The 57,671-nt window shown below is 56.6% G+C and carries 47 protein-coding genes and 3 tRNA genes (1 of these 50 running past the window's edge); 34 read left to right on the plus strand and 16 right to left on the minus strand.

All coding sequences use genetic code 11. From position 1 onward, the window contains the following. The 3 genes from ACWI8T_RS00540 to ACWI8T_RS00550 all read left to right on the plus strand — a co-directional run. Positions 1–491, plus strand: a 491-nt coding sequence (locus ACWI8T_RS00540; protein ID WP_449137545.1) for a putative manganese transporter, incomplete at its 5' end; no start/stop codon positions are given. A gap of 319 nt (positions 492–810) precedes the next feature. Then, positions 811–1,068, plus strand: coding sequence for a hypothetical protein (locus ACWI8T_RS00545; RefSeq protein WP_449137546.1), 258 nt, complete (start codon positions 811–813; stop codon positions 1,066–1,068). Positions 1,069–1,274: 206 nt separating this feature from the next. Next, positions 1,275–1,877, plus strand: a complete 603-nt coding sequence (locus ACWI8T_RS00550; RefSeq protein ID WP_449137547.1) for an HD family phosphohydrolase — start codon at positions 1,275–1,277, stop codon at positions 1,875–1,877. A 42-nt stretch (positions 1,878–1,919) separates the two neighbouring features. Here ACWI8T_RS00550 and ACWI8T_RS00555 read toward each other — a convergent pair whose 3' ends face one another. Next, positions 1,920–2,864 carry a peptidase gene (locus ACWI8T_RS00555; RefSeq protein WP_449137548.1) on the minus strand — a complete coding sequence of 315 codons (945 nt, stop codon included), beginning with the start codon at positions 2,862–2,864 and terminating at the stop codon, positions 1,920–1,922. A gap of 184 nt (positions 2,865–3,048) precedes the next feature. Here ACWI8T_RS00555 and ACWI8T_RS00560 point away from each other — a divergent pair, with 184 nt between their 5' ends. Both ACWI8T_RS00560 and ACWI8T_RS00565 read left to right on the plus strand, forming a co-directional pair. Continuing rightward, on the plus strand, positions 3,049–4,275 hold the full coding sequence (locus ACWI8T_RS00560; protein WP_449137549.1) for an MFS transporter: 1,227 nt from the start codon (positions 3,049–3,051) through the stop codon (positions 4,273–4,275). Positions 4,276–4,442: 167 nt separating this feature from the next. Next, the gene (locus ACWI8T_RS00565; RefSeq protein ID WP_449137550.1) at positions 4,443–5,417 is read left to right on the plus strand and encodes an NINE protein; all 975 of its coding nucleotides are present in this window, start codon (positions 4,443–4,445) and stop codon (positions 5,415–5,417) included. A 134-nt stretch (positions 5,418–5,551) separates the two neighbouring features. Here ACWI8T_RS00565 and ACWI8T_RS00570 read toward each other — a convergent pair whose 3' ends face one another. Next, a complete protein-coding gene (locus tag ACWI8T_RS00570) occupies positions 5,552–7,195 on the minus strand; it encodes an FAD-binding protein (protein ID WP_449137551.1) in 1,644 nt (547 codons plus the stop codon). A gap of 290 nt (positions 7,196–7,485) precedes the next feature. Between ACWI8T_RS00570 and ACWI8T_RS00575 the strand changes: the two genes are divergently transcribed. Further along, positions 7,486–9,006: a response regulator transcription factor gene (locus tag ACWI8T_RS00575; RefSeq protein WP_449137552.1), complete on the plus strand. Its 1,521-nt coding sequence runs from the start codon at positions 7,486–7,488 to the stop codon at positions 9,004–9,006. 38 nt (positions 9,007–9,044) lie between these two features. Here the strand turns inward: ACWI8T_RS00575 and ACWI8T_RS00580 are convergent, their stop codons facing one another. Continuing rightward, positions 9,045–9,866, minus strand: coding sequence for a zinc ribbon domain-containing protein (locus tag ACWI8T_RS00580; RefSeq protein WP_449137553.1), 822 nt, complete (start codon positions 9,864–9,866; stop codon positions 9,045–9,047). Between the two features lie 187 nt (positions 9,867–10,053). On the opposite strand from ACWI8T_RS00580, the gene ACWI8T_RS00585 reads away from it, so the two are divergent. Further along, a complete protein-coding gene (locus tag ACWI8T_RS00585; protein WP_287538147.1) occupies positions 10,054–10,656 on the plus strand; it encodes a hypothetical protein in 603 nt (200 codons plus the stop codon). Positions 10,657–10,842: 186 nt separating this feature from the next. Here ACWI8T_RS00585 and ACWI8T_RS00590 read toward each other — a convergent pair whose 3' ends face one another. Beyond that, positions 10,843–11,682, minus strand: a complete 840-nt coding sequence (locus tag ACWI8T_RS00590; protein ID WP_449137554.1) for a hypothetical protein — start codon at positions 11,680–11,682, stop codon at positions 10,843–10,845. 114 nt (positions 11,683–11,796) lie between these two features. Here ACWI8T_RS00590 and ACWI8T_RS00595 point away from each other — a divergent pair, with 114 nt between their 5' ends. Then, a complete protein-coding gene (locus ACWI8T_RS00595; protein WP_114615330.1) occupies positions 11,797–12,048 on the plus strand; it encodes a TIGR03905 family TSCPD domain-containing protein in 252 nt (83 codons plus the stop codon). A gap of 133 nt (positions 12,049–12,181) precedes the next feature. Here the strand turns inward: ACWI8T_RS00595 and ACWI8T_RS00600 are convergent, their stop codons facing one another. From ACWI8T_RS00600 to ACWI8T_RS00610, 3 genes are read right to left on the minus strand one after another with little or no spacing between them, the layout of a single operon-like run. Beyond that, positions 12,182–12,943, minus strand: coding sequence for an HAD family hydrolase (locus tag ACWI8T_RS00600; RefSeq protein ID WP_449137555.1), 762 nt, complete (start codon positions 12,941–12,943; stop codon positions 12,182–12,184). Between the two features lie 9 nt (positions 12,944–12,952). Next, positions 12,953–13,645 carry an LrgB family protein gene (locus ACWI8T_RS00605; RefSeq protein ID WP_123219523.1) on the minus strand — a complete coding sequence of 231 codons (693 nt, stop codon included), beginning with the start codon at positions 13,643–13,645 and terminating at the stop codon, positions 12,953–12,955. Positions 13,646–13,647: 2 nt separating this feature from the next. Next, a complete protein-coding gene (locus tag ACWI8T_RS00610; RefSeq protein WP_181861884.1) occupies positions 13,648–14,103 on the minus strand; it encodes a CidA/LrgA family protein in 456 nt (151 codons plus the stop codon). A 297-nt stretch (positions 14,104–14,400) separates the two neighbouring features. On the opposite strand from ACWI8T_RS00610, the gene ACWI8T_RS00615 reads away from it, so the two are divergent. The 11 genes from ACWI8T_RS00615 (at position 14,401) to ACWI8T_RS00665 (ending at position 22,301) form a co-directional block, all read left to right on the plus strand. Beyond that, positions 14,401–14,562 carry a hypothetical protein gene (locus ACWI8T_RS00615; RefSeq protein WP_287538142.1) on the plus strand — a complete coding sequence of 54 codons (162 nt, stop codon included), beginning with the start codon at positions 14,401–14,403 and terminating at the stop codon, positions 14,560–14,562. A 398-nt stretch (positions 14,563–14,960) separates the two neighbouring features. Beyond that, a complete protein-coding gene (locus tag ACWI8T_RS00620; protein WP_449137556.1) occupies positions 14,961–15,638 on the plus strand; it encodes an NUDIX hydrolase in 678 nt (225 codons plus the stop codon). A 52-nt stretch (positions 15,639–15,690) separates the two neighbouring features. Then, entirely contained in the window at positions 15,691–15,927 is a 237-nt protein-coding gene (locus ACWI8T_RS00625; RefSeq protein WP_449137557.1) for a hypothetical protein, read from the plus strand. 47 nt (positions 15,928–15,974) lie between these two features. Continuing rightward, complete coding sequence (locus ACWI8T_RS00630) at positions 15,975–17,003, plus strand: class I SAM-dependent methyltransferase (protein WP_114615375.1); 1,029 nt, start codon at positions 15,975–15,977, stop codon at positions 17,001–17,003. 158 nt (positions 17,004–17,161) lie between these two features. Beyond that, the gene (locus tag ACWI8T_RS00635) at positions 17,162–17,575 is read left to right on the plus strand and encodes a PaaI family thioesterase (RefSeq protein ID WP_302853309.1); all 414 of its coding nucleotides are present in this window, start codon (positions 17,162–17,164) and stop codon (positions 17,573–17,575) included. Positions 17,576–18,037: 462 nt separating this feature from the next. Next, positions 18,038–18,111 (plus strand) — tRNA-Met (locus ACWI8T_RS00640). A 209-nt stretch (positions 18,112–18,320) separates the two neighbouring features. Further along, the gene (locus ACWI8T_RS00645) at positions 18,321–18,989 is read left to right on the plus strand and encodes a restriction endonuclease subunit S (protein WP_418949335.1); all 669 of its coding nucleotides are present in this window, start codon (positions 18,321–18,323) and stop codon (positions 18,987–18,989) included. Between the two features lie 10 nt (positions 18,990–18,999). Then, on the plus strand, positions 19,000–19,659 hold the full coding sequence (locus ACWI8T_RS00650) for a hypothetical protein (RefSeq protein WP_418949334.1): 660 nt from the start codon (positions 19,000–19,002) through the stop codon (positions 19,657–19,659). Between the two features lie 24 nt (positions 19,660–19,683). Next, positions 19,684–20,187 (plus strand): hypothetical protein, encoded by a 504-nt coding sequence (locus ACWI8T_RS00655; RefSeq protein WP_418949333.1) that lies wholly within the window; start codon positions 19,684–19,686, stop codon positions 20,185–20,187. 115 nt (positions 20,188–20,302) lie between these two features. After that, entirely contained in the window at positions 20,303–20,449 is a 147-nt protein-coding gene (locus ACWI8T_RS00660; protein WP_449137558.1) for a hypothetical protein, read from the plus strand. 40 nt (positions 20,450–20,489) lie between these two features. Beyond that, complete coding sequence (locus ACWI8T_RS00665; RefSeq protein WP_449137559.1) at positions 20,490–22,301, plus strand: GmrSD restriction endonuclease domain-containing protein; 1,812 nt, start codon at positions 20,490–20,492, stop codon at positions 22,299–22,301. A gap of 185 nt (positions 22,302–22,486) precedes the next feature. On the opposite strand, the gene ACWI8T_RS00670 is transcribed toward ACWI8T_RS00665, so the two are convergent. Further along, positions 22,487–24,187: an ATP-binding protein gene (locus ACWI8T_RS00670; protein ID WP_449137560.1), complete on the minus strand. Its 1,701-nt coding sequence runs from the start codon at positions 24,185–24,187 to the stop codon at positions 22,487–22,489. 364 nt (positions 24,188–24,551) lie between these two features. Then, complete coding sequence (locus ACWI8T_RS00675; RefSeq protein WP_449137561.1) at positions 24,552–25,406, minus strand: TIGR02452 family protein; 855 nt, start codon at positions 25,404–25,406, stop codon at positions 24,552–24,554. 600 nt (positions 25,407–26,006) lie between these two features. Here ACWI8T_RS00675 and ACWI8T_RS00680 point away from each other — a divergent pair. The 4 genes from ACWI8T_RS00680 (at position 26,007) to ACWI8T_RS00695 (ending at position 36,328) form a co-directional block, all read left to right on the plus strand. Further along, positions 26,007–33,386 carry a Spy0128 family protein gene (locus ACWI8T_RS00680; RefSeq protein WP_449137562.1) on the plus strand — a complete coding sequence of 2,460 codons (7,380 nt, stop codon included), beginning with the start codon at positions 26,007–26,009 and terminating at the stop codon, positions 33,384–33,386. Between the two features lie 262 nt (positions 33,387–33,648). Next, positions 33,649–33,726: transfer RNA gene (locus ACWI8T_RS00685), tRNA-Met, on the plus strand. Between the two features lie 620 nt (positions 33,727–34,346). Next, entirely contained in the window at positions 34,347–35,741 is a 1,395-nt protein-coding gene (locus tag ACWI8T_RS00690; protein ID WP_449137563.1) for an AlbA family DNA-binding domain-containing protein, read from the plus strand. A 173-nt stretch (positions 35,742–35,914) separates the two neighbouring features. After that, complete coding sequence (locus ACWI8T_RS00695; protein WP_449137564.1) at positions 35,915–36,328, plus strand: transposase; 414 nt, start codon at positions 35,915–35,917, stop codon at positions 36,326–36,328. Between the two features lie 138 nt (positions 36,329–36,466). On the opposite strand, the gene ACWI8T_RS00700 is transcribed toward ACWI8T_RS00695, so the two are convergent. Continuing rightward, a complete protein-coding gene (locus tag ACWI8T_RS00700; protein ID WP_449137565.1) occupies positions 36,467–37,462 on the minus strand; it encodes a hypothetical protein in 996 nt (331 codons plus the stop codon). Positions 37,463–37,550: 88 nt separating this feature from the next. Next, complete coding sequence (locus tag ACWI8T_RS00705; RefSeq protein WP_449137566.1) at positions 37,551–37,679, minus strand: hypothetical protein; 129 nt, start codon at positions 37,677–37,679, stop codon at positions 37,551–37,553. Between the two features lie 175 nt (positions 37,680–37,854). On the opposite strand from ACWI8T_RS00705, the gene ACWI8T_RS00710 reads away from it, so the two are divergent. From ACWI8T_RS00710 to bilS, 3 genes are all read left to right on the plus strand, one after another. After that, on the plus strand, positions 37,855–38,376 hold the full coding sequence (locus tag ACWI8T_RS00710; protein ID WP_449137567.1) for a gamma carbonic anhydrase family protein: 522 nt from the start codon (positions 37,855–37,857) through the stop codon (positions 38,374–38,376). A 246-nt stretch (positions 38,377–38,622) separates the two neighbouring features. Further along, positions 38,623–38,706 (plus strand) — tRNA-Leu (locus ACWI8T_RS00715). 735 nt (positions 38,707–39,441) lie between these two features. Further along, complete coding sequence (bilS, locus tag ACWI8T_RS00720) at positions 39,442–40,068, plus strand: flavodoxin family protein BilS (RefSeq protein WP_449137568.1); 627 nt, start codon at positions 39,442–39,444, stop codon at positions 40,066–40,068. A 146-nt stretch (positions 40,069–40,214) separates the two neighbouring features. On the opposite strand, the gene thiC is transcribed toward bilS, so the two are convergent. Continuing rightward, positions 40,215–41,522, minus strand: a complete 1,308-nt coding sequence (gene thiC / locus ACWI8T_RS00725) for a phosphomethylpyrimidine synthase ThiC (protein WP_449137569.1) — start codon at positions 41,520–41,522, stop codon at positions 40,215–40,217. A gap of 272 nt (positions 41,523–41,794) precedes the next feature. Between thiC and ACWI8T_RS00730 the strand changes: the two genes are divergently transcribed. The 4 genes from ACWI8T_RS00730 (at position 41,795) to ACWI8T_RS00745 (ending at position 47,506) form a co-directional block, all read left to right on the plus strand. After that, on the plus strand, positions 41,795–42,373 hold the full coding sequence (locus ACWI8T_RS00730) for a nuclear transport factor 2 family protein (protein WP_449137570.1): 579 nt from the start codon (positions 41,795–41,797) through the stop codon (positions 42,371–42,373). Between the two features lie 359 nt (positions 42,374–42,732). After that, complete coding sequence (locus ACWI8T_RS00735; protein WP_449137571.1) at positions 42,733–44,799, plus strand: elongation factor G; 2,067 nt, start codon at positions 42,733–42,735, stop codon at positions 44,797–44,799. 291 nt (positions 44,800–45,090) lie between these two features. Continuing rightward, on the plus strand, positions 45,091–45,993 hold the full coding sequence (locus ACWI8T_RS00740; RefSeq protein ID WP_288485658.1) for a LysR family transcriptional regulator: 903 nt from the start codon (positions 45,091–45,093) through the stop codon (positions 45,991–45,993). A 376-nt stretch (positions 45,994–46,369) separates the two neighbouring features. Further along, positions 46,370–47,506, plus strand: a complete 1,137-nt coding sequence (locus tag ACWI8T_RS00745; protein WP_449137572.1) for a 5-methyltetrahydropteroyltriglutamate--homocysteine S-methyltransferase — start codon at positions 46,370–46,372, stop codon at positions 47,504–47,506. 373 nt (positions 47,507–47,879) lie between these two features. On the opposite strand, the gene ACWI8T_RS00750 is transcribed toward ACWI8T_RS00745, so the two are convergent. Together ACWI8T_RS00750 and ACWI8T_RS00755 are read right to left on the minus strand one after the other, a co-directional pair. Next, positions 47,880–49,475, minus strand: coding sequence for a sensor domain-containing diguanylate cyclase (locus tag ACWI8T_RS00750; protein ID WP_449137573.1), 1,596 nt, complete (start codon positions 49,473–49,475; stop codon positions 47,880–47,882). A 339-nt stretch (positions 49,476–49,814) separates the two neighbouring features. Continuing rightward, complete coding sequence (locus tag ACWI8T_RS00755; RefSeq protein ID WP_449137574.1) at positions 49,815–51,833, minus strand: DEAD/DEAH box helicase; 2,019 nt, start codon at positions 51,831–51,833, stop codon at positions 49,815–49,817. A 1,017-nt stretch (positions 51,834–52,850) separates the two neighbouring features. Between ACWI8T_RS00755 and ACWI8T_RS00760 the strand changes: the two genes are divergently transcribed. From ACWI8T_RS00760 to ACWI8T_RS00770, 3 genes are all read left to right on the plus strand, one after another. After that, positions 52,851–53,423, plus strand: coding sequence for a hypothetical protein (locus tag ACWI8T_RS00760; protein WP_418950304.1), 573 nt, complete (start codon positions 52,851–52,853; stop codon positions 53,421–53,423). 84 nt (positions 53,424–53,507) lie between these two features. Then, positions 53,508–55,319 carry an ABC transporter ATP-binding protein gene (locus tag ACWI8T_RS00765; protein ID WP_449137575.1) on the plus strand — a complete coding sequence of 604 codons (1,812 nt, stop codon included), beginning with the start codon at positions 53,508–53,510 and terminating at the stop codon, positions 55,317–55,319. Continuing rightward, positions 55,312–56,058 carry an energy-coupling factor transporter transmembrane component T family protein gene (locus ACWI8T_RS00770; RefSeq protein WP_449137576.1) on the plus strand — a complete coding sequence of 249 codons (747 nt, stop codon included), beginning with the start codon at positions 55,312–55,314 and terminating at the stop codon, positions 56,056–56,058. Before ACWI8T_RS00765 ends, ACWI8T_RS00770 begins: the two co-directional genes overlap by 8 nt. Positions 56,059–56,179: 121 nt before the next feature. On the opposite strand, the gene ACWI8T_RS00775 is transcribed toward ACWI8T_RS00770, so the two are convergent. Then, positions 56,180–56,956: a dimethylarginine dimethylaminohydrolase family protein gene (locus ACWI8T_RS00775; protein WP_281668563.1), complete on the minus strand. Its 777-nt coding sequence runs from the start codon at positions 56,954–56,956 to the stop codon at positions 56,180–56,182. A gap of 131 nt (positions 56,957–57,087) precedes the next feature. Further along, positions 57,088–57,345, minus strand: coding sequence for a response regulator transcription factor (locus tag ACWI8T_RS00780; protein ID WP_449137577.1), 258 nt, complete (start codon positions 57,343–57,345; stop codon positions 57,088–57,090). A 45-nt stretch (positions 57,346–57,390) separates the two neighbouring features. Between ACWI8T_RS00780 and ACWI8T_RS00785 the strand changes: the two genes are divergently transcribed. Continuing rightward, positions 57,391–57,671: the 5' portion of a CaiB/BaiF CoA transferase family protein gene (locus ACWI8T_RS00785; RefSeq protein ID WP_449137578.1), read on the plus strand. 961 nt of this gene lie beyond the right edge of the window; the window shows 281 of its 1,242 coding nt (coding positions 1–281); it begins with the start codon at positions 57,391–57,393; the stop codon falls past the right edge of the window.

The raw sequence follows: 57,671 nt of genomic DNA on the forward strand, positions 1-57,671 counted from the left end.
GCCATGATCATGCCCGCGAGCACGAGCACGCCCACGATGACGCCCATGGCCACAGTCACGACCACGGCCACACGCATGGGCATGCGCATGGCTTCGCGGCTATCGCGAAAAGCTCCCTTGTGCATACGCTGCAGGTCGCGTTGTTCATATTCTTGGTTTCGCTTGCGCTCGAGGTCGTTATCGACGGCGTTGGCGAAGATGCGCTCGCTGCGTTCATCTCTGCCAATTCGAGCCTTTCGGTCGTGGTGTCGGCGATCGTGGGCCTTATTCCCAACTGCGCCGCGTCTGTCGTTATTACGGAGCTATATCTCGAGGGCGCCCTTTCCTCGGGGGCTATGCTCGCGGGCTTGCTGGTGAGCGCCGGCGTTGGCTTGCTCGTGCTGTTCCGCGCGAACCGTCCTATGCGCGAGAATTTCCTTATTGCCGCAGGTCTCATTGCGTGTGGCGCGGCGTTCGGCTTTGTTGTTGGCGCATTCGGAATTGTCCTGTAAGTTATTTATCGCCGAGCTTCGTCTTTCGGTGAAAATCATAGACAATCATTCGTGGGGCGTTTAGTATAATTCTTCGATTGATAAGTGCTCTCTGCGTTCGTTATTGCATGGGGGGGGGGTCGCGGCTGTTCACTGTGCACCATCAGTGCTTCAGCGCCTTTTCAGCATGTAAACAGAATCGTTTCAATGCGGGGGATTGTTTCGAATACTGAATCGCATGAGCGCGCTGCTTGCAATTAGGAAAGTCTATGCCGCCGCTGCTTGAGCAGGGCGCGGCATAGGGGGAGAAACAAGAGATTATGAAGGGAGGTCGGCTTCGTTGCGTGGCGAGACCGAATCCCAAGGAGTTCGTTTGAGCTCCGCTCAAAAAAGAATTCTAGGCTACATTTCAGCGGAAACGACGCTGTCCGATGGCGTGCGCTGCTCGAAAAAAGAGCTTGCTAAGCAGGCGGGCTGTAGCGTGCAAACCGTTGACAGGGCGATTTTCCGCTTGCGCAAGCTTGGCCTTGTCGAAGTCGAGGAATGCCATGCCGATTCCGGCGCGCAAATGGCGAACCTTTATCGCGCCAAACGCTAGCACCACCTGGACTTTTTGCCTATAATTCGGCTTAATTGAAGATTTGCCTGCCCTCATCCCCGGGCGAGGGGCGAAAATGGCACCTGCATCGTTTCGTTAGGGGTCGCTCTTTGGTGGGCGATAGAAACGCTGCAGGTGCCATTTTGCTCAAGGGCGAATTCGTTTTGCGTCGCCCGTGCGGCGCGCAGGAATAAGGAGGCAACACTATGGCGAAACTCGATGCTGGCATGACGCGAGAAGCGGCATTCGATTTGCTGCAGGAGCACAACAAAGACGCGTTCCATATTGAGCACGGCGAAACGGTTGAGGCGACCATGCGGTATTTCGCGCGTGAATTCGATCCCGAGAATGAAGAATTCTGGGGCATTGTTGGCCTTCTGCACGATCTTGACTGGGAAGAGCACGACGATGAGCCCGAGATGCACACGCTGTATGCCACGCCGCTCATCGAAGCTGCTGGAGGATCGCCCGAGCTCGTTCGCGCGATTCAGAGCCACACGAGCGATTTCAATCCCGACCTGCCCAAGCCGGAGCTGCAGATGGAGAAAATCCTGTTCGCGGCCGAGGAGCTCACGGGCCTCATTGGCGCGGCGGTCATTATGCGTCCCAGCAAGAGCGTGATGGACTTCGAGGTGAAATCGCTGAAGAAGAAGTTCAAGGACAAGCGTTTCGCCGCCGGTGTGAATCGCGATGTGATTCGCTCGGGCGCCGAGATGCTCGGTTGGGAGCTGGACGAGCTGTTCGACCGCACCATCAAGGCCATGCAGAGTTTCGCGCCCGATCGCGACACCTTCAAGCCTGCCGAATAACGAACAAGGCCGCCCCTGGGGCGGCCTTTCTGTTTCGCGGTTCTATTCTTCCACCGGTTGGCCCGAGAAATTGAGGCTTCCCGTGAGCGTGCGCGCTGCGGCTTCGTCGAAATCGTCTTTATCGAAGGCCTCGATCGTGCTGAAGGCGATGGCTTTCGTGCCGTCGAAAATGTCCCAGAAGCTTTGCGTGCTCACTTCGTGGGTATACGGGTTTTCCCAGGGGTGGCGCATGCGATTGTCGAAGTCGCTCACGCGCGTGGCGTTGTCGCGGTGCGACATGGATTTATAGAACGAGAATTGCCTGTTCAGAATGCGCGTTTCAATGGTATTGAGCGCGCTTTGCATAGTGCCATTCGGCGAATAGAACAAGCGCTGTGCTCGGCGGAAATCGTGCACGGCAGAAACGAACAGGTCGACGGGCGGGAATGCGCGGTACGCCTTCATCGCCACGAAGGCGTACATTTTCCCAATAGTTTGCAGGGTGCGCTCGCTCGCATGGAGCGTCTCTTCGAAGGGGCGGTAGGAGCGAATGGTGCGCCCCAGCTTGCTGAACAGCACCATCTCGTCGTATTCGCGTTCGATTTCGGCATGGACTTCGCTTTCCTGGCTGCGGTCGAGCCCGTCGACGCCCGCATCGCAAATGGCGTATTGCTGGCAATACACAAGCGGGTGCATGGCTCGGTCGAGCGAATAGTGGCACAAAAAGCCCAGCGCATAGGCGCGACCCACGGGCGCTTCGTCTTCCTCGAGCACCTGCAGGCTTTCCTTCAGCGCGGCAATGAGCTTGCTGGGGGTGTCGTGGTGCATGACGCTGCCCAGTCCGAAGAATTCCTTCATGTTCGGTGAAAGAACGAGGTAGAACAGCGGATCGGGGCCTTGGTTGCCCAGCAAGAACGCATCTTTCTCGTCGATCGATTTGCCGATGATGTGCGAATGCGCAGCATAGACGTCCTGGCCGAAGAAATCGTGGGTAAGAATTGCAGGCATGATGCCTCCCTTTCGGAAGTGTGGCGCGGGGCGTTTTACGGCGAATTGACGTTAAGCCGCCAATGCACGCGCCCCAGTGTAGGCCCCATGATATACAATCGTTCGAGCGTTTTTTCCGCAGCGTCCAGAACTTTACGCAAGTTGTTATTTTGGGCGTCCCTCCCACGAAAAAAAGGAAGCACGCATGTCCGCAATGAAACTGACGAAGCGCGAGAAGAGCTGGATTGTCTACGATGTTGGCAACTCGGCATTCGTGCTGCTGGCGTCGACCCTTATTCCCATTTACTTTTCGGCGATTGCCGACCCGGGCAGCTCTGTTGTGGTGGCCTGGGGCTATGCAACTACGGTGGCGTCGCTTTTGCTCGCGTTGCTCATGCCGTTTTTGGGCAGCATCGCCGACTTGAAGGGCAACAAGAAGCGCTTGCTCGTGGGCTCCATTGGCACGGGAGCCGTGCTGCTCGCATGCATGGGCGTTCCGGGCAACGCGATGGTGTTCTTGGTGATGTACGTGGTGGCGACCATCATGCTCAACGCGTCGCTCGTGTTCTACGACGCCTTCCTTATTGACGCGACCGATTCAGAAGACCGCTACGATGAGGTGTCTTCGCAAGGCTATGCGTGGGGCTACATTGGTTCGTGCGTGCCCTTCATCATCTGCCTCGTGCTTGTGCTGTTCGGCGAGAACTTCGGCCTCGGCCAACTTGACGCTATTCGCATTTCCTTTGTGATTACCGCTGTGTGGTGGGTTGTTTTCAGCATTCCCGTGCTGAAGAACGTGCACCAGACGCATTACAAGGAACGCACCGAGCACCTGTTCCGCGACGCGCTCGTGGGCCTGTGGGCCACGGCGAAGCGCATTTTCGCCGACAAGCGCGTGTTCATGTTCATGCTTGCGTTCTTCTTCTACATCGACGGCGTGCATACCATTATCACGATGTCGACGAGCTATGGCACCGATTTGGGCATCGGCTCAACCCAACTTGTGCTTGCGCTGTTGGTTACGCAATTCGTGGCGTTCCCCTCGGCCATCGCATATGGCCGCCTGGCGGGCAAAGTCGGCACGAAGCGCATGCTGCTTATCGCGATTTTCGCGTACTTCTGCATCACGTTGTTCGCGGCGTTTTTCCTGCGCTCCGCCACGGAATTCTGGGTTCTCGCTGTGTGCGTCGGTTTGTTCCAGGGCGGCATCCAGGCCCTTTCGCGCAGCGAGTTTGGCAAGCTCATCCCGAAGGAGCACGCCAACGAGTACTACGGCTTCTTCGATATTTTCGGCAAGTACGCAACGGTGCTTGGCACGCTGCTCGTGAGCGTGTTTACCCAGATTACCGGTAATTCCTCTATCGGCGTGCTCAGCATTGCCGTGCTGTTCATCGTCGGCTTCGTTCTTATGACGAAAGTTCCCGAGAAGTAGGGTCCACATCGCCCGCGCGACGCGTGCAACTTACGAAAACATAACGCTCGTTTAACAGGTGGGCGGCGGCTTAAGGCCGTCGCCCTTTTTCGTTATAGTATGGCCCCAGCACATTTCGGGCATCGCGAATGTGCGCGATGCGCCGTTTTTGAAAAAGGAGAGAGGTCATGGCTGAAGAGGCGAAGGATTCGGCAGCTGCGCATGCTGCCGAAATTGAGGCGCTCAAGCGTCAAATCGAAGAAATGAACAAGCGCCTCGAGGAGCTTTCCGCGGCCACGAGCGTGGAGGTGGCCGCCGAGGGCGCGTCTGCCGAGGACGATGCTTCTGCTTCGGCTGCTTCGGCTTCCGCCGCATCGGCCGAGGTCGCTGAACCCGCGATTCAAACGCAAGACAATACCGAGGAAGAGGGCGGCGCGGAAGCGGAAGGCGTCGTTGAGGAAAAAAGCGCTTGCTCATCCGGTCCCATTGAGGGCGCCAAGGAGGCCATTGAGGTCGAAGCGGTTCCCGCCCCTGCCCACAACGTGCCGGCTGCTGCGCCAGAGGCTCCCAGTGCTTTCCCGAACACCCCGCCGATTGAGAAGGTCGTCGACGACGACGGCAAGCCGGTCGATCCCGCCTATGTCGCGGCGGCCGTTGCTGATTTCATGCCTACGTCGCAGCCTCCCAAGCCGGCGCCTCCTGTTTTCAATGGCGTCCCTTACGGGCAGCAAGGTGCGGCGCCGCAGCAACCTGCCGGCCAGCCGCAGCAGCCCTACGCGCAGCCTGGTTATGCTGCTCAGCAGCCTTATGCTCAGCAGCCGGGCCAGGCGGCGTACTATTCGCAAAGCAATGGCTACTACGCGCCAGGCCAAGGCGCCTATCAAGTTCCCTATCAGCAGCCGCTCGTGCATACGAAAGACCATGTGGCTGCAGGCCTGCTCGCGATTTTCCTGGGCGTGTTCGGCGTGCATAAGTTCTATCTGGGCTATCACACCACGGGCTTCATTATGTTGGGCGTGACTATTTTGGGCAGCCTGCTCACGATCGGCATTGCGGCGGGCGTGGTATGGCTCATCGGCGTGATCGAGGGCATTATCTACCTCACGAAGAGCCAATCGGAATTCGAGCAGCTCTACGTATTCAACAAGCGCGAGATGTTCTAGAGGTGCGCCACCTCTTCGTATTCGAAAGAAAAAGCAGGACGGCCGTTGGGTCGTCCTGCTTTTTTGGGAGGGGCAATTGGGAGGTGCTTTTTTGGGCGCATGTATTCGCAGCTGCGGCCGCGAGTAAAGTTGGCTTACGCGTCGATGTCCTCGGAAGCGTACATGCCTGCCATGCGTCCGCCGTTATAAGCGCACATGAGAGAGAAGCCCTCGTAGTCGCAATAGGGCGCGCTCATCAGAGTGCCGTTGTCGGCGCCGGCAACGTAGAGGCCCTTGATGGCCTTGCCCTTGTTGTCGATGGCCTGCATACGGTCGTTTGTACGAATGCCGCCGATGGTTACCCAAGCGCTGGGCTCGTACTGAAGGGCATAGAACGGCGCGGTGGCAACGGATTGCAGGAAGCATGCGGGCTTGTAGAACTGCTCGTCTTTGCCGTCGGCGCAGTAGTCGTTGTACTCGTCCACGGTTTCGACGAGATCAGGCGCGTCGATTGCGTTGGCAAGCTCCTCAATGCTGTCTGCCTTAAACGCCCAGCCTGCCGCCACGGCGGCGTCGATATTTTCCTGAACCTTTTCGAGGCTCTTTCCTTTCAGGGTCATAGAGCCGGTGCGCCAGTTTTCAGCATCAGATCCGCATAGAGTCCATGCGTCGGTTCCTGCATTCAGGCCATCAACGTAAGTCTGGTCGACAATGGCGTAATATTGGCCACCGACCAGCGAAATTGCGCCGCCGAGTGCCAACGGCAAATTGGCGAAGCGGCCTTCGTTGGCGAAGCGGCGGCCCTGGTTATTCACCAGCATGGTGCCATAAATGCCAATGGAGAAGGCGGCGTTGTTTTTGCCCCACACGCCGTCGGCGTTTTGGTTAGAGCCCGAGAATTCGTTGCCGGCAATGCCCCACTGCGTGGACAGCTGGCCGCCCGCGGCGGTAACCATGTCGATGCCCTCGCCGATAGACAGCACGTTGCCCAAGGGGTTCACGTGCGTGCCGAGCTGCTTCTGCATCATTTCGTCGTTGCCAAGGAATCCGCCGGTGCATACGATGACGGCCGGGGCCTTCACGTCGATGACCTTCTTGTCCTGCTCGCATTGCACGCCGACGCAGGCGCCTTCCTCCATGAGCAGCGTTTTGCCCGTGGTGCTGAACACGAACTGGGCGCCGTTGGCCTCGCACCATTGCTGCAGCGGCCCCATGCGATTCACGCCCTTCTGCTGAGTTTTGGAATCTTTCGGGTCGGCCTGGAAGTTGCAGCGAACCGACTTGTGGCCGGCGCCGTAGTTATCGGGGCGAAGGCCGGTGGGAACGCCGAAATCGTCGGTGAACTGGTCGACGGTGGAGCCGGAGAGTTCGACTGCCTTTTTGATAGCGCCGCCGTTGGTTGCCCAGTGGGCATATTCCATAATGTGGCAGAAGGCCTCCTCGACGCCGAAATCGATGCCGGCTGCCTGCTGGAGTTTCGATCCCACCATGAATGGACCGCCCGCTATTGAGCCATTGGATACGCCGACGTCTTGGCCTTTCTCGATCACGATGGCTTTTTTGCCAGCGCGGCACGCTTCGACGGCCGCCCACATGCCGGCGCCGCCCGCACCAACGATGGCAATGTCGCATTCCATGGTCTCGTCGGCGGTTTTAATCTCGGCGGCTTTGGCGTCGTCTTTCGATGCCTTGCCTTCCGACTTTGTTGGGGCACAGCCTGCAAGGGCGGCGCCCCCAGCGACGGCGGCCAGCGAACCCAACGCCAAGAAGTTTCGGCGGCTCATTCCTTTAGTGCTCATTGTTCCCTCCTCAATGGTATAAGGCGCGCGTTCTTCCGAACGCGGGGCGACCCTTTCGCCCGAGCCGTTTGCGCGTGGTGCGCTTGGCTCCGCCTTCGATGGGTTCATCATTGCGCCGCTGCCTTGCTCTGTCGCGGGTGAAGCGTGCGCGCAAAGGGGTGAATTCATACTCACCCCTCATCACCCCTTTAGCGACCTGGAAGAATGCATATGCGAAAGAAGCATTGCATTTTGGGTATAATGCCGTGTGAAGTGGGTGCCGTGCAGTCGAGCGGCTTTTTGGGAGGGCCATGTCGAAAAACCAAACGATGTCGCAGGGCGCGCGCTCGGCGGAAAACGTGCGTTTAGCGGGAGGCGTGCAGGACGCGCAAACGCTTGGCAAGTTCGATTCCGTCAGCGTCGATGCATCGGACGATTCCGCCGTATCGACCGCGCTTCATCCTCTGCGCTTGCTCGGAATGGGCTTTTTTGTGGCATGGCTGTGCTGCGTTCACATTCCGTCTATTTTTTGCGGTGAGTCTACCGTGCTGCGAAATGCGGCGTCTATGGGTATGCGCGTGGGCGATATTGGCATGTTTGTGATCATGGCGCTGATCGCTTCGCGCTTGGGTCCGTTGAGCTCGCAGCGCGCGATGGGCAACGTGCTCGTTGCTGCGACGACCGCGCTTACGGCGGTGCTCGGTTATGTACTTGTGCCGGGTGATGCGAATGCGACTCTCGTTTTCGTCGCGGGCATAGCTTCGGCACTCGGTGGCGCTTATTTGTTCTGCCTGTGGGCGGAAATCTATTGTCAGCTTGGCACCATGCAGATGGTGGTGTATGGCGGCGGGTCATGCGTCGCTGCATGGGCTACATATTGCCTAATTTCTACCATGACCCATAATTACTCAGTTGCGGCAACCGCGCTTTTGCCGATGCTGTCACTTGCGTGCGCGTGGGCGAGTTTTCGCATCGTTGCTCCCGAGCGGCCCGTGCCTTGCGTCGCTGTGGAGTTTCGTATTCCCTGGAGAATCGTGGGCATTATGGCTCTTGCGGGGCTCGCATCAGGAATTTCGGGCCTTTTCGCGAATATAGACGAGGGCATGGGCGCGATTCATCGCATTTGGGCGACGGCTGTGGCGGGCGGTGCGCTTATGTATGCCGCGTTCCATGGAGAAAAATCATTCGACCTGCGCAAGCTGGCGCAGGTGTGCCTGATTGCGGCAATTGCGGCATACGCTTTTACGCCGCTTGCGTTTGCGGGGCTTGGGGCGGTGGTTTCGTTCCTTGCGAAATTCGCGTACGTGTGGTTTACCGTGTTTGCGCTCGCGATGCTCGCGAATGTGGCGTTTCGTTTTGAGATTCCCAGCTTGCGCATGTTCGCCATCGCGCGCGCAAGCAGCGAGGGGGCTATTTTAGTAGGCGTTCTTGTTCGCGATGGACTGCGCGCGCTTGGTGTGGTGCCCGATGCGTTCGCGTTGTCAGCTGTGGCGGGCGTGGGACTTTTGCTCGTTGGCGTGAGCGTGCTGGTTTGGCGCAGTGAGGAATCGGTGAACGCTGACTGGGGCGCTGCGGGCATCGATTTGGAAAGCGGCCAGCGCGCCGTTGGGCAACGCGAACGGCTGCTTGCGCGCTGCTCGGTGCTGCGCGAGCAATTCGGCCTTACCGAGCGAGAGACTGAACTCCTTGCACTTATTGCTCAGGGCAAGACGCGCGCTGAAATTGAGCGTGAGCTGTTCTTGTCTCAGAATACGGTGAAAACGCACGCTCGCCATTTGTATGCGAAGCTTGGCGTTCATTCTAAGGATGAAGTGCAAAGGCTCGTTGTCTAATGGCCTATTGGCGGCTTTGATATCCGCAGATCAAAGGGCTAGTTGGGTAAAACGTCGAATGACATGCCGAATGCGGCGGCCGCTGCAAGCACTGCGATGATTGCAACGAAGGCGATAAGAAGGGCGCGTTTGCCAGCGCTCTTCTTTTTTTGGCCTTCGGCGTAATGGACCGATTCCGCAGAGGCGGGCTTGGTGCCATTAATGGGTGCGGGGGCGATGAACTCGGTAATGTCGGGGCTTTTCGCCTCAAAAGGCGTGGGGTCGCAGAATTGAGCGGGGTTGGCATCGGGATAGAGAGCTGCAAGCGCGGCGATTTCGTCAGATTTTTCCTGTTCGAGGGCCGCTTTTTCGGCGCCGAATCCGGGGAGTATCGTCGTTTTGTCCGACGGCGCGGCAGGGGGAATCACGGTCGTCTTGCTGGACGATGTGACAAGGGGAATTACTGTTGTCTCGTTGGAGGAGCTGGTCGGGGCGTCGAGCTCGGCTGAGTTCGAGCCCTGAGCTTCTTCAATCTCGTCGTGATCGTTTTCGTCGGCGGATTCCGATATGCCGCGTGCTTGCTCGCTGGATTGGTCTTCCGCTGATGTTTCGTCTGGGCCGCTTTCGTTGGTCGCCGCGAACGCGTCGTGGGCATCTTCGATGGGGCCGTCTTCAATGGCAAGCTCTGGTGTGGCGGGGTTTTTCTCGCTGGAGCTGGTTGTGGGGGCCTCTTGAATTTCGATGCCGAATCCTTCTTCGATGCTTCCGCTGTTGGCGGCAACGATATTTTCTGCATTGTCGGCGGGTTCGACTTTCTTTCCGCACATGAAGCAGAATCGTGCTTCATCGGGGAGTTTTGTGCCGCAATAAACGCAAAACATCGCATAACTCCTTCGCAATGAATTTTCTAGGCCCATGGGTCCTTTCGTGAATGAGCCCATTGTAGTGCGCTCGACTTTCGCTCGCTGAAAAGTCGCGAAAAGCGCAGCGACGAAAAGAGGGAGAGCCCCCTGTTTAGTCGCAGTTGTCGTTGTGGGTCTATTTGCGCGTGATAAATAGGGCGAGCCTATGGATAAAGGCGAATTCGTCTCGCTTTGCGATTGGAAGGGCACATTTGGTGCACGTGCTGCGACCTTCGACTATATTAAGGACATGTCGTTATGCGTCGCTGATGGGGCGGCGTTTTGGAATGGAGGAAGCATGCTGAGTGATTCCGAAAAAGCTCTCGCGGAAATGATGGCCGCGCAATTCATGGACAAGGGTGACGCTGCTGCCGTTGAACCCGCGGAAGGCACGGTGAAGATCACGTTCTTCGAAAAGGGCAACACCGTCGATAGCTCCATTGAGGGCATTGCTTCGCGCATGCAGTTCGATGGCTGTTTCGCGATTGACGAATATATGATTCAGCGTAAAGACGGCACACCGGTCGACGCTGGCTTTGGCGCCGACTTCAACGACGCGGGCGGTCCGGTGGCGTCGTGGGTATGGTTCTCGCGCCCCGTGAACGGTCCAGTGAGGGCGAAATTCGAAGAGCGTTTCAATGGCACGTTCGACGAAGAGGGCCTGCGCATGGACATTCCTACGGATGATTTCCTCGCTTTCGCCGATTCGGGGGCATGGAACGCATTCGCGGTGGAAGACGACGAAGACGATCAGGTTTTGTTCGAATAAACGCAGCCTTCTCGTTGAATAAGGCTTAAAAAGCCCGGGATGAAGATTCGTTCCGGGCTTTTTGCGTTCGAGATGCAGCTCGATGGAGCGCATGACGAAATGCAGGTTTGGCGTTGGGGCGCGGCTTAATGCTGACGCGGAGCTTTTGTATCTGCGACGCGGTTTGGCGCGCGCGTCCTTCGTAGCTTATTTTGCTTGCAACCGCTTTGCTTTGCGGCGTTTATGGATAAGGGCGCCCGCCAGCACGACAAACGCGGCGAAGCAGGCCAGCGCAGCAGCAGCTACGTAAGGGAACACGGCCCGATAACCGATTTTTCCTTCCTTGGGATTCGCGATAATCTGAAATGTCGCGTGCGTGTCGCCAGCGCAATTGCCGATGCCCTTCACCATGAGCGTCGCTGTGCCTTCGTTCACGTTTTCGGAATAAGACACCTCGTAATCGACGCCCTTTACAAGGGTGCACCCGTCGAGCTTCACGACGGGGTCGGGCTCAATGGGATAGCTTGTGCGTACATGGTCGGGAATCATGTCGATGGTTGCGTTCGCCAAGTCGGCCGGAAGAATCACGAAACCCGTTTCCACGATGCCTGTATAGTCGCCTGCGCCGGTGATGGTTACGTGCACGGTGCCGGGATTGACCAGGTCGCCATCGAATTGCACGTTGAAATCGACGCCCTCGCGAAGTGACGTCTCGGTTTTCTTGCCGTCTTTGACCGAGTCAATGCGCAGGGTGACTGTGGGGCGCTTTTCGGTGCCGTCATACATCATATCTTGCAGGCCCTGAACGCGGGCAGTGGCGATATCGGTCGCTTCGAGGGCTTCGAGGGTCTTTTTCGCCTGGTCGTATGTTGAAAGTGCGGGGCCAAGCTCTCCGCGTATAGAATCGGCGGCGGCGGAGATGGCGTTGCGGGAAGTTGTGGCGTCATCGCCTTTGGCGTCGTCGGCGAAGGCCGCGGGGGTGAACATGGTGGTGCTCAACACGAGCGCGCATGCGGCACCGGCAAGGGCGCGGGCGGGTTGTGGCATGGTCACCTCCTTAGGAATTCTGCAAGTATTCAGTGCGATTGATTATAGCCTGCCTATGAGAGTTCATCATGGTAAGCTGTGCGGGTATCACGAGAAGTTCCAAGGGGGAATGGCATGCATACATTCAATACGCGCGGCACGTGCTCGCGCCAAATCAATTTCGACATCGTCGACGGCAACGTTCACAACGTGAGCTTCGTCGGCGGCTGCGACGGCAATCTGAAAGCTATCTCGAAGCTCATCGAGGGCAAGCCTGTCGATTGGGTCGTTTCTGTTCTTGAGGGCAATACCTGCGGTCGTCGCACCACGAGCTGCGCCGATCAGCTGACACAGGCCTTGAAGGCTGCCGAAGCGGGCGAAATCTAACCGGAACGCATTCGTCGTTTCATCAAAGGAGGGGAGTGGGCACCGGGCTCGCTCCCCTCCTTCCTTTTCCGTGCCTGTTAAACGCTACGAGCATTTAACAGGTCGCAAGTTACGATGTGCGCCACTTCCGCGATTAGAGCGTTGAGAAGGCTGTGAAGTTTTTCAGGCGCACGTCGGCGAGGGCTTGGCATGCTTCGGCGTCGCTCGCGCTGGCCGGTTCGTCGATGAGCATCACGGGGAAGGCAGCCGCATGCGCCGTTTCGATGGCGTGCAGCGAATCTTCGAACACAAACGTGGTTTCGCGTGGGGTGCCGAGATGCGAAAGCGCCAACTCGAAAATGTCGGGTTCGGTTTTGCTTGCGCCCACTTCGGTGCAGGTGAACAGCGCCGAGAAATATTTAAGAATGTCGAGCCTTTCGAGGGCTGCAAGTGCGCAGTCGCGACGCGTGGCGGTTGCGACGCACATGGCGACGCCCGCTGCGCGCATCGCCTCAAGCATATCGATGACGCCTGGCTTGCATTGGATGCAATCTCGGTAGGCGAATTCAATGCCGCCCATCACGCCCGTGCATATTTCTTCAATCGACTGCTCCAGGCCGTAAGTTTCCTTCATGTAATGCGCCGATCCCTCCATGGTAAGGCGCTTGAAGTGGTAGCGAATGTTGGGTTCGGGCGTTTTGCCGAGTGAACGAAGATAACGCTCGCCCAAGTCGTCCCACCAAGGCATGGAATCGAGCAGGGTTCCGTCCAGATCGAAAATCGCGCCATGGACGCACTGTGGAGCGCTCGGCCACACGATGCCGTGCGCTGTTTCTATGGCAGTTTCTTCCGCAAGTTGGTCTGCTGCCGCTGGCGTGTTTGCCCCAATGAAGTCAAGGGTAGGAATGCTGCCCAAGTTCGCTCCTTACATAATGGACGTAGCCGCAATAACAATAAAGCAGGTGAGCAGGCCCGATACCGCAATGGCCACGCCGCTCATGGCTCCTTCGAGTTTGCCCATTTCCAGGGCCTTCGCCGTGCCTACCGCGTGGCTGCACGTGCCAATGGCCACGCCCTGGGCCACTTTGTTCTTGATGTGGAACAAATTGGCCAGCATAGGCGAGAAGATGGCGCCCATAACGCCCGTGGTCATGACGGCCGCCATGGTGATAGACGCCGTTCCGCCCAGCTCTCCGGTCACGGCAAGCGCGATGGGAGCGGTGGTCGATTTCGGCAGTGTGGAAAGCGCCACTTGGTCGCCCAGGCCGAACAGCTCGCACAGTCCGTATGCGCTCACCATGGAAACGGTGGATCCTACCAAGCATCCTATGAAAATCGGCAGGAAATTGCTCTGCAGGATTTTGCGTTGCTGGTAAATGGAGAACGCCAACACAGCAGTGGCGGGGCCGAGCATGGACGAAATGAGCGTTGCTCCCTTTTCGTACGAATCGAGGGGGATGTTGAATACGGTAAGGCCGATCATGATGATGGCCACCGTGACGAGCAGGGGGTTGAGGAGCGGGGAATTCGTTTTGCGGTTAAGCCACACGGCGAACGCGAACACGCCAATGCTCAGCGCCAGGCTTCCGCCTGCTTCAAGAATTGATGCGAAATCCATGGCTATTCTCCTTCGGTCTCGGTTGTGAACACGCCACGCAGATGGACATCTTTGCCGGCACGTTTGCCCGCGATGTATTTCTGCAAGCGTCCAACAAGAATAACCGTGAGCGCCGTGGAGAGGAACACGAGCACGGTGGTGATGATGCATACGAGTGCGAACCAGCCGATGCGGTCGCCGATCATGGGGAGGCATCGCAGAATCGTGACGCCCGCGGGAATGAAGAACACGGGCATGTATTTCAGCAGGAAGCTCGAAACGAGTTCGATTTTGCTCTCGTCGATCATGCCTGAGATAAGCAGCGAGAGCAGAATACCCATGCTGCAGATGTTCGCAGGAACCTCGACGGGCAAATGGACCGAAACCGCTTCGCCGATGTAGCAAACGCCGGCAAGGAAGGCCAGCTGAATGAAGAAAAGCGTAAGTCGCTTGCTGTGGAATTTGATGCGTTCTCGCATGGGTGGGTCATCTCCAGGCTTTCGGTAAAAGGGGTCGTCATCGTACACCCGCATGGAGCTGCTCCTGGAAATGTGAAAAAACGTCCATGGCACTTTGGCAGCATCTTCACGATTTCCTATTTGGGCAGAGGGTTTCGAATTTTACTTTTGACCTGCGCTTTGCTTTGTTTTTACGTTCATTCGGCATGATGATTTCAGTAAATCGGGCTTTTCCTGCACTCGCGGAAAGGGTCGCGAACCCTTTGTTGCGGACGAGTGGTGCGGGGTTTTTCTTGGGTGCGCGGAAAGGGGTCTGTCATGGAGCTCGCGATTTTGCTTGTGGCGCTCGTGGTAACGCTTGCCGTGTGCTTCGCGGCGCTTCGTTTGCTTGCCTATGAATTTGATTGCGTGTGCGGTCTGAGCGCCAATGGCCGTCAGCGTGCGCAGCGCGTACGTCAGGAACTGGTTGATTTGAGCTGACGAGCTGTTCGACCCGGGCTAATGAATTTGTCGGATCAGACTGACCAGGTCGACAGAGCCGACGGGTTGGCGGGACTGCGGCTGGCCTGTCCCCTGCTGACCGGAAGCTGCTTTTGCGAATGGCGGCCGATTTGACCACCAAATCGTTCTTCGTGGTCAAAAGCGTCACCATTCGCAATGGGGCCGTTCGGTCGGCGCTTGTCGACGCTCGCCGGTGTTCGCCGATGTTCGCCGACGTTTGTCGTCGTTCGCGATGCTTGCCATGGGGCGCGATAGCCGTTTTCGCGGCGGCGTTGCCGTCCTCTTCTGTTTTGCGTGCGTCGTCGCTATACAATGGTGCAGATTAAAAAAACGCTGCAGTAAACGCTGCCGACCAAGTGGCATTCGAAGGAGCGATTATGGAAGAAGACGTGTGCACGGCAAGCTTCGATGAAGCGGCCGGATTGCCCGAATTGCTCGGCATCGAGCAGGTGAGCGATGGCTGGATTAAGAAATATATTCTGACGTATCGCTTGCCGAATGGGCGCGAGCTGAAATATGACGTGGTTTCGCGCAAGGGCCTTGAGGAATATCGCAGCGAAATCGAGACGCTGGGAACCGTTGCGCCCCAGGTTGATGCGGTGTGCATTGTGGGCCATACGGCGAACGATGAATTCCTGCTCATTCGCGAATTCCGTTTCCCCATGAATCGCATGTGCGTGGCGTTTCCCGCTGGTTTGCGCGAGCCTGGCGAGGACATCGTGGAATGCGCGGCCCGCGAGCTGCGCGAAGAAACCGGCTTCGATTTGGTACGCGACGAGTGCGGTCAGCCGGTGAGCGCGCGTGCATGCGTGCAGCCTGGTTTTTCGTCGCTTGGCATGGGCGACGAGAGCATCGCCATGGTATTTGCCGAGGTAGAACGTGTGGCCGATCCGCGCAGCGAGTCGACCGAATTTATCGAGTCATTCCTTCTTCCGCGCGCTGAGGTGCCGGCGTTTCTGCGCGAGAATCGCGATCCGCTTTCCATTCGTTGCCAGCTGGTGCTTGAGATGGTGGTTCAGCCGCCGTTCGAATTTGGCGTGAAGGCGGGTGCGTAAGTGGCGCAAAACGAGCAGTTTCAAAACTCATCGCACGATAAACGTGGTGCGCGTGATGGCCAGGGTGGCCAAGAAGCGCGTCGCTCGAGCGCACGAGGCGATTTCCGGGGGCGAGATTCGCGCAAAAGCGGGCCAAGTGGTCGCGGTGCTTCGCGTGGCAATGGCGCGTCCCGTGGCAATGGGGGGTTCCGCGGTGAACGGGGATTTCGTGGCAATGGCCGACCCCATAACGATTGGGGGTCCCGTGGCAATGGCGCGTCCCGCGGCGCTCGCGGCGATGTTGAGCTGACGGCCACGGAGCCCGCTTTCGAACCGTTGCCTGCGCAGTATCCCCTCATGGTGGGCAACATCGACGGCGGGCGCAAAGTCGAGGTGCTGTGTCGCGACAAGGGCGCTGATCAGTTCGCGGCGCGTCTTCGCAAAGTGGCGAAAGACCGCCGCAAGTGGGCGCGCGACAACGACATTTCGTGCTATCGCGTTTACGATGCCGACCTGCCGGATTTCGCTGTGGCTATCGACCGATATGACGGCGTATGGAAGAGTGAAGGCGAGAGCTGCCTGGTCATAGCTGAGTACCAAGCGCCGAAATCGATTGATGCAGCCAAAGCTGCCGCCCGTCTGGACGATGCGGTGGAAATTGCTTCGGCAACGCTCGGCATTCCTCGCGAGCGCGTGTTCTTGAAGACACGCCGTCGCGAAAAAGGCGGCGGGCAATATACCGACCAGCAAAAAGAGGGGCATGTGCTCTATACGCAGGAATCGGGCAACGTGTTCGAGTGCGACCTGGGTTCATATTTGGATACGGGCATTTTCCTCGATCACCGCGTGACGCGCGAAATGGTTGGAAGTATGGCCGAAGGCAAGTCGTTTTTGAATCTGTTCTCGTACACGGGTACCTGCACGGTTCATGCGGCGGTGGGCGGCGCAAAATCGACGCTTACGGTCGATTTATCGCAGACCTATTTGTCGTGGGCACATCGCAATATGGAATTGAACGGCTGCGATGGCCCCGAGCACGGATTCGTGCGCGCCGATGTGTTGCAGTGGATTGAACGTGAGGCGCGCGGGTGGCGCCGCTTCGATTTGATTTTCGTGGACCCGCCTACGTTTTCGAATTCGAAGGCCATGGGCAAAAACACTTGGAGTGTGCAGCGCGATCACGTGAAGCTGCTGACGAATGTGGTGCGCTTGCTCGAGCGCGACGGCGTAGCGGTGTTCAGCTGCAACCTGCGCAATTTCAAGCCTGATGTTGAAGCGCTTGCCGAGGCGGGCGTGGCAATTGAGGATATTACGCCGCAGACCATTCCGCACGATTTCGAGCGCAATGCCAAAATCCATTGCTGCTATTTGGTGCGCAAGGCCTAGGCGGAAGAAGGCGGACTGGCCTGTGCTCGACTTCTTTCCACAGATAACGGAAGTTGTTTATTGATGCAATGTGACGGTTGCACGAAAATGACGCCGATGAAGGCAGCTGACGTTGTTGGTGCGAACAATATTTTTTTGCATGCGGAAGGGGAATCGGAATGGTTGACGAGAAGCTAATCGAGAAGATGTGGTGCAACGTTCCTGAAGCGCCTGAGTTCCGAGAGAATATTGAGATTGTCGAGGTAAGCGAGCCTGGGTATGTGCATTTCACGATGGACATTCCCAAAAGCTTGGGCAATTATCGCGGCGGTATCCATGGCGGCACGGGCTATTTCATTGGAGAAATCGGCTGCGGGTTCGCGACGTATTCGTTTGGCGTGAACAACGTGTGCAATTCCGCGAGCATCAATTTCTTCAAGGCGGTGCCGTGCTGCAAGGTCGACGTGACGACCGAGCCTTTGCATAAGGGCCGCTCGACCGCCGTGATTCGCGTGACCACGCGCGAGGCGGCGACGGGCAAACTGCTATTCCAGTCGACGCACAATATGTTCCTCATGGGGCCGATTGAATAAGCGCGCGAGGTCACTGGGCAGTGGCTGGTTTCGTGTGGGCGACGTTTGGGCGGAGCTTCTTCGATTGGGGCGTCTGGTTACGTCTTGCAAGCCCGATTTTCGAGCGGTCAATCTTCGGCGCAGCCGTCCCCAACCGTTCGTTGGGTGCGACGTTTGCGCCGGGGAACCAAAAACGCCGGATGCGTATGACGCATCCGGCGTTTTTGCGTTGGTTCGCGTGCTTTCGTGCGCAGGTTGTTAGCGTCGTCGTAGCTAGCGAAGGGCGAGTGGTGTTGAATGGGACGGCTCCGAAGAATAGGGACCGCCCCGCGTTTGGATGCCGAAATTCTTATTACGATTGACGAGCGAACGAGCGCTTTACCCTGATTATGAAGAGCTAGCGATTGGCGAGCATTCTTGGAAATTCGGCTTTGCATTAATTGCTGAGGCTGTATGCATTCCTTTTTAAGGCACCTAACATGTTGCGGGGTGGAACAGCCTGGTCAACTCGTCGGGCTCATAACCCGGAGGCGTAGGTTCAAATCCTGCCCCCGCAATCAATAACACCAGTTCACAGGCTCAAGCTTGTAGCCTTTTTCTTTGTCTGGACCCCCAAGTGGTCCCAAAGTGGTCCCAAACCCCAAGAAGTACCAAACTTTCATGGTTCCAACACATGCTTGCGTGACAGCAGTTGCAGCTGTGGCAGGTATGTAGGGATGCCCCTGAATTTGCAACAGAACGCACCATCACTATGGTAAATGGCTATTTGGCAGAGTATCTTAAGTCTTGCGCAAAACGGCTATACCGTGAATACGAACGAGATGAAGAAGCGGATTTGCCAGAAGGCTGGCATTGGACGACCATTGGCGAGATATCCGAGATGGTATGCCGGGGCATAACGCCCAAGTGCAACGACGAGCCCGATGAGCTAATTCTTGGCCAAGCCTGTATTCGAAACAATCTAGTTCTACTCGAGAATGGCCGCCTGCATGCCCCGAGAAAGATTATCGAGAAGTGGCTTAGGAAGTACGACTTGCTGATTAACTCGACGGGCGTCGGTTTTCTTGGAAGGACCGCTCAAGTTTGGTTTGATCCTTCAAGGCTCGTTGTCGACTCCCACGTCACCATCGTTCGCGCAGCCGACTCGAGGCGTGCTCTTTACATGGGATTCTGGGCGTTTAAACACGAGCGTTATATTGAATCTCTTCACACCGGAAGCACGGGCCAAACGGAATTGCCACGCGATCACGTGAAGGCAATTCGTCTTGTGCTTCCCAGCGATGCAGAACTTGAAAAGCTCAACGCCGTTGCGCAGCCGGCAGTTGAGCTGATTGTCGCAAATCAAAAGGAATCGAAACGGTTGGCCAAATTGCGTGATACGCTTTTGCCTAAGCTCATGTCGGGCGAGATAGGCGTTTCAAGTGTGGCAATCTAGGAGTGAGACTGTGAACAATATTCCGCAAGTTATTGATCTTGTTTCTATCGAGCTTACTGGTAGTGAATTTCGCACGGAGCAAGAATCCGCATTAAGGCAAAAGCTTAAAACTGAGCCCTTCGCGGTAATGGTGCGGGGGCAACAGTCGATTGCTGCAGGGGTTGGCTTAAGTCAAAGCCTGGTTGTGTTTGTGTCTAACGTTATTGTTCCGGGTCTTTTGTACGACCTTTTCAAGTACGTGTTGTCGAGGACTTTCAAAGCGCTTAGCGAAACGATGAGCTCTGATGTCCCTCTTAGTAGGGTGACTTTCAAAACAAGGGACTGTGACTACATTATTTCGTCGAACTGTAATGCTGGCGTCTATAGCGAATTAGTCGATTACAATCAGCTGCTTTCTCGAATGGAATCATTTACTAAACGCGAAGAGAAAGACAACCGTCCTGTTGCCAAGATTGAAGCTCCGTGCGATATACGGATCGAAGAACATGGATGGGAAGCTGTGTGCTGCGGCGTTGGCAACTACTCACTTTGGAAAGTCGAATACAAAAGTGGCGACAAATGGCCGGAAGCTTTGTTTGACGCAGCCAATGAAACGTTTATAGAACTAGTTGATGACGAAATTTCTTGCCCAGAAGATAAATTCTATGCTGGGCAAGAACCTACTGAATAGTTCATCTAGGAGCAGGTGACATAGATGGAAGATGCAGCTATTACGGCAATTGCGACAGCGGGTTCTCAACTCGCCGTCCTCGCCGCAAAAGGAACGGCTACTCAAGTTAGCAATAGATTTCAGGCTATTAGGCAGAAGAAAACCCACGAGGAACTTTGCAACTCGTACGAAGAACTAATAAATGAATTAGTCGCTGAGCGCGCTCAAGCGATCGCTATTGCTCAGGCATACGAATCAGAGTTGAACAGGTACGAGATAACAGACGAGGATATTGAACACCTGCAAAACACGGTTGGGCATGCGCTAGACATCCTGAAATCCTTCTCGCCCGATAGTGATTTCTCGAACTTCGAGCGGTTCAAATCCCTCCTGTCTGTCGATACGCTAAAAGCTATGCAGCTTCTGGGATTTGACTACAAGAAGGCGATAGGCGACCCCTTGACTGAGGTATGTGCGGATGCAATCCGTGTGAATCTGGGCCAGAAAAAAACGACTGCCAACCGCAATAACCAGAAAAAGCGTAACTAAGCTAAATAGCCAGTTTCCCAAGGCTTGGCTCAGCAGGTGCCTTCCTCGTTGTTGGGATTGGATCTGCCATCCAGAACTTGCAATGAGGGTAGTTGCGCCGGTCTTCGTGGGGGGCGTGAAGCGTTCCAATTTCATCGTGGCTTCGGCTGACGTTCTGATGGACATGGGTGTAAATCTGCAGCACGTCGTGCTTGGCATCCACGCGCTTCTCGTAGGGGGAGTTACGGGATCCATCTCTGTGAAAACCGTATATAGGAAGTAAAATGGCTTCGTTCGTTTAGCTCAAGTTTCTAGGATTGCATATGAAAGATTGCTACAGCGTCACTACTTACTCGGTGCAAAGCATTCTCGGACTTATAGAATCCGGTGACATCGCGATTCCTGAAATCCAACGACCCTTCGTATGGGACAGCACCAAAGTTCGCGACTTGATTGACTCTCTTTACTATGGATATCCGACAGGCTATCTGATCACCTGGAAGAACCCTGATGTGAAAATCAAAGGCGGCGGCGTCGCAGAGGGCAAGACGGTGCTTATCGACGGTCAGCAGCGTGTGACTGCGCTCACCGCCGCGCTCGCGGGTAAAGCCGTGCTTAACGAAGATTACGAGTCGAAGCGCGTAAAGATAGCCTTCAACCCTCTTTACGAAGGCGAGGATACTCCCTTTGCCGTACTTACGCCGGTGATCGATAAAGATCCGCGCTGGATATCGGACATCGCCGAATTCTTCGCCCCCGATTTCGACTCCTGGACATTCGTCAACGGATACATCGAGGCGAATCCCGGCTGCGATCCCAAGGTCGCGAACTCGAGGATTACCGATCTTAAGGCGATAGCAACGCGTCAACTCGGCTGCATCGTCGTGGCTGCTGAATGCAGCATCGACGAGGTTACGGACATCTTCATCCGCATCAATTCTAAGGGCGCCGTTTTATCTCAAGCCGACTTCGCGATGTCTAAAATTGCCGCCGATGAGGCGCACGGTGGCAACATGCTGCGTAAGGCCATCGACTATTATTGCCATTTGGCCGCCAAACCTGAATTCTGGACCACCATTAGCCAGAACGACGCTGAGTTCATGAGATCTGAGTACGCAGACAAGTGCGAATGGCTCAAAGACGACAAAGATGACATTTACGACCCCGACTACAATGACGTCCTGCGCGTCGCGTTCATGCACATGTTCGGCCGGGGCAAACTCGCCGACCTGGTATCTCTTCTTTCTGGCCGTGATTTTGAGGCTCGTGATTTCAAGGGCGAGATAGCGGACGCCTCCTTCGCCAAACTGCACGACGGCGTGATTAAGTTCATGCGTAAAAGCAATTTCCAGGACTTTACCGCCGCTCTTCGCTCTGCGGGATTCGTGTCTTCGTCGATAATCGGATCCAAAGGGGCGGTTAATTTTGCTTACAACTTGTACCTTACCCTGCGAGAAGATGACTCTGTGCCTTCGACCGACGTTAAGCGCTGGGTGCAGCGTTGGTACGTGATGTCCATCCTTACGGGGCGTTATTCGGGCTCGTCGGAATCTATCATGGATCGCGACATGCGTCGTATATCCGAGCAGGGATTCATCCCGTTCTACAACGAGGTCGTCGCATCGCAGCTTTCCGACAATTTCTGGGAAGTCGCCTTGCCGCAGAGTCTCGTTACGACCTCGGTGCGTACCGGCGCATGGATGGTCTACGTGGCCTCGCAGGTTCGATCAGCTGACAACACCCTGTTTACCAACGGGTTTAAGGTGGCCGGCGTCATCGGCAACGTTGGTGATATCCACCACATCTTCCCAAAGGCGTATTTGAGAAAAACGATCGACGCGCCGCAACGCCTCTATAATCAAATCGCAAACTACACCTACCTCGAAAAGCGCATCAACATAGCGATTGGCGAAATGCGTCCCGGCGAGTACTTTACTAAGGCACGCGAAGCCATTGCGGCAGAAGACAAGTATTTCGGCGACATCGCCACCGAGGCGGATCTTATTGCCAATCTCAAAGCGAATTGTATTCCGGAAGGAATATTCGATATGGGTGCGGCCGATTACGAGGGCTTCCTTGCTCAGCGCCGTATCCTTATGGCTAGAAAAATACGTGGCTACTACGAGAGCCTGTAGTTTCGATTGAATGGCAGAGGCTGTCACGCCGTCTGAACAGCTTCCTATTTCTCGTGTCCAAGGAATGGGAAGCTGTTCAGACTGGTGGGCGGGGTTTCTCCACCGCGACCTCCTTTATGTGACCGTTACGTTACAGATCAAGCGCGCCGCCATGGTGCGTGTGCTACTGACCGACGGCTAAGCGATTACAGAGAAGCCTGCTTCCTCAGGTACTTCCTGCTTCGACTTGTTGACGATGCGGTTGGCACTGCGAACCCGGCTTCCACAAGCTTCTTGACGTGATAGCGGGTGCTGGGAACGGTCTTCCCGATCATCTCTGCGAGTTCTTGGATACTTAAAGCCTTGTCGGTTTGCAGTATAGAGAGCAGGACGTCTTCCACTTCCGGCGTTGGGTGCTGGCCGGTATCGTCAGCGAGCATCTTGTAAGTGTCTGCATATACATGGGAGACTATGCCTTCCCTCTCGAATCGGGAGGCAGTCTCGCGGATCTCGTCAGAGTCGATCATCAGGGTTCTATGGAGTTCCTGAAGCGTTGACGTGCCCAATTTTTTCATGGTGAGAAGCAGGGACTGCTCGTGTTGCGATAGCTTCCGCTTGGTTACGCGACTGATCCATTCGCGGTTCACTGCTATCTCCGTTCCGCTCCTGCCGAGCCTTACCTTGAAGCTGTCGATATTTGCCTTGAAATCTGGTGCAGTGAGCGTCTTCGACTGCATTGCCCTGATCATGAAGGGTACGCCGCCTCCGCCGCCTTCGGCGGGCCTGCCAGTCCCTCCAGGCAGCTCGACTGCGGACATCAAGCGCATGAGCGCCGCATTCCTGCAAAGCGAGGTTCCGTCTGCTATGTTGTCGAGAGTCTTGCCGCCCCAGAGACCTCCGGGGTTCGTGATTTCTACCCTGTCTGGATAGATGTCGACTGTGACGGACTGGCCCTCATGGCGGGGTCCGTATTCTCGGTGGATGACTGCGTTTGCGATAGCCTCACGCAAGACCTCTTCGGGAATCTCCAGCTCGTCTTTTCTGCCAGCTCCCTCTATGACGGATATTCGCCTGAGGTTCTTTGCGGTTGCCGCAACGGCGTCCTCTATGATCTCTCCAAGCTCTCCTTCGCATACCGTTCTGTCTAGGTACCGGGGCCCCGTCGGGGTTGACTTCTCGATGTCGGGATGGACCATGACGTCGACGGCCAGCTTGGGGAAGAACTGCTGCGGGTAGTTGCCCGCAGCAAGGAGGCCGCCAAGTCTGATCTTGCCGTTTTGATCGGTTATGTTCAGCCGAGCCATCTGGACTTGCAGGGTCTTGGCTCCACGCAGCGCTTTGGGATGATTTATCTTCTCGTTTTCGATGATTTTTCTGATTGTTTCTTTGTTGAGGTCGTCGACGGATGCCTCCAGGACGATTTCCTTGTCCGCAGGTGATGGCACCAGTGCGTTCTGCAAAGCGAATATCTCTGTCGCCGAGAGCTTCATGTCCTTGTCGGCAACACGCTTGTAGCTACCGTTTTCCACTCCGCGACTCGTGATGAAGCAGGGCTTTTGCGCGAGGTCTACCTCGGCTACTCGGATGGCGAGGACCTGTCTTCCCTCGAAATCAACTCTCGAGAGGTTGTATTGGGGCGGATTGGTCAGCTTGCCGTCTCTCGGTTGCATGCCGGAGACAAACTGCTCGATTGACTTATCTATGTCAAATTTCGGGGGAATAGTGAAGCCGTTCTCTTGGTCCAGACCAAGGAGAATGAGACCGCCCGAGGTGTTGCCAAAAGCGCTCACGCTTTCCCACACGTCGTTGCTCAGTTTTGTTTCGCACTTCTTTGCCTCGATGTTTTCGTCATCGTTGTGCTGGATGCGCAGCCTTTCGACGACCTCCGTCAGCTCTTCCGGACTCATTGTGCTCCTTGCCTGACTGGCGCTCTCTGTTTCAATAAAATATTCTAGCACCTCACTAAAAGAATCTTCATATCACTCAATATTTTTAGTGATAAATAGAATTTTTAACTGGTATGCGAGGATGTGGTTTTTTGACAGTTAGCGTTCAGAGCTCGAATCGCTTTTGCGTATTCAGTGCGGGGCCTTGGCTGTGCTCTCAAGAGGGACTATCTCCAATACTGAGGGTCCTCACTAAAAATTTGATTGAGGTTTTTAGTGACAAGCTAAACCACTTTAGTGAAGGAGATAGTCGTGTCGGAATGGTGGCGGGCTTTACAGTCCCAGCACACTGCCGATGGTGTCGGCGGCCCCATCGGCATCGCTTTTAGCGAATGGTGATGCCTTCGGGCAAATCGATTGCGCGGAAGTCGAATTCGTCGTCTTCCTGTTCCTCGGCGGGCGCGACGACCTCTTCAGCGACGGGCGCGGGTTGGCCGAACGCCTCGTCGAACGCATCAAAGCTTGCGCGCGGCACGGCGAACACGATGGTTTTGATGGCGCCAGGGTGAGCTGCGATCCATTTCTGGAAAAGCTCGATAACCTGGGCGGGTTGGAAGCCTTGGCGTCCGCATGCGTAGGCATTCACGATGAGCGTTTCGATTTCGTTGGCAGCCGCGATGTTGAGCATGGTTTCGATGCGGGCCGCCAGGCAATCGAGGCATTCGCGTTCGGAACGATGGTTTTCCAGGGCGCGCTCGCGGTTGGGCTCGGGCACGGCGATGACGTTCGCCTCGCGAATTTCGCCTTCACGAATGAAAACGACGTTCGGCAGGTACATCGCGCGGCTCGTGAGCAGCATGCCGCACATGTAGCTGTGGTTTTGGTCGTGGTAGGTCGATTTCATACCGCACAGAATGGGGTAGAGGTTGCTTTCGGAACACAGAATTTGCTCGGGGCCGAAAGAGCCGTCTTCGTAGGCACCGCCGGGGCGCGTGTAAGAAACGGGGTCGACGATGGCGGTTTTGCCTTGTGCGCGGCGAAGCGCGGTGGTGGTGAAATCGGTGGTCACCTGGGTTTCGGTTGCCTCGGCTGTGGGCTCGGGCAATTCGAGCGCGAGCGCGTCGCCGTCTTCGTAGACAACAGCGGCATCGATGGTCGCCTGGGTTTCTTTGGCGAATGCTCCTTTCATAAGAGCCAAATGCTTGGCGGCTTCAGCGCGGCGTTCGTCGCGAGTGGGCATGATTTCCTCCCTTGGTCGGAATTTCGATTTCGCCGTCGATTGTAGTTGAATGCGCGCCGCACAACAACGCAGCCCAGCCGCATGTCGCGCAATTGCAATGTTGGGAGTCAATAGCTTCTAAAAAGCTCCTACATTGAAATAGAAGCAAGCTTTTTAAACGAATGTTAGTAACTAAGAGATATATAAGTATATAAAAGTTTCTCATATAGAAGCGACCATTCGCGCCTCCGGAACCCGGCGGACGTAACGTTTTCGTAGCGGCGATGGCGACAGGTCGCTGTGGGCTAAGCGTGCGTTCCAGGCGCAAAAGCTGACTTCTTTGTTTCTACCTGCGTTTTCTTCAGAGGGTTCGTAAATACGGCCCTCTTTTTGCGTGTCGCGTCGCACATGCGAACCTTCCGGCGTCAAGGCTTTCTTTGTAGGAAATGAAAGTAGATCGCGGCCCATTTTGGCCATTTTCGTTGCGAAATGGCACTTCCGCAGAAACAAAAGGGATCGAATAATCATGGTGACTATCTTTGGGCGAAAGGAACCGTGCATGAAAGTAGGAAGGGTCAAGCAATGGGCGCATAAGGCGGGAAGCATGAAGGAGGCCACACCATGAAGCGATTGAAAATGGCGATTGCGGCGCTGCTCGCATTCGCACTGCTTCCCTTGATTGGGAGCACGGCTTTGGCCGACGAATCGAGCGCGTCGTCGCGCGCGGAACAGATTCGCGCGGCAGCAAACATTGAGACGATCGCCGACGCATCGACGATGGGCGATTGGTCTGGCGTCGTCGAAAATACGACCCAAAATATCGGTCGTATTTGGACCGACAAAACGGTATCGACTAACGATATTGGCATTTCAGGTGCCATGAGCGCTACGGTTTCTAAGGGCGATTCCGATTTCATCACGGCGCTTTCGGTGCTTTCTTCTACATCGAACATCGCGTCGACGTCGACCACGCCGCTCGACATCGTGCTTGTGCTCGACGCATCGGGATCTATGGATGACGACATGACCGGCGGAAAACGCATCGATGCGCTGAAGAATGCCGCAAACGCGTTTATCGACGAGATTGCAACGCAAAATGCGAGCATTTCCGACGCATCGAAGCAGCATCAGGTTTCTATCGTGAAGTTCGCCGGCGAGAAGTCAAATAAGGTTGGCAACGACACGTATCGCGAGGGTAGGTACACATACAACTACAGCCAGGTCATGAAAAACATGACGGCGTGCAGCGAAACGACGAAGAGCTCGTTTAAAGACACCATCAACGCCATTAAACCGGCGGGTGCTACGAATGCGGCTGCTGGCATGGAGCTTGCGCAGGGTCAAACCTCCAAGCGTTCCGATGCAAAAAAGATTGTGATTTTCTTTACCGATGGTACGCCGACGACTCAAAGTGAATTCTCGAATGGGGTTGCCTCTGACGCCATTGCCGCCGCGAAAACCATGAAAGACGCGGGCGCCTCGGTGTATACCATCGGCATTTTTGATGGCGCGAACCCGAGCGCCGATGTGAATGCAACCACCAACGAAAACAAGTTCATGCAGGCGGCTTCGAGCAACTATCCTGCAGCTGCCTATACCTATACACAATACTGGTTGAGTGGCGAGTGGAAGTGGAGCTTCGGCAATCGCGCTGAAGGTTCCGACTTCTATAAGTCTGCTTCGAGTGCCAGCGAGCTCTCGAAAATCTTCGAAGACATCTCGAAGGAAATCGTGAAGGGCGCGGGCTATCCCACCGACGCTCGCGAGGGCTTTGAGATGAGCGATGGCTACATCACGTTCGACGACTCGCTGGGCTCGTACATGCAGGTTGACGCGTTCAAGGCGGTTGTGGTGAACAACCATGTGTTTAGCGACGTGACGAAAACCACGACCGATACCGCCGACACCTACACATTTGCAGGCACGACCGAACTGAACGGCAAAACTGCGAGCCTGGGCAATATCGTGATCACCGTGACGAAATCGAGCGATGTGGCCACAGGCGATAAGGTCCAGGTTAAAGTTCCCGCGGGCCTTATTCCGCTGCGCAACTTCAATGTGAACGAAACTGCGGGCACTATGACGGTAAGCGATACGTATCCGCTGCGCGTTTTCTTCACGTCGAGCATTAAGTCCGATGCGCTTGCGCTTGTCGCGAACCCCGATGAAGCCATGGCGAAATACATCGCGGCCAACACCGAAAACGGCAAGGTGAATTACTACGCGAATGCGTTCACCCCGGGTGCCGCGTTGGGCGATACCGTTTCGCACTTCAATCCTTCTAAGGGCAATGCGTATTACTACTTCACGAGCGATACGCCCATTTATGCTGACGAAGCGTGCACGCAGCCTGCGACTCGCGGCGCAATCGAGGCGGGCGGAACGCATTACTACCAGTATCATTTCTTTGCGATGGGCGAAGGCGACAAGGCTGTCGAGAAAACCGAGGTCATCAGCTTCCCATCTGGCACGGCCGAGCAGTTCTCGGGCGCCATTGCGTACGACGCCAGCGGCAATGCCTATTTCAAGGCCGGCACGGCACGTTTGACGTATATCGATGAACTCGCGAAGTCGAAGGCGGAAAATATCACCGGCACGGCGACTGACGTGCTGAACCCGAAGTGGAACAGCGAGACGTCGACCTCGGCTGCGACGACGGTTATTCCGCATTTGGGCAACAACGGCAAGCTGTCGGTTGAAATTCCGGGAACGTTGGCGGTTTCGAAGACGCTCGATATGCCCGAGGGTTTCGATGCGGCCGCTTATTCCGACAAGTCATTTGATTTCGAGCTCACGGTAGAGGCTGCGGCGGGTAAAACGCTGCATGCCGAAGTGAAGAACGCTGCGGAAGACGTGTGCGGCGACCCGTTTGAGCTGACGTTTGACGAGAATGGAAAGGCAACGCATTCGATCAAGGCCGATGAAACGCTGTACGTGTATGGCGTTGCTCCGAATGCCGCCTATTCGGTTGAGGAGCTGCTGAATGTGCCTGCCGACGACGGCTCGCTGACGCATGCGAACCCTGGTTTCTCGCAGACGTCTCCGGCTGATGCCGAAGGCAAGGCGATTGCCGCGACGGGCACGGTTGTAGCGGGCGAGGTTGCGAAGGCCGAGTTCGTGAACACGTATGCCGCGCAGGGTACGCTGAAAGGCGAAACTGCGCTTGCGGGCGCGAAGACCCTCAACGGCCGCGATTGGCTGTCCAGTGACAAATTCACGTTTGTGCTGAAAGATGCCAACACGTCTGTGGTCGCTCCAATGCCCGAAGGTGCAAGCGATGGCGTGGCTCGTCTTGAGGTAACGCAGCTCGAAGGCACGCCGACGGGCACGCAAGTCGGTTTCCATTTCGGCGACATCGTGTACACGCAGCCTGGCACGTATATCTACCAGATTTACGAATCGGAAGAAATGAGCACCGTTAACCCGGGCGTTTCCATGTCGCAAGCTTTGTACGAGGTGAAAGCTGTTGTCGCCGACAAGCATGATGGCACGCTTTCGGTTGAATCTGCTATGACGAAGCTTGCGGACGATAACGGCGTTGAATTCAAAACTCCCGAGGCCGCCGAGCTCGCTGCGTTTACGAACACGTTCAGCGACAAGAGCGTGACGTGGAACCCGAGTGGTACGAAAACGTGGAACGACGCAACAGGTCAGCGCACGCTTGAGTCGGGCATGTTCTTCGTGATGGTGAAAACGACTGACGCTTCGGCTCCGTTGCCTGAGGAGGATGGCGTCGAGGCCGTGACGGGTAAAACCGCCGCCGGCGTTGACTACCGCGGCGTGGTGTCGACAGTTTCGGCGGGCGGAGGCATCGCGTTCCCCCAGGCGACGTTCAGTCTGAGCGATTTGGGTGGCGCGCAAAGCAAGACGTATGTCTACGAAATTACTGAAGTGGTGAAGGTCGGCAATGCGTGGGTCGATGCGAAAGACCTGGCTGCTGGCCAAGGTTTGCCCGGCGTGACGTATGACCCCACAGTGTGGCAGGCGACCGTTATGGTGAAGAGCGAGGTCGTGGGTGATAATGCCCATATCGAGCTGAGCGTTGCGTACTCTAAGCAGGGTGCCACGACCGATGCGGAAGCTGTTCTGAGCGACGCGAAGGCGTTCGCATTCGAAAACATCTACAGCCCCGAACCCGCTGTGGCCACGATTTCTGGCGCAAAGGTGTTCGAGGGTCGTGCGATGACCGAAGCTGAGAGCTTTGGGTTCAGCCTGGTGCCGGCTAACAAAGCCGCGACCGACGCGTTCGGCGCCGATTTTGCGAAGCAGGCAACGGTAAGCGGTTTGGCGAATGGCGATTCGAAGACTTTCAACTTCGATGAACTGTTGTTTAACAAACCTGGCACGTACACGTTCAAAATGGTCGAGAACGCTTACTGCGGCGAGGCGCTGAATTCCGAAGCTGCGCAGTCGAGCCATATCGCGTTTGATGCCCATGAATGCACGGTAACGGTTAAGGTGACCGACGACCATTCGGGCACTTTGCAGGCCGAGGTCTCTTACAACGGTGGGGCGACTTTTACCAACGTGTATTCCGAGGAAAAGACGTACGGTAGCTTTGGTGGCCTTGCGGTGGAGAAGACGCTTGAGGGTCGCACGATGCATGCGGGCGAATTCGCCTTTAGCATCGAAGGAGCCGATGATGCCTCGAAGGCGCTGCTCAAGCGCATTGACGAAGGCTGCGGTGGCGTGCTCCAGTTCAGCAACCCGAACGATTGCGCCGCAGGCGTGGCCGACGTCATGAAGCCAATTGACGGCATCAAGTTTACGCAAGCCGACGCGGGCAAAACGTTCGAGTTCGTCGTGAGCGAAGTTGTTCCCGGCGACGGTGGCAAGCTTGCAGGCGTGACCTATGACGAAGCGACTCATAAGGTTGAGATTGCCGTAAGCCTGGAGGACGGCATAAGCCTTGACGTGGCGACGTATGTCGACGGCAAGCTGGTCGAAAGCGGCACTCCGACGGTGGCTTTCACGAATACCTACGCACCGGCAAATACGGAATATGCCACGACGAACTTCGGTTTGAACAAGGTTCTTGAGGGCCGCGATTGGATCGAAGACGATAGCTTCTCGTTTGAAATTACGGCCGAAACCCAAGGCGCTCCCATGCCTTCCGGCGGCGCGACTGCGACTGCTCAGTCGACGAGCGCTAAAGATGGCGAGGCAGTGGTGTTTGATTTTGGCAACATCACGTTCACGACGCGCAATATGGTTGTCGATGGCAGCGCAGTCACGAGCAAGACGTTCGTCTATGCCGTGCGCGAGATTGTGCCCAACCCCGCGAAGGTTGGTATCCAATACAGCACGAATGTCGCGAAGATTTATGTGACGGTGACCGACGACGGCGAGGGCCACCTGGTTGCTACGTCCTCGACCGAGAACGGCACATTCGTGAACAAGTACGAAACAAGCCTCAACTACACGGCTGCTGGTGGACTGACGCTGACGAAGACCTTGAACGGCCGCGACATGACCCAGGGCCAGTTCCAGATTCAGGTTGTGCCTAACGACGAGGCGTCGGCTGCAGTGCTTGGTCTGACCATGAACGGCAAGGTGTTCGATATGCCTGCTGCCAAGGATGGTAAGGCGGCGAGCGTGCCAGTGTGCAGCGATGTGGAATTCACACAGCTCGACGCGGGCAAAACGTTCACGTATACCGTTTCCGAGCTTGGTAAGGCGGGCGGCGGCTACATCTTCGATACGGCAGTTCGCACCGTGACGATTTCCGTGAGTGACGATCCCGCTACGGCAACGCTTACGGCGACCACGACGGTTTCCACCACCGTCGACGCTGCGACGTATACCTACAAGACAGGCGAAAGCCCGGCCGCCGATGCGGCAAAGGTTGCGTTTGTAAACAGCTATTCCGCTTCGGGAAGCGTTGATGTGAATGCGACGAAAACCCTGAGCGGTCGCGCGCTGGTTGAAGGCGAGTTCGCCTTTGGCGTGCGGTATGCCAACGGTGAAGCGGCGGGTAGCGACGTGCTTACGGCAACGAATGCGGCCGACGGCACGGTTGCGTTCGGCGCGCTGAATTTCGACACGCCGAAACTGAACGAGCTGGTCGCGAAGGGCTCTGCCACGAAGATGACGAGCGACGAGGGCGTTGCGACTTGGACTATTCTGTGTGTTGCGTACGAGAAGACCGATGGGCTCTCCAATCGTGGCATTACCGCAACGACTCAGTCGATTCCGTTCACCATCAATGCTGTCGATGCCGGTTCTGGCGCGCTTGCTGTGACTATCGAGGCTGGCGATAAGGGGTTGGCTTTCGAGAACACGTACGGAACGGGCGATGCGTCGGTGAGCGTGACGGGCGTGAAGCATTTGAGCCGCGCCGAAGGCTTGACTCCGAACGACATCACGGACAAATTCACGTTCTCCATTACGGCGAACGAGGATGGCGCTCCCATGCCCGAACGTGTGACCGCGACGAACGATGTTAACGGAAGCATCGATTTCGGCAAAATCGTGTTTACGCTCGATGCTCTGAACAAGGCGCTGGGCGCCACGCAGCAAGGAGCGACTGCTGACACTGGCGCGGCAAGCATTCAGTCTGCAGCTCCTGCCGCGAATGATGTTGTGGCTGCGGGCACGACCGCGGGCGTCGGGGTTGCGGGCGATTCCGCAACGCCTGGGCAGGCGGCGACGGGCGATGATCTTGCTGGCAATGCTGCCGATGGTGCGGCGAATGCCGACGGCGCTGGCCAGGGTGCGGTTCCTGTGAGCGACGATGCGGTTGGGCTTGCTGCGGCGGGCGGCGCTGAGCCTGCAGCGGTTGACATCGCTTCCGGCACAAGCGATGCAGCTCCGAGCGGCAATGCCGACAACCAGGCGACAGCTCCTGCGGCTTCTGTCAACGCTGCACCGACTGCCAATGCGGCAACCGATAATGCGGCGGCGAGCGTTCAGAGTGCTGCTCCTGCGGCGCAAACTGCCACGGTTCGCTCCCATGTGTTCACCTATACGATTACCGAAACCGGCAGCGCGCCTGGTGTTACCAACGACACCAGCGTGAAAACGGTGAGCTTCAAGGTGACTGATAACGGCAAGGGCGAGCTGACGGTTGAACGTGTCGGCGACGAGACCAAGCCGATGTTCGAGTTCACCAATGCGTACAGCGTTACCCCCGTTGATTCGAGCGTAACCGGCCAGATTACGGTCTCGAAGTCGCTCGTGGGGCGCGAGCTGGTCGAGGGCGAGTTCCTTTTCGAGCTAGTTGAAAACGGTCAGGTTGTGGCGCGGGGCGCGAATGACGCTGTGGGCAACGTGGCTATGAGCGCGGTTAGGTATACGACGGCTGGCGAACACGACTACGTTCTGCGCGAGGTGGGCGCTGGCACGACGCATAATGGTGTGACGTTCGACGGCAAATCGATCGCGATTCACACGAGGGTGGTCGATAACGGCGAAGGTAGCTTGGTGGTTGAGCATGCACTCACCACGGATGATGCCAATGCTGCGTTTGTGAATACGTACGCGCACAGCACGACGAGTGTGGTACTTGGCGCAACGAAGGTGTTGAGTGGCAGGGCCTTGGCCGATGGCCAGTTCACCTTTGTGCTGACTGCGGAAGACGGTACGGTTTATCAGGCGAAGAACGATGCTGCGGGATCGGTTGCGTTCCCCGCGCTGACGTTTGCGGAGCCTGGCACCTACGTGTATACGATTTCCGAGGTGAACGATAAGCAGGCGAATGTGACCTACGATACCGCGACGTACCGAGTTGTCGTGAACGTGGTCGACGATGGTCAGGGGAATTTGGTCGCGACGGTGACTTACGACGATGGCGCGGCCCCGACGTTCAAGAATTCCTATACCGAGCCGTCTGCTCCTACGCCCACGCCGGGCGGTGGCGCAACGACGCCGAAGAATCCGGTTGCGAAGCTGTTCTCGAAGACGGCTGACGATGCTGGGTTGATGCTTGGTGCGGCTGCGGTTGCGGCTGGGCTTGCGCTGGTGGTGTGCGGCGCGGCTGCTTGCTGGCGTCGTCGCAGCTAGCGAAGGGCGAGCGATAGTGAATGGAACGGCCCCGAGGAATCGGGGCCGTTCTACGTTTAGGTGCCGAAGTTCTTATTGCTTGCAAGGGACGAGCGATCATTCCGCGTTTGGGTGACGAAATTCTCATTATGATTGAGAAGCAACTGCCTATCTGGCCTCGATTGTGAAGAACTGGTGATTGGCGGGTATTCTCGGAAATTCGGTGTTGCATTAATCGCCGAGGCTGGTAATATATTTTCTTGCCTTAAGGCACCTAACATATTGCGGGGTGGAGCAGTCTGGTCAGCTCGTCGGGCTCATAACCCGAAGGTCATCGGTTCAAATCCGGTCCCCGCGACCAAAAGTTTTAGCAGGTCAGAGCGGTAAAAGTTCTGGCCTGCTTTTTTTATTTTCGACTCTCGAATTCACTCCTGGAGAAGAATTTGAGAAGAATAGTTTTCGCAATCCCTGGCAATAAAAGCAAAAATCCACCGAAAATTGTGGAGATTTGCGAAATTGGGCGTTTTTCGAAAGTAAAACACTTTCGGCGGGGAAAGAAATCTTGATATTCCGGATATGTGACGGTGCATTACCTACAATGCGGCCGTCCAGGCTGCCTGTGGCGTCGATTTTGGTGGCGATGAGGAAAAATCGACGTGCGCCTGTTTAGGCAGTACGCCGAAAAGCTCGCGAGCGATTGGCCCAGAGGGCGTCGATGCTTCTTCTTGGATTTTCGCTGTATGCGGCTCTCCTGCTCGGCTTATTCAATTTGTGGCGCGCTGTATTATGAATCGACGTGACCTCGAGTGTAGATGGTCTGACTTCTCCTGCATCGACTCCGCTGCCGACTTGCCGAATCGTGTTTACGCGGTTACGTTTGTCACCTTTGGGGACATTTGCGGACAATGTCCTAAAAGATCACGAATATGTCCCGAAGACGGCTAAAATGTCCTAAAGGTGACCAATTGGGAGGCGATCGGTATGACCTTAGATGACATCAGGCTGATTCTCGTTCAAGGGGAGGGGACTTCCGTTGAATTCAAGCGATGCGGGAATATGCCGGAGATTGACACGTTTGAGACGATTTGCTCATTCGCAAATAGGCAGGGAGGCAATGTCTTTCTAGGAATTGTTGACGCCGAGAAATCTGGTACGTGCAAGCCCGAGGCTATCGGGGTTGATCCAGATCGTGCTGTTGAAATCGAACGCAACATAGCAAACCGACTGAATGACCCGAGCTTCTTTAATGTTCCGCCCGCTGTTGAGTTTGAAAGAGTGGAATTTAATGAGAAGCTAATTTTGCGTATATGGGTCACGGTTGGTCCTGTCGTTCATAGATTGAAGGGTGTTGTATATGACAGGATTGCCGATACGGATCGAAAAGTTGTGACCGATACACAACTCGCGGCTATATACATCCGCAAACAGGAATACTATTCCGAACGGAAGGTCTATCCCTACCTCGGAATAAGTGACTTGCGCCTTGACCTGCTTGCGCGTGTTAGGAAAATGGCTGCGGCAAAACGCTCTAACCACCCTTGGTCCGAGATGGACGACGAGGAGCTGCTGCGCAGCGCAAATCTGTATCTCAAAGATTACGAGACGGGTCGCGAGGGGTATACGCTTGCCGCTGCACTTTTGCTTGGCAAGGACGATGTAATTGCCAGCATTGCGCCAGCGTACAAGACCGACGCGTACGTTCAACGCAACGACGTTGATCGTTATGACGATCGCATCGTCGTGAAGACTAATCTCATTGAGGCTTATGATGCCCTCTTGGGTTTTGCGCAAAAGCATCTGTCTGATAAATTTTTTCTCGATGGGACGCAGTCGATAAGCTTGAGAGATGTTATTTCGCGTGAGCTGATTGCGAATACGCTTGTCCATCGCGAGTACACCAATCCCTATCCTGCAAAAATGGTTATCGATATGGGAAGCATTCGAACGGAGAATGCGAGCCGGCCTCGCTTTGTCGGTAAGCTATCGCCGGGACGCTTTAATCCGCTACCTAAAAATCCTATTATCGCTGAGTTTTTTAACAATATTGGACGGGCGGAATCGCTGGGAAGCGGCACGAGGAATTTGTTTAAGTATTCCTGGGCCTATGGGGGTGGTCAGCCCGAGCTTATCGAGGGTGATGTGTTTGAGGCTCGGGTTCCCGTGGCATCGAACTCAGAATCAAGTCAGAAGCTCGATGTTGATTGGGTTATAGAGCGCATGTTGGAGTCTTATGGTCATGTAACCGTGGCGGCGGTGGCTAATATTGCGCATGTGACTGAGCGGACGGTGCGGAGGCATATATCGGACAAGGTCAGCGCTGGTGAGTTGCTGGGGATGGGCGAAACGCGAGCAAGAAAGTATGTTAGAACGAAATAAGAAGGCGGACGCAATCCTCTTTCGGAGCATTAGCGGGCAATGTCCCGAAAGGGTCGAGGATGTCCAGAAATCCCAAGATGAATTGGCTGCGCTATCCTGAACAGTTGGGGTGGTAACGGATCCGGGGCAGATTCAATCACCGAATTCAAGGTACGAAGCTCTACCTTTCGCCCGTGGTTGACCTCTACAACGACGAGGTCGTCGCCTACTCGATATCCAGGTCCCCGAACATGAAGATGATCCTCGAGATGCCGGCGGGCCTCGAGGGCGGGCTCGATGGCGAAGACGCCCCGTTGCTGCATTCAGACATGGGCCGGCAGCGCCAGATGCCCGCCTACGGACTCGCGCTCGAGCGGATGGGGATCGCCCAGTCCATGTCCCGCAAAGGAAACTGCCTCGACAACGCGAAGGCCGAGAACTTCTTTTCGATAGTCAAGACCGAGCTTTACTACGATTGGGAGGGAGACGACCCCGATATCTTCGAGGGGAATTTGGAGAAGTATATCGACTGGTACAACAACGTGCGCATCAAGAGACGCCTGGACGGAAGCAGCCCGGTCGAGTACAGGCTCAGCCGGGCCGTCTGATTCACTTCTTTTGCCGTTCAGGAAACGGGGTCCTTTGCAGAAATGGAGCGCAGTTCAAAACTCGGAATCGGCCTTTGCTGTTGTTGAGCGATAACGCTATGCGAGTCGCATTCGTATTCGAATAGTTGCGGCGTCTCGTTACTTCAAAGTCACCATTTCGAACATGGGCAGGGCATCTTCCCAGGTAAGATTGCTGTTGGCATAGATGCTGACCGTCGTGCCGTTCGACGCTTCGGCATACAGGTACGTGGCACCATGCGTAGCGACGAAGCGCGTCCACGTTACGCCATTGATTTCGACTTCGTCAATCTCGCCGCCACCCATGTTGTTCTGGGCGAGCTTGGCTTCACCCATCGGGTCTTTGGAGGCGGTATACACGTCGACGTGCCCATCATCTACGGCATCGAGGCTGAATTCGGCATCGCTGTGCTTCTCGTCCATTTCGGTAAGCGTCCAGCCATCGGCGGCTTTTGCGCTATAGGTTTCGAAATCGACGCCGCCAAGGGCCTTGATTTCGTCGGCCTTTTCCTTAACTGCCTTGTATTCGTCGGTCTCGCATCCCGTGGTGTCGAAGTGCATCACGCTGGGGTTGGTGCCGCCCGATACGTCATTCTCGAATTCGACGGTAATGGGCCCATAGTAGTTGTTGTCAACGACCCAGAAATACACCCACTCAACGCTTTCGCCAGGTGCGATGGTCGGGTTGCCCTCTGTTTGGGCGTCTTTGCAAAGCTCCGCCGGCGGGGTTTCAATTTCTTCGACATACGCGGTGAACGTATTGAAAATGCTATCGCCCGGTTCAAGGTTGCCGGGAGCAGCGTTCGTGGTGAAGCTGAAGCGATCAAGCGGTTTGTCGCTCGTGTTCGTGATGCGTACGCGCAGCCAGAAGCCATCTTGCTCATAGAACTCGCCGCGATAGTACGTGCCATCGGCGAGTGATTCGACGGTGAAGCCCTCGACTTCAATCTTCTGGGATTCGTAGGCCGATTTGCTGGCGGCGGCATCGCCGCCCGATTCGCCCTGCTCGCCGCCGCCACCGCCGCATGCGACCATCGTGCATGCAAGCGCCGCGGACAGTGCGACTGCGGGCGCACCCAGCAGAATCTTCTTCGTCATGGGTTTCATCATTCCCATCACTTCCTTTCGCATCGCGATAAAAGCGCTCTCCCTTCGGCGTCCATCGCGCCAGTTCGGCTTTCAAGACGATTGTGCTGCGTTCGCGCTAGCGCGCGAAGTACTCTGCGGCCCAAATGGCGAGCGCGCAAAGTCCCAAACGGCTAAAAGAGGAAGCGGTGGTTTTTTGGATGGTTGGCTTGCCGATGAAGCGGTCGGGCGATTCGTTGATGCCCATGAGGCGCCTCTGGGTAGCTGCCCTCCTCGTTTTGTCGCCGACGAGCATGCTGCATGGTCGCGCTCGTCGGATTGCGGACACTTGAGCATATGTGTGGGGAATGGGCTCTGATACCATCCGTGAACCATGTCGCACATTTCCTGTTGCGACATGCTTAAGAAGAGGGAGGAACACCATGATCATCGAATTCAAGGGCATGCGTCCTGATGTGGAAAAAGCTACGTTTATCGCCGACAGCGCCACGCTTTCCGGCGATATTCATTTGGCGGAAAACACTTCCGTATGGTTCGGCGCATCGGTGCGTGCCGAAGTCGCGTCCATCACCATCGGCCGCGACAGCAACGTGCAAGACAACGCCATGCTCCATGCCGATTACGATTTGCCCATCACCATCGGCGAGCGCGTGTCGGTGGGGCACAACGCCATCGTGCACGGCGCCACCATCGAGGACGACGTTATTGTGGGCATGCATGCCACGGTTATGAACGGTGCCCGCGTCGGTCGCGGTTCCATTATCGCCGCAGGCGCGCTGGTCAAAGAGCATGCCGTGATTCCCGAGCGCTCGCTGGTTGCAGGCGTTCCTGGCGTGGTCAAGCGCACGTTTACCGAAGAAGAGCTTCAGCGCCAGAGGAAAAATGCGGCGGTGTATACCGATGACGCGAGCGAGTACGCCAACAACGTCAAAATTGTAGGTTAGCGAGTTTCTGAGCGGTTGGGTTCGCCGCGAATAGTGCGTCGCATCGGTCCCCAGGAGCCGAATGGGCATCTTTTTCGGCGTCTTCGAACCGAATGATCGTCTCGCTTTGGCGTTTTCGGACCGAAGTCGCCTTGTTTCGGCTTTCGTGCCTGTCCTAACGATTTTCGGCCCGTATCATTGCTTTTTGCGCGTGCTCTGAAATTTCGGTTTGCGCTTTCGGGAACATCGGGTATAATTCGATTTCGCGCCCGAGTGGCGGAATGGCAGACGCGGCGGTCTCAAAAACCGTTGTCGAAAGACGTGCGAGTTCGACTCTCGCCTCGGGCACCATTCTGAATCTGAAAAGCCGGCTTCTAAGGAAGTCGGCTTTTTCTTTTTAAGAGCCTACGTCTCGGCACGAACAAAGGCCTACGTCTCGGCACGAATTCCGCTTCGGCCGCGCTCCCGTTTTCAAAAGGAGGAAATCAGCTTCCTTTTGAAGTTGGTTTCTTTTGAGGGGTCGACGATCTCGACTTAAGGGGCCTACGCTTTCGACGCCAGCATGAAATGCCAGCATGAAATGTAAGAAATGAAGAGCAGCCCGCTATGCGAACGTGGCATTGGCCTTGCATGAAATGCGCGTTCGGACAGTCAAACGACGTTCAGGCGGTTGACACCTTCCCGCTCGGCGTATGGAAGCTTGTCGAAGGCATGCATTCTTTTCGGCGTTGGCAGAAAACGCCGCAATGGGGCCCGATTGCGTGGATTTGGGAGCGTGCTGCCAGGAAACGCCATGATGGGGCCTTTTCTCGGGCGGATATTCTTCGGCGCTCTTTTCGGAAAATTACGTGACCTGGCCTTTTGTTGAACTTAGTTACTCCGTTCGGGCTTTTACGGGCTTTTCCCTCCGTAATGAGGTCTGCAGAGAGGCCCCCTTGTCGCGTTTTCTGCCATCTGGGGCTCGAGACGCTGCACAGTTTTCTTGTGATGCGTTTCGGCGTAAGGTGTCTTCGTCAAGAGATTGGAGCTGTTTTGAATATCACATGTTCTATGGCTGTGAGCAGCAAAAGTGGAAACACCAAATTGGTGGCTGATGCGCTGCAGCGCGAATTGACCGACGCTGGAGTGCGCTTTGCGGCCTCTTTCGATTTGGATGGCGCGGCTGTGGAATCGGCGCACTCGGAAGGCGTTAAAGGTGCTGAAAATGTCGAAGGCGCTGAAGGGGACGAGGCCGCCGAAAATGGCCAAAGTGCCAACGCAGCTGCATCGGCGCCCGTTGAATCGACGTCTTCCACATCGACGATTGCCACACAAGCGAGCGAGGCCGACGTGGTATTCGTCGGCTTTTGGTGTGACAAGGGCTCATGCAGCCCCGCTGTTCAGCATTTTCTTCAGGGCCTTGCGGGGAAGCGCGTTTTTCTGTTCGGCACCTGCGGTTTCGGTGAAAGCGACGAGTATTTCGCGCAAATTCTCGACAGGGTTCGCACATATTTGCCTGCCGATGCGCAGTATATTGGCGGCGCGATGTGTCAAGGCAAGATGGGTATGGGCGTGAAGCGCCGCTACGAGGGCATGCTCGAGAAAGATCCCGAGAACGCTCAGGCTCGCATGCTGATTGACAATTGGAACAAGGCGCAAAGCCACCCGAACGAGGATGACGTCTCGCGCATCGCGGCTGCGGCGAAAGAAGCGCTCGAGGGCATTGCCGAGTAGCGCCGCGACTAAAGCGAAAGAGACGATCGTGAGCGTTGCCGAGCGGTGGGTTCGCTTAAAGAAGAAGGCCAAGGGTTCGTGCCCTTGGCCTTCTTGGTGTTGCATGCGTCGAGTACCTCCTGGGGCGCTTCGCCCGCGCCCTTCGCCTACAGCAGGCTGACGTTTTCGCCCTTCATGGCTTTGTTCATGGTGCGCACTGAGCACATGGCGCCGCACATGGTGCAGGTGCTCGGGTCGTGCGGGTTGGTGCTCGCCACGTATTCTTCGGCCTTCTTGCGATCGATGGCCTCGTCGAACATCGCGGGCCAGTCGAGGCGCTGGCGTGCGCGAGCCATGCGGTCGTCCCAATCGCGAGCGCCAGGAACGCCGTTCGCCAAGTCGGCGGCGTGCGCGGCAATTTTCGAGGCGATAACGCCCTCGCGCACGTCCTGCACGCTCGGCAGGCGCAGGTGCTCGGCGGGAGTCACATAGCACAGGAAGTCAGCGCCGTTTGCTGCGGCGATCGCACCGCCAATGGCTGACGTAATGTGGTCGTAGCCAGGCGCGATATCGGTCACCAGCGGCCCCAGCACGTAGAACGGCGCGTTGTGGCACAGGGTTTTCTCGATTTGCATGTTGGCCGCAATTTCGTTGAGCGCCATGTGGCCCGGGCCCTCAATCATGACCTGCACGTTGCGCTCCCATGCGCGCGTGGTAAGAAGGCCCAGCTCAATGAGCTCGCTTACCTGGCCCGCGTCGGTGGAGTCGCTCACGCAGCCAGGGCGCAGCGCGTCGCCGAGCGAAATGGTGACGTCGTATTCGTACAGAATGTCGAGCAGTTCGTCGTAGTGCTCGAAGAACGGGTTCTCGTTGCCCGTCATTTCCATCCAGGCGTAAATCAGGCTGCCGCCGCGGCTCACGATGTTCATCATGCGGCCGCTGCGTTTGAAGCTATCGATGCTCTTGCGGTTGAGGCCGGCGTGAATGGTCACGAAGTCCACGCCTTCTTCGGCATGTGCGCGCACGACGTCAAGGAAATCTTGCGCGGTGATGTTGCCCAGGTCTTTTTCCAGGTAGCCGACGGCGTCGTACATGGGAACGGTGCCGATCATCGCGGGCGACATATCCACGAGCGCGCGGCGGAAATCGTGCGTTTTGCCGTAGTTCGACAGGTCCATAATGGCCTCGGCGTCGAACTCAAGCGCGGTGCGCACCTTCTGCATCTCGCAGTCGTAGTCGCGCTCGTCGCCGGAAATGCCCAGGTTCACGTTGATTTTCGTACGCAGCCCTTCGCCAACGCCATGCGCGTGGAGCGCAGGGTGGTTGTGGTTGGCGGGAATGGCAATGGTGCCGCGCGCGACGCGCTCGCGAACGACTTCGGCGTCGATGCCTTCGTCTTCGGCGACTTGCGCCATTTGTGGCGTGACGATGCCGAGCTTGGCGGCTTCCATTTGGGTTGAATAGGTTTGGGTCATGGTCGCTCCCTCAATAGACGGGCAGCCCTTGCGCCTCGCCGCGACGCTTGCGCGCCCGCTTTCCGCAATTACTGTCCGAGGTTTCTGCGCAAGTATAGCCGCTCGTGGCGCATGGGGCGAACACGCTTCGCCGTATGGCGCGAATTCTGCACCAGTTACTGCGGAAAAGGCCCCTTTCTTCAAGGAAAACGGAGGAGCGTGGCGCATGGCACGAATTGTGCTGCCCGTCTAACAAAAGCACGATGAAGAAAACGGCGGAAAGAAGGTTTGCGATGAAGGAAATCGAGCAGGGCGCATTGCGGACGGCGGAAGACCATTTTGCGGAAAGCCCCTCGCTCGAGGAGCGTGTTGCTCGAATCGAAGCTCGCGATCGGGTTGAAGAACTGCTCGCGCATTATGCGCGCTGCGTTGACGCGCAAGATGCGCAAGGCGTGGGCGCTGCGTTTACGGAAGATGGGGAAATGTGCAACCCCGGCATGCCTGCTTTGAAGGGCCGCGCGCGCATCACGAAGCTCTATGGGAAGTTGTTGCCGGCGTTGCGCACGTCATCTCACCTTATTGGCGTGCAGCAGGTTTTGTTTGCGTCGAGCGAGAGGGCGTTGGTCCATGCGGCGTTTCAAGCGTGGGATTCGTATAAGGCCGACGACGTCCTCGACTGCTTTTCGTTCGGGTTCTATGAGGTTGAAGCAGTGCGCGAGGCCGACGGCGAATGGCGCATGGCGGCGCTCAACATCAACTTCGCGGGGCAGCTTGAGGCGTCTGCCGACGGTCGCCTGCGTAATGGCGAGGGCGTGAACGGTCGTTTTTGCGAGCAGTTCGCTCGCCCGTGGCCGCCAGCGCCCAGGGAATAGCCGTCGCGCTTGGGGCTCAATCAAGCGGCTTTTCTGCGAAGCGGGGCGGTGCTGGCGCGTGGCGTCGCCCGATCGGCCTCATGTTCAATGGGCATGTTTGAATGGGAATCCCCGTTTTTTCACGTGCCTTCGCTCGAATGGCGAATTCGTTTTTGAGCAATCGCGCTCGAATAGGGAACTCGCCGCGGAAGGCTTCGATGGAGTCGCTTCCGAAAGCCTCGATGGAGCCGCCCGGGGGCGTGGAGCCAGTTCTTGAAATGCCCGTTTATCCTGGGGTTTCGCTGCGTTACACTGAAAAAGCATTCATTGCATCGTTAACCTGCGAGTAGGGGATAACCCAGGAAGAGACGGTGGTATCAATGGCAGCTCCCGAGACGTTGCATGTCCGCAACATCGTGTTGGTCGGACAAGATGGTGCGGGCAAAACTTCACTGGCCGAAGCCATGCTCTACATTTCCGGCCAAACGCCGCGCATGGGCACTACGCACGATGGAAAATCGTACCTCGACTACGATGCCGAGGAAATCAAACGCAAGTTCACTATGGGCACATCGGTCGCGCCCATTCCGTATAAAGATTACAAGATCAACCTGCTCGACACGTCGGGCCATCCCGACTTCATTGGCGACACGCTCGCAACCATGCACGCCGCCGAAATGGCCATGTTCGTGGTTGACGCCGTAGAGGGCCCGCAGGTCATGACCACGAAGCTGTGGCGCGAGGCCGAAACTATGCGCCTGTCGCGCTCGGTGTTCATTAACCACATCGATCGCGAGCATGCAAACTTCGACGTTATCATGGCCGCGCTGCACGCCCGCTTCGGCGCGCGTTTGGGCGTGGTGACCATTCCTATTGGCGTTGACAAAGATTTCAAGGGCGTCATCGATATTCTGCGCATGAAGGCGCGCTACTTCGAAGGCGATTCTGAGCGCGTGGAAGAAATTCCCGATGAATACCTTGAGCAGGCCCAGGTGGCGCGCGACAAGTTGTGCGACTTGGTTGCTGAAGCCGATGACGACCTTATGATGAAATACCTCGATGGCGAAGAGCAGCTCACCCAGACAGAACTCGAGGGCCTGTTCGACAAGGCCATCGCGCAGGAGCTGTTCATTCCCGTGTTCGTGGGTTCTACCATCATCAAACAGGGCATTCAGGGCCTTATGGAAGACATTTGCACCTACTTCCCGCACCCCACAGCGCATGGTCCCATTCCCACGGCCGACGGCGGTGAAGTGAAGGTTTCCAAAGAAGGCGAGCCTGCGTGCTTCGTGTTCAAGACCTTGGCCGACCCCTATGTTGGCCGCCTGAGCTTCGTGAAGGTGCTTTCGGGCACGCTGGTGCCGGGCCTCGAGCTGCTGAACGCGCGCACGGGCAAAAAGGAGCGCCTGGGCCATGTGTGCGTGATGAAGGGCAAGGAAACCACGCCGGTGAAAAGCGCTATGGCGGGCGACATCGTGGTGGTGCCGAAGCTCGTCGAAACGCGCACGGGCGACACGCTTTCGGAAAGCGGCAGCATTGCCATTGCCCCGCTGCCGTTCCCCATTCCGCAGTATCCTGTCGCCATTGAGGCTGTGAATAAGAAGGAAGAAGACAAGCTGGGAACTTTCCTTGCGCGTGTTGCGGAAAACGATCCGACTGTTCGCATCGAACGCCATGAAGATACGCACCAAACGGTGGTTACGGCGATGGGCGAGGCTCAGATCGATACTATTTTGAGCCGCTTGGCCGCTCAGGCAAAGGTTGAGACGAAGCTTGTTCCGGTGCGCATCCCGTATCGCGAGACCATTCGCAAGACGGCTGAAGCCGAGGGTCGTCATAAGAAGCAGACCGGCGGCGCGGGCCAGTTCGGCGATTGCTGGCTGCGTCTTGAGCCCAACCCCGGGTGCGGCTATGAATTCGTCGACGCCATTAAGGGCGGTGCGATTCCGGGCGGCTTGGTCCCCGCGGTCGATAAGGGCGTGCAGGAGGCCATGGCCGAGGGCGTTATCGCAGGCTACCCCATGGTCGATGTGAAATGCACCGTGTTCGACGGTTCGTATCATCCGGTCGACTCCAATGAGATGGCGTTCAAGACGGCGGCGCGTATCGGCTTCCGTGCGGCATGCGAGCAGGCGACCCCCGTGGTGCTCGAGCCCATGGCCACGATGAGCATCGCTGTGGGCGAGTCGTTCGCGGGTGCGGTAATGGGTGATATCTCCACGCGCCGTGGTCGCATTATCGGCACCGACTCAAACGATGCTGGCGAGACGGTCATTATGGTGCGCGTGCCGTATGCCGAGGTCGTGAGCTACACGAAGGATCTGCGCAGCATTTCGCGCGGATCGGGCAGCTACACCATTGAGCTTGATGGCTATGAGCAGGCTCCGGCCGATGTGCAGAAAAAGCTCGTCGCTGAATACGAAGCCAAGCGAGCTGCCGGCAACTAACGATTCGCGAATGGAACCTGTTAAATGCTCGCAGCGTTTAACAGATTTTCTTGCTCGCGAGTGGGCAATGGGGCAGGGGCTTATCCCCTGTCCCATTTTTTGCGCGGGGAATGTGTTCAATGCTCGTAGCATTTAACACATTCTTTGGGACAAGGGACGAGGCGGCCTTGTACCTTTTAACCTTGCCTTGGTTTTCGTCGCACGCAACCTGCTAAACGCTACGAGCATTTAACAGGTTTTGGCGGGTTCTTGCGCTACCATGGGCGCACGCACTCGTCGGAAGGTCCGCCCATGAAGCTCCAGCAGCTCGTTTATGTTACGAAAGTCGCAGAATGCGGCAGCATTACCGAGGCCGCGCGCAGGCTGTACGTTTCGCAGCCCTCTATTACGAGCGCGATTCACGACCTTGAGCAGGAAATGAACGTGCATATTTTCGACCGCACGAATAAGGGCGTGGTAGTTTCGGAAGAGGGCGAAACCTTCCTGGGCTATGCACGTCAGGTGCTCGAACAGACGGAATTGCTCGAGGACAAATACAAAAACCCCGCGCAGCGCGTGCCTCACTTCAGCGTGTCGTGCCAGCACTATTCGTTCGCGGTGAACGCGTTCGTCGACGTGATTCGCGAGTTCGATGCCGCGCGCTACGATTTCACGCTTCGCGAGGAACAAACGCACGAGATTATCGAAGATGTCGCCCACATGAAAAGCGAGCTCGGCGTGCTCTACTTGTCGGCGCGCAATCGCGAGGTCATAGGGAAGATGCTTGCTGCCAACGAGTTGGCTTTCGAGCCGTTGTTTCGAGCCGAGCCGCATGTCTTCGTGTGTTCGAGCCACCCTTTGGCGTCTCGCGCGTCGGTTACGCTCGACGACATGGCCGATTATCCGTTTCTGTCATATGAGCAGGGCAGCTTCAACTCGTTCTACTATTCCGAAGAGCTTACATCCACGCTCGATCGCAACAAAAATATTCGCGTGCGCGATAGGGCGACGCTGTTCAACCTGCTCATCGGTCTGAATGGCTATACGGTGTGCTCGGGCGTGATTAGCGCTGAGCTCAATGGCGCGTCGATTATTTCAGTGCCGCTCGATATCGATGAGTATATGGAAGTGGGGCTGGTCACGCGCAAGGGCACGCAGCGTTCGGTATACGGCGCGGCGTATGTTGAAGCGATTCGACGACATATTCCGCAATAGGGTCGAGGTGGCGCGAAACGAAGCGCGCGCGGTGACTTACCACTTTGTGGCGCATTCTCGCAGGCCGCCCAACGGTGGCCCCCATGCTTCCGTTCTGGTTTGTGTGACGGCGCTCTTGGGTAGCTTGGCTCGGTAGCGCCGTGGCGACATCGACTCATTGCCTCGGCGGCTCGTCTTAGCACCGTGGGCTCGTGGCGCGTTCCGAGGGCTGGCATCCGGCGGCTCGGTTTTCGTCAGGCTTGGCTGTCTCGTCGCTCTTTGCCACCGCCATAGGAAAAACCTATCACAAAAGCAAAGTTATTCGTATTTCACAATCGCAAAGCAGACCTGCATACTGTTCGGCAGACATTAAACCAATTCGAACAGAGGGTTAAATATGACTGCGAATTCTGTAACTAATGCGCCGTTTCGTTGCGATATCGTCGGCAGCTTTCTTCGTCCCGACGTGCTGAAACAGGCGCGAGCCGATTTCAACGCGGGCATCATCAACGCCGCCCAGCTCAAGACTGTGGAAGACGTGGCCATTCGCGACCTTGTCGCCAAGCAGAAGGCTGCGGGCCTGAAGGTTGTGACCGATGGCGAATTTCGTCGCAGCTATTGGCATCTCGACTTCATGTGGGGCCTTCAGGGCATTGAACGCCGCACGAGCCGCGAGGGCTATATGTTCCACGATGAGGAAACCACGGCCGATACCGCGGTGGTAACGGGCTCGATTTCTGGCGAGAACCACCCGTTCGTTGAGCATTTCAAGTTCGTGCAGGCGCTCGCTGGTGACGACCACGTTGCGCGCCAGACCATTCCTGCGCCCATCCAGACGTTTTCGGAAGTGACGCTCGATCGTTGCGATGGCCAGCAGGAAAGCCTGCGCAGCGTGTATGCGACCGACGAGGAGCTTGCCGATGCGATTGCTGACGCATATCGCCAGGTTATCGCCGATTTGTATGCCGCGGGTTGCCGCAACATTCAGTTCGACGACTGCACGTGGGGCATTTACTGCGATACCGATTTCGTGGCGAAAACGGGCATGCAGGCCGTCGATATCCAAAAGGTGAGCGAGCTCGGCGTAGCGCTGAACAACGCCGCTATCGAAGGCGCGCCCGAAGACCTCGTGATTAACACCCACGTATGCCGCGGCAATTACCACTCCACCTACGCGTTCGAGGGCGGCTACGACCCGGTGGCGCCGTATTTGTTCGCCCATGAAAACGTCGACGCGTTCTACCTGGAGTTCGACACGCCTCGTGCGGGCGGTTTCGAGCCTTTGGCGCATGTCGCCGAGGGTAAGAAGGTCGTGCTCGGCCTTATCACGTCCAAACAGCCCGGCTTGGAGGACAAGGAAGTGGTGAAGGCGCGCATCAAGGAAGCGTCGAAGTACGTGCCGCTTGAAAACCTCTACCTTTCGCCGCAATGCGGCTTCGCGAGCTGCGAGATTGGCAACAAGCTCACCGAGGAAGAACAGTGGGCGAAAATCGCGCTCATCCAAGAAATCGCCGCCGAGGTGTGGGGAGAGTAACGTTGCGGGCGTTAGCAATCTTGCACGGTGATACAAGGAAATTACCATAGAGAAAAGGCGAGCCGGGAATATGTTCCTGGCTCGCCTTTTTTGGCATGGCGTCGAGTTCTCGCCTTGCTCCTTGTTTGCGCGCAACGGTGCTGAGGCATGCTTAACTTGTATGTATCATATGATACATACAAGTTAAGCAAAGGGATGGACGTGGGCCGCGTATCGATGAGGCGTTGATGAATCGATTGGTGCGGCGTGCGCTGCGACGTATTCATGAGAAAAGGTGCTATGAATACCATTTCATTGGCGGCGAAGGTGGCAAAAGCCTGTAAACGAGCTTCGTGGAATCATAGGGAACGCACGGAATCACGGTCTTTCCCTCTCACACGCTGCGCTTTCTCCGATCATTCCCTGACACGATGTAGTATTGCCTCTTGTTTTCGTACATTTCCGCATCTGCGGCTTTCAGAAGCGACTCAAAATCCGTGTCCCTTGTGCCGCTTATCGCCGTACCGAGGGACGCGGTAGCACCCAGTCGGCTTTTTGCCGTTTCCAGTAGTTTCTGAAACGCCTGATGTGTGATGTTTGGCAGAACCGCAATGAACTCATCTCCGCCAAGCCGATACACATGACGCTTTCCGAACACAGATTTCAGCGTCTGTGTGGTCTGCACAATGGCGTTATCACCGGCGTCATGTCCCTTTTGGTCATTTATTTCCTTTAGGCCATTTATGTCGCACATGACAACCGCCAGGGGAAAGTACTTCTCTAGCTTTTCTGTGTACGCCCAATCCAGTGCTTTTCTGTTTTTACAATCTGTGAGCTGGTCATATAATGCACTGTGCTCCAGTGCATCTGCGTTATCGCGCAGTCTTATCATAAAAGAGATCATAAACTCGATCATATCTATCAGATTCGAGATCTCATGCAGTTTCTCTTCGGGAGGATTGTCCACACCGTAGAATCCGACCATCTTGCCGTTGATTTTAATTGGCCCTGTCACAAGGGTATTGACACCCTGAGGTTTCAGCAGTTCATAGATGGCTTCGCTTGTTTTTTTGTATTCTTCAATGTCATGGATGATGACATTGTTGGATTCTTGAAATTGTGCAAACCATGTTTCAATGATGCCTTCATACGGCACATCCTGCAAGTCATCTTTTTCTTTGGATACACCCGCTTTGCACCACTCGTAGGTGTTGTCAAACGTTCCGTGGTCATTCTGTTCAAAGATGTACGCTCGATCGGCGGTCATACGCTGTCCGATATACTCCACCAGTTGATTCAGTACTTTGTCCGGATTTTCTTCTGAAGCGGCATACCGAACCATGTCCGTGAGAAATCTCTCGTAATTCAGGATTCGTTCCTGCGATTCGCGCTTGCTGACTTCCAACATTTCCTTTTCCTTATGGTACAGGATTCTCTGGAGCTTGCTTCGCATCACCGTGGCAGTCAGAAACATACTCAGCACCCCGTACAGAATCACATTCACGAGGTTATTGGATAGAATTGGGGTGTGCTGCGCAAAGAAAGCAAGTCCGATATAGAGCAGCATACTGCTCAGAATCAGCCCGTTCATGACCGCCGTTCTGGCGGTAAACAGCAGCGGCGCTACCATCGTGAACACAATGTAGTCGACAGTGAGCCCCTCCGGTGTAATCAGCGTTCCCGTAATAATGCCGAACAGCAGCAGCGCGGCAAAAAAGCTGTATATAACCAGCTCTTTCCCCAAGAAGCTTCTAAGTTGACAACGAGAAATGCAAAAATAGACCAAAGAAAGGAACGTATAGGCCAGATACACCCATTTATATTTCCCGATACTCAGAGAAAACGCACTCACCAGCGTTATGACCCCAAAGGCAACAAGCGCCACAACAGAATACAGCCGCATGGCTTTCCAGTTTTCTTCCCATGCATCCTGTTTAACTTTCTCATAATCACCGCGGCTAAACATAAACAACGAAACAATTTGATTCATACGTTTTTCTCTCAAAACTCTGTTCAATTACTGCTTTCATACTATCAAAATGCGTTGAATGGGATTTCGGACGTTTTTCCGGACCATGTCCCGACGCTATACCGTATGGCCCCTCTCCTCGCGATGCTCCCTGATGGCCTTCCATCCTAGGTCCTTCTTGAGTGGATTGGCTATAGCCAATCCAGCCGTGGCCTCGCTCGAAGAGCTCGATTGCCGCCTTCCTGGCCCCGATGTCGTGTTTCACCCTCAAGTCGACACGCATAAAAAAGCCTCCCATTTCTCATGTCCAAGAAATGGGAGGCAGTTCACGGGGAGCCTCCGTTTTGATTTTGCTATCGCTTAGCGACGGCCGCCGCGACCGGGACGATTGCCGCCCTTGCCGCCACGGTTGTTGCCATTGGGACGGCCGCCTCCGAACTTGCCGCCACGGTTGTTGCCGCCGCGACCGCCGAAGTTGCCGCCGTTGTTGCGGCTCGCGCCGCCCTTGCCGGAGCGCTGGAAGCCATCAGAATGGCCGCCGTTGCCGGGGCGTCCGCCGCCGTTGCTCGGACGGTCACCGAAGCCCTTGCCGCCGAAACCGTTGCTGCGGTTGTTGCCGCCGCGGCCGCCGTTGCCGTAGTTCTTCTTGCCGGGCTTGCTGCCGCGGCCGTCGGAGTACTGCTTGTCGGCGTACTTCTTGCCGCGTGCGCCGCGGCTGCCGCGCTCGTCGTCGAAGAAGCTGCCTTGATAGGCTTCGTTGCGCGGGGTATCCCAGCTGCCACGCTTGCCGCCGTTGCGGTCGTTGCTGCTACGGCGATCGTCGCGGTCGTTGTACTTGCGCACGCGGCCGCCGCCACGGCGCTCGTCGCGGAAGCCGTCGAGGTCGCGGTCGTCATGGTTGGCCATGCGGCTGCGCTTGCCGGGCTTGCCCTTCGCGCCGCCCTTCTTCGAGAAGGAATCGTACGAATAGCCGCCCTCGTCGTTTCCGCGCTTTTTGGACTTCTTCTTGCCACCTTCCATATTCGGCGTGTCGAACATGGCTGCGTAAGCTGCGTCGGCTGCGGCTTGGCGTTCGCTCAGGCTGCGCTTCTTCTCGCCGCCGTTGTTGTGGTGCGGGTTGGCGGGAATGTACTCTTCGCCGCTCGCTTCGGCTTCGAGCTTGCGCTTGTGCTCGGCGGAACGCTCCAAGTCGCGCTTGCGGGCGCCCTTCTTGCCGCCTTTGCCCTTGCCTCGATCGAACTTGCCTTCGCCGCGGCTTTTGCCGCCCTTCTTGCCGCGGCTCTTCTTCTCTTCGAAGAAGTAGCTCTCGTCGTCGGCGAGCAGGCGTTCATCGGCGCCTTCAACCGGCTCGAACGCATCGGCCGAAACCTCGAAGTTCATCTCGGGAATTTCCTGACCCGTGAACTTCTGAATGTTGCGCAGCAGGTTGCGCGTGTCAGGCGTCACGAGCGACACGGCGAAGCCATCGGCGCCCGCGCGGCCTGTGCGGCCAATGCGGTGCACGTAATCTTCGGGCATCATGGGCAGGTCGTAGTTCACGACGTAGTCGACCTCGGGCACGTCGATGCCGCGAGCGAGCACGTCGGTGGCGACGAGCACGTTGGTCTTGCCCTCGCGGAAATTAGTCAGCGCGCGGCTACGCTGGGCCTGGCTGCGGTCGGCGTGAATGGCCTCGGCGGGAATGCCGATGCGGCGAAGGCGCTTGCAGCAGTTGTCGGCGCCGCCCTTGGTGCGGGTGAACACGATAACGCGGTAGCCGCCTTTTTCCTTGATGAAGGAGTTGAGCAGCTCGGGCTTCTGGCGACGCGTTGTTTTAATCACGTACTGGTCGACTTTGTCGGCCGTTTCGCCGCGGTGGGCGATTTCAACAATCGCGGGGTCGTTCAGGATGCTGAACATGGTTTTGTCCTGGCTGCGGTCGATGGTCGCCGAGAACAGCAGCGTCTGGCGGTTTTTGGGCGTGGCCTCGACAATGCGCTGGACTTGGGGCCAAAAGCCCATGTCGAGCATGCGATCGGCCTCGTCGAGAACGAGCACCTGAACCTGCGAGAGGTCGGCGGCGCCGCGCTCCATAAGGTCGATCATGCGGCCGGGGGTCACGATGGCCACGTCGAGGCCGCGCTCGAGCTTCTTGATTTGCGGGCCGTAGGCCACGCCACCCACGAATGTGCCCACGAAGTGGTGCGTGTGCTTGCCGATGGGCATGCACGTGTCAGCGATCTGGCTGGCCAGCTCGCGGGTGGGGGTCACGATGAGCATGAAGGGGCCGCGGTCGTTGCCTTCGCGATGGCCCAGTTGGTCCATGGAAGGAAGCGAGAACGCGGCGGTTTTGCCCGTGCCGGTTTTTGCGGCGGCGATAAGGTCGCGGCCCTGGAGCACCAGCGGAATGGCCTGCTCCTGGATGGGGGTTGCATCGGTGTAGCCGAGGGTGTCAACGGCTTCGAGGGTCTGCTCGGAAAGGCCGAGCTCAGCGAACGTAGTAATGACGTGCTCCTTTGGTCAGGTGCTTTAACGCGATGCGAATTGAATGCGAGGTCGCACGTGGCACGAGGCGAGCAGGCATGCGGGCGAAATGGATGCGTGCGCAGCCGTTTCTGCGGGCATGATGGACGTGGCGCCTGCAGCCGCAGAGCGGCATACGGGAGCTACGGCCGAAAGGTCGCAAAGTGCCAAGCGGCATAAAGCCGCAGCGAAAGTCAGGCGAGCGAGGTGCCAGCCTTGTATGCCATTTCTTTTGGATTGTTGCGCGAAATGCGAGAACAACCCGCCATGTGAGGCCAATCGTCGTGTGCGGAGCCCCGGGCGAGTTACATGGGAAGCGGGGAGTCAATCCGCATTCACCGAGCCGCCAAGGCTCTTGGGCGCAATCGATATGCGATCGAATAAAGCGCGGTTAAAAACAACGTTGGCTATTATGCCTGGCAATGCGCGAACGAAGCGCAGGCGGAAAACAATTCACGAAATTTTTATTGCTAGCGTGCTTTAGTGTGCTATAGTGCGTGGCAACGAAAACGCAGCGCTCAGGCGCTGCAGACGATTTTCCGAAAGGAGCCACCAGCATGAACAGCATTCAGAACAACCTCATGAACTGGTGGTGGCGTGATGCGAATACGGTCGGTCGACTGTGAGTTCCTCACGCCTTTTATAGTTTGGCGAATAGGGGCCCTCGGTTAGACCGAGGGCCTTTTTGTATGCGCCGAACTTCCTTGGGCGCGCCAACGTAAAAGGCATCGACCGCATTCGCATCACGCGCCTCCACTTCTTCGAACAACGCTCATTCAACCTGTTACTCAACCTGCTCCCGACCTGTTAAATGCTCGTAGCATTTAACAGGTGGCATTAGCGAATAGCGCTAACGGGCGACTTTGACAGGCTTTCCTCGAAAGGACGCATCTCATGTCTGAAAATGCTACTACCGCCCAGCCCCGTACCGTCGCAACCGTCGATCGCGGAAAGCTCGACATTAAAGCGCTCGTGCTGCTCGCCATTTTGCTCGCGGCGGGCTTTATTCTGAATATGTTTGTGGGCAAGGCGATTTCTGGCGCCACAGGCGGCATGATTTCGCCCGAGTTCATCATTTCGGCGTTCTGCCTGACTATTTTGGTGGTTCGTCCAAATATCGGCCAAGCCCTGGTCATTGGCCTTATTTCTGCGGCTGTTATTCAAATTACCACCACGTCGCCGTTTATCGATTTCGCAGCGGAAGGCGTTGCCGCGGTGGTTATGGCGCTCATCGTAAAGGCGGGCATGAAGACGCCGGCGAAAAAGATTATTCCTTTGGTTGGCGCGTTTGTGACCACGGTGCTTTCGGGCTGCATTTTCATGGTTATCAAGATGGCCATGATCGGCGTGGTCGGCGAACTCGCCGCCGCAATGCTTCCCGTCGTTATCGCCACGGCGGTGTTCAATGCCATTCTGTGCCAGGCGCTTTATGTGCCCATTAAGAAGGCTCTGAAGGTCGAAGATTAGGCCGCACTTAACCTTTCTAAAGGTTATCAAGTATCTAAGAGTAATTAAGTAGCATCTCGCATATAGGTTTCCGAAAGGCCGGCCATGAATTCGATCATCGAAGTTAAAGACGTAACGTTCACGTATTCAGGCGCGCAGCGTCACGCGCTCGAACGGGCATCGCTCGCCGTTGCCGAGGGCGAATTCGTGGGGGTCATTGGGCCGTCGGGCGCCGGCAAGTCGACTCTGGCGGGCGTTATGTCGGGTGCGGTGCCGCACCACTTCGCGGGCGAGCTGTACGGGGCGTGCCTGGTCGATGGCAAAGATACATGCGAGGTTACCCTAACCGATGTATCACGCCTGGTAGGAAGCGTGTTGCAAGATATCGATGCTCAGTTCGTGGCATCGAATGTGTGTGACGAGTTGCTGTTCGGGCTGGAGAATTTCGGCGTGACGCACGATGAAATCCCCGCTCGTATGCAGCAGGCGCTCGAAACGGTGGGCATCGAAGATTTGCGCGATCGCGAAATCGCAACGCTTTCGGGTGGCCAAAAGCAAAAGGTTGCCATTGCGGCTATTCTGGCGTTGCGCCCGCGCGTTCTGGTGCTCGATGAGCCCACCGCGGCGCTCGACCCGGCGTCTTCAACGCTTGTGTTCGAAACGCTGTGCGAAGTAAACCGATCGGCCGGCATCACCGTGGTGGTTATCGAGCAGAAGGTTGCGTTGCTTTCGGAATACTGCAGTCGGGTTGTGGTGCTTGAACAGGGAAAACTGATATTCGACGATACGCCGCGCAAGGTGTTCTCGCATGGCGAGCGACTGCGTGAGATTGGCGTTGATAGCCCGCGCGTCGCTCGCGTGTCGAACTCGCTTGCGGCGGCGGGGCTGTGCGAGCTGGGTGAGCCGGCGCTTTCCGTCGATGAGGCGGCGGCGCTTGTTGCCCGCATCGTGGGCGAGGGCGTGCGCGGCGCCGTCGTTGAGGGGGCTTGTGCGGTGCCTGCCGTGCCGAGTTCGCCTTTGCATGCGGCTATGTGCGACTCATCGATTGACGGTGATTCCGTTGTTGCCGCTTCCTCTTCTGCGCGCACTGGCGAGCCAGTGGTTCGTTTTGAAGGCGTGAGTTATTCCTATCCGGGTGGCGGCGCTTCGGTGCGAGCGCTCGACTTTAAGGTGCTCCCTGGCGAAATCGTCGGTATCGTGGGCCAGAATGGCGCGGGCAAAACCACGCTCACCAAGTTGCTCAACGGTTTGCTTAAGCCTGCCGAGGGCAACGTGGTTGTTGCTGGCTTGAATACGCGCGAGGTTCCCACGAGTCGCATTGCCCGTCACGTGTCCACGCTGTTCCAAAATCCCGATCGGCAAATTTGCAAAGATACCGTGCTCGACGAGGTTGCATTCGGGCTGCTGTTGCAGGGCGTTTCGCTGGACGAGGCATCTGCGCGCGCCAAAGCGACGTGCGAGCGGTTCGGCCTTCCGCTCGACGAAGCGCCGTTTTCGCTGTCGCGCGGCCAGCGCCAGATGGTTGCGCTTGCGTCGGTCGTGGTGGGCGAGCCGCAGGTCATCGTGCTTGACGAGCCTACGAGCGGGCTTGACTACCGCGAGTGCATGACGGTTATGGAAACCGTGCGCGACATGGCGGCGGCGGGAAGCGCGGTGGTCATGGTGTGTCACGACATGGAAGTGGTGAGCGATTTCGCCAATCGCCTGGTGGTTATGGCGAACGGGGAAATTCTTGGGCGCGGAACGTGCGCCGATGTGTTCGCGAACGCCGACCTCATGCAGAGCGCTTTCGTCGAACCTCCTCAGGCTATCGCGCTGGCGAAAAAACTCGCGGCCGAGGTGTCACCAGCATTTGCGGGACTTTCCGAAGTGTCGGACATTGTTGCCGTTGCGAAGGAGCTGGCTTGCCGTGCTTAACGTTATCGACTATATGCCGGGCGACACGCTGCTGCATAAGCTGAACCCCGTGGTGAAGGTGGCGCTTGCCGCCTCCATTATCGCGGCGACGTTTCTGTCCAATTCTTACGCCATGCTTGTAGGGTTGCTCGCGTTCACGTTGCTTATGGGGGCTTACGCGGGTGTTGTGGGCCGTTTGGTCGTGCTCATGAAACTGCTCGTGCCGCTTGCGCTCATCTTATTTGTGCTGCAGGTTCTTTTCATGCGTGCGGGCACGCCTGTGTTTGGATTTGCCACCGATGAGGGCCTTATTACGGGCAGCAAGGCGTGCCTTCGCCTGCTCGGCGTGGCGACGCCGCTGTTGCTCATGCTCATGGTTACCCCGCTTGGCGATCTTGCGAACGCCTGCGTCGAGAAGCTGCATATTCCGTATCGCTATGCGTTCACGTTTACCACGGCGCTGCGTTTTGTGCCTATTTTCTCGCAGGAAATGAATGCCATCATGGAAGCCCAAACCGCGCGCGGCGTCGAATACGATACGAAGAATCCACTTAAGAAAATGCGCCTTATGCTGCCTTTGTGCGTGCCGCTGCTGCTTTCTTCGGTGGGCAAAACCGACGCCACGGCGCTTGCTGCCGAGCAGCGGGGGTTTTACTTGCGCACGCGTGAGAGCGCCTACGATCGCCACCCGTTCGTGGCGCGAGACTATGCGGCCTTCGCCCTGTGCATTGCACTCATTATGCTGGGTGTTGCGTTTTAGTCGGCGCCACTGGTGTCTGTGCGAATGCGCGAAATGGTTTGTCGCATTAAAAAGGGAGTCGATTGCTCGACTCCCTTTGTGCATGTGCGCGAATGGCGCGTTTACAAGCGAGATGCGCGAATTAGAAGCGCAGGCTCAGGCAGGACAGGCCGCCGTCGATTTTGCGGTACTCAGACGTGTCAACGGTGAGCGTTTTGTAGCCCAGATCCTGCACGGCCTTGAGCACGGTGGGGTAGCCCTCGGGCACGATGACGGTGCCGTTGACCCAAATGCAGTTGGCGGCATAGGCCTCATCTTCGGGGATTTCAACCTTGTTGTACTTCTCGAAGTCGGGCTTGGTCTTGAACTCGCCAGAAACGAGCATGTTGTTGTCTTCCAGGTAGTTCACGCCGGTCTTCAGGTGCAGCACGTACTCCAGCGGCACCTCGCTGCCCGAAAGGCCCCAGCCCTCGAGAATTTCGATGAACTGGCGAATGCCCTCTTCGTTGGTGCGAGCGGAACGGCCCACATAGAAGTGGTCGCCAACCATCATGACGTCGCCGCCCTCGAGCGTGCCAGGAGCGGTGATGTGGGCGATGTGATCGTCGTCGAAGAACTGGCGAATGGTGGGCTCCATCTCCTTGGCCTCGCCATTGCGGGTGCCAGCGCCTGGGTTGTCGATGATGGCACCGCAGCGGGTGATAACGGCGGTGTCCTCGACGAAGCAGCTGTCGGGATACTCTTCCATTGCGGGAAGCACGGTAACGTCAACGCCACACTGCTTCAGGGCTTCGATGTAGGCGTCATGCTGCTCAATCGCCTTCTCGTAAATCGGCTTGCCCAGCTCAGGTGCGCTGGTGATGCCGTCGCACAGCGATTTGCCGGGGCGGCGGACAATAACGTGGGAAAACTTAGCCATGGAAAGTTCCTCTCTCTGCGAACGTGGCTACAGTCGCGCGTTGCGCGGCTTTCCAAACGACCCCCATTGTACCCCCTTTAGGCGAATACGTCTCGTAGGGAGGGGGTGAGTTTACTCATGCTTGATTGAGGCTATTTTCCCATGAACTCTTTCGTGAGCCCAGTGCGCGTTTGCGTGTCTGTTTTCTCGTAGATGTTCGTGAGGTGACGCTGCACCATGCGAAGCGAAATTCCCAGATCATCGGCAATTTGTTTGAGAGGGCGCTCGTCGCAAGCCACGGCGCGCAGCACGTCGGTCTCGCGTGGTGTGAGGCCGTATCGGGCGATGAATTCCGCCTGCAGCTCTTCGGCGGAAGGCGCGCTTTCGGTGGCGCGGCCGGCTTCTGGCATGGTTTTTGCTTTTCCTTCCGTATCCACATGCAAGGAGGAGGAAACATGGCAGAAGAAACGTTCGAACCGTTTGGCCCGCTGCAGGGCGTGAAGGTTCTTAATCTTTCGCAGGCGATTGCTGGGCCGTTTGCTTGCGCGATGTTGGGCGATTTGGGCGCCGATGTCATTGGCATCGAAAATCCCAAAGGTCGCGACACGAGCCGTCCGAACCCGGTGCTCCCCGGTTGGGGTACGCGCATGGATCGCCGCAATTCCCGATCGCTGTGCATGGACGTGCGTCATGGCCGTGGTCGCGAGCTGTTCTACAAGCTGCTTGAAAACGCCGA

Source organism: Slackia sp., assembly GCF_977041755.1.

Excerpts from the sequence above, each read along its gene's own strand:
- ACWI8T_RS00550 (WP_449137547.1), top strand. The coding sequence starts at position 1,275 with ATGGCGAAACTCGATGCTGGCATGACGCGAGAAGCGGCATTCGATTTG.
- ACWI8T_RS00555 (WP_449137548.1), bottom strand. The coding sequence starts at position 2,864 with ATGCCTGCAATTCTTACCCACGATTTCTTCGGCCAGGACGTCTATGCT.
- ACWI8T_RS00560 (WP_449137549.1), top strand. The coding sequence starts at position 3,049 with ATGTCCGCAATGAAACTGACGAAGCGCGAGAAGAGCTGGATTGTCTAC.
- ACWI8T_RS00565 (WP_449137550.1), top strand. The coding sequence starts at position 4,443 with ATGGCTGAAGAGGCGAAGGATTCGGCAGCTGCGCATGCTGCCGAAATT.
- ACWI8T_RS00570 (WP_449137551.1), bottom strand. The coding sequence starts at position 7,195 with ATGAGCACTAAAGGAATGAGCCGCCGAAACTTCTTGGCGTTGGGTTCG.
- ACWI8T_RS00575 (WP_449137552.1), top strand. The coding sequence starts at position 7,486 with ATGTCGAAAAACCAAACGATGTCGCAGGGCGCGCGCTCGGCGGAAAAC.
- ACWI8T_RS00580 (WP_449137553.1), bottom strand. The coding sequence starts at position 9,866 with ATGTTTTGCGTTTATTGCGGCACAAAACTCCCCGATGAAGCACGATTC.
- ACWI8T_RS00585 (WP_287538147.1), top strand. The coding sequence starts at position 10,054 with ATGGATAAAGGCGAATTCGTCTCGCTTTGCGATTGGAAGGGCACATTT.
- ACWI8T_RS00590 (WP_449137554.1), bottom strand. The coding sequence starts at position 11,682 with ATGCCACAACCCGCCCGCGCCCTTGCCGGTGCCGCATGCGCGCTCGTG.
- ACWI8T_RS00595 (WP_114615330.1), top strand. The coding sequence starts at position 11,797 with ATGCATACATTCAATACGCGCGGCACGTGCTCGCGCCAAATCAATTTC.
- ACWI8T_RS00605 (WP_123219523.1), bottom strand. The coding sequence starts at position 13,645 with ATGGATTTCGCATCAATTCTTGAAGCAGGCGGAAGCCTGGCGCTGAGC.
- ACWI8T_RS00610 (WP_181861884.1), bottom strand. The coding sequence starts at position 14,103 with ATGCGAGAACGCATCAAATTCCACAGCAAGCGACTTACGCTTTTCTTC.
- ACWI8T_RS00615 (WP_287538142.1), top strand. The coding sequence starts at position 14,401 with ATGGAGCTCGCGATTTTGCTTGTGGCGCTCGTGGTAACGCTTGCCGTG.
- ACWI8T_RS00620 (WP_449137556.1), top strand. The coding sequence starts at position 14,961 with ATGGAAGAAGACGTGTGCACGGCAAGCTTCGATGAAGCGGCCGGATTG.
- ACWI8T_RS00630 (WP_114615375.1), top strand. The coding sequence starts at position 15,975 with ATGGTGGGCAACATCGACGGCGGGCGCAAAGTCGAGGTGCTGTGTCGC.
- ACWI8T_RS00635 (WP_302853309.1), top strand. The coding sequence starts at position 17,162 with ATGGTTGACGAGAAGCTAATCGAGAAGATGTGGTGCAACGTTCCTGAA.
- ACWI8T_RS00655 (WP_418949333.1), top strand. The coding sequence starts at position 19,684 with ATGGAAGATGCAGCTATTACGGCAATTGCGACAGCGGGTTCTCAACTC.
- ACWI8T_RS00665 (WP_449137559.1), top strand. The coding sequence starts at position 20,490 with ATGAAAGATTGCTACAGCGTCACTACTTACTCGGTGCAAAGCATTCTC.
- ACWI8T_RS00670 (WP_449137560.1), bottom strand. The coding sequence starts at position 24,187 with ATGAGTCCGGAAGAGCTGACGGAGGTCGTCGAAAGGCTGCGCATCCAG.
- ACWI8T_RS00675 (WP_449137561.1), bottom strand. The coding sequence starts at position 25,406 with ATGCCCACTCGCGACGAACGCCGCGCTGAAGCCGCCAAGCATTTGGCT.
- ACWI8T_RS00680 (WP_449137562.1), top strand. The coding sequence starts at position 26,007 with ATGAAGCGATTGAAAATGGCGATTGCGGCGCTGCTCGCATTCGCACTG.
- ACWI8T_RS00690 (WP_449137563.1), top strand. The coding sequence starts at position 34,347 with ATGACCTTAGATGACATCAGGCTGATTCTCGTTCAAGGGGAGGGGACT.
- ACWI8T_RS00700 (WP_449137565.1), bottom strand. The coding sequence starts at position 37,462 with ATGGGAATGATGAAACCCATGACGAAGAAGATTCTGCTGGGTGCGCCC.
- ACWI8T_RS00705 (WP_449137566.1), bottom strand. The coding sequence starts at position 37,679 with ATGGGCATCAACGAATCGCCCGACCGCTTCATCGGCAAGCCAACCATC.
- ACWI8T_RS00710 (WP_449137567.1), top strand. The coding sequence starts at position 37,855 with ATGATCATCGAATTCAAGGGCATGCGTCCTGATGTGGAAAAAGCTACG.
- thiC (WP_449137569.1), bottom strand. The coding sequence starts at position 41,522 with ATGACCCAAACCTATTCAACCCAAATGGAAGCCGCCAAGCTCGGCATC.
- ACWI8T_RS00730 (WP_449137570.1), top strand. The coding sequence starts at position 41,795 with ATGAAGGAAATCGAGCAGGGCGCATTGCGGACGGCGGAAGACCATTTT.
- ACWI8T_RS00735 (WP_449137571.1), top strand. The coding sequence starts at position 42,733 with ATGGCAGCTCCCGAGACGTTGCATGTCCGCAACATCGTGTTGGTCGGA.
- ACWI8T_RS00740 (WP_288485658.1), top strand. The coding sequence starts at position 45,091 with ATGAAGCTCCAGCAGCTCGTTTATGTTACGAAAGTCGCAGAATGCGGC.
- ACWI8T_RS00745 (WP_449137572.1), top strand. The coding sequence starts at position 46,370 with ATGACTGCGAATTCTGTAACTAATGCGCCGTTTCGTTGCGATATCGTC.
- ACWI8T_RS00750 (WP_449137573.1), bottom strand. The coding sequence starts at position 49,475 with ATGAATCAAATTGTTTCGTTGTTTATGTTTAGCCGCGGTGATTATGAG.
- ACWI8T_RS00760 (WP_418950304.1), top strand. The coding sequence starts at position 52,851 with ATGTCTGAAAATGCTACTACCGCCCAGCCCCGTACCGTCGCAACCGTC.
- ACWI8T_RS00765 (WP_449137575.1), top strand. The coding sequence starts at position 53,508 with ATGAATTCGATCATCGAAGTTAAAGACGTAACGTTCACGTATTCAGGC.
- ACWI8T_RS00775 (WP_281668563.1), bottom strand. The coding sequence starts at position 56,956 with ATGGCTAAGTTTTCCCACGTTATTGTCCGCCGCCCCGGCAAATCGCTG.
- ACWI8T_RS00780 (WP_449137577.1), bottom strand. The coding sequence starts at position 57,345 with ATGCCAGAAGCCGGCCGCGCCACCGAAAGCGCGCCTTCCGCCGAAGAG.